The following is a 57,671-nucleotide window of genomic DNA, read 5'->3' on the forward strand; positions in this document are numbered from 1 at the left end:
ACCGAGTTCGCCCGTGGTGGCTATCACGGCACGAGCACCGAGGCGATCGCCAAGCGCGTCGGGGTCTCGCAGCCGTATCTCTTCCGGCTCTTCCCGGGCAAGAAGGCGATCTTCCTCGCCGCCGCCGAGCGGTGCGTCGAGGACACCATCCAGACCTTCCAGGAGGCCGCCAAGGGCCTGGAGGGCGAGGAGGCGAAGCACGCCATGGGGGACGCGTACGTCGAGGTCATCGCGGAACGGCCCGAGCGGCTGATGATGCAGATGCAGATGTACGTCGCCGTGGCCGCCGCCGAGCAGGAGGGCGACCACGAGTTCGGCGAGGCCGTGCGGGCCGGCTGGACGCGGCTGTGGGACGCCGTGCACCTGCCGCTCGGCGCGGACCCGGGCGCGACCACGTCGTTCCTGGCGACCGGAATGCTCATCAACACGCTCGTGGCGATGGGCTTCCCGTCCGGGCACCGGGTGTGGGAGGGGCTGTTCTCCGGTCCCGGGGCCGTCTGCGGGCCCGAGGAGTAGGCGGGGAGCGGCCGCCGGGTGCCGAGGCTCCCGGTCCGCGTATTTCCCTGATCATTGAAGTTAGTCATCAATAACTAACCATCGATCTCTCTGGGGGAGAGATGTCACAGCAGACCGAGGCCGAAGCACGCCGCGGGGGCGCCGCCTGGGCCCTCCTCATCACCAGCGTCGCCGGATTCATGGCGGCCCTCGACAATCTCGTCGTCACCACCGCCCTGCCCTCCATCCGCAAGGATCTCGGGGGAGCGCTGGGCGACCTGGAATGGACCGTGAGCGCCTACACGCTCACCTTCGCCGTCCTGCTGATGTTCGGCGCGGCGCTCGGCGACCGGTTCGGCCGCCGCAGGCTCTTCCTGGTCGGCCTGAGCGTCTTCACCGGCGCCTCGGCCGCCGCGGCCATGGCCCCCGGCATCGACTCGCTGATCGCCGCCCGCGCGGTCCAGGGGGTCGGAGCGGCGATCATGATGCCGCTGACCCTGACCCTGCTGACCGCCGCGGTCCCCGCCGCCAGGCGCGGGATGGCGTACGGGATCTGGGGCGCCGTCAACGGACTCGCGGTCGCCTCGGGGCCCCTGATCGGCGGCAGCCTCACCGAGCACGTCTCCTGGCACTGGATCTTCTGGCTGAACGTCCCGCTCGGCCTCGCCGTGCTCCCGCTCGCCCGGTTGCGTCTGTCCGAGTCGTACGGCACCGGCGCCCCGCTCGACTTCCCCGGCACCCTGCTCGCCAGCGGCGGCCTCTTCGGGATCGTCTACGGTCTGGTCCGCGGGCCCGCCGACGGCTGGACCAGCGGGCTCGTCCTGACCGGTCTGATCGCCGGTGGCGTCCTGCTCGCCGGGTTCGTCGTCCACGGCACCCGGGCGAAGAACCCGATGCTCCCGATGCGGCTCTTCCGCTCCCGCGCCTTCGCCGGGATCAACGCGGCCAGCCTGCTGATGTTCCTCGGGATGTTCGGTTCGATCTTCCTGCTCAGCCAGTACATGCAGGGCGTCCTCGGCTACTCGCCGACCGAGGCGGGGCTGCGGATGCTCCCCTGGACCGGCATGCCGATGCTCGTCGCGCCGATCGCGGGCATCCTGTCCGACCGCATCGGCGGCCGCCCGGTCGTCGCCACCGGCCTCTTCCTCCAGGCCGTCGGCCTCGGCTACATGGCCGTCGTGGCCACCACCCACGCCTCCTACGGCGCTCAGCTGCCCGCTCTGATCATCAGCGGTGTCGGCATGGCGCTGTACTTCGCCCCGGCCGCCAACCTGGTCATGTCCAGCGTCCGCCCGCAGGAGCAGGGAATCGCCTCCGGCGCCAACAACGCGCTGCGCGAGGTGGGTGGCGCCCTCGGCGTCGCGATCATGTCGTCGATCTTCGCCGCCCAGGGCGGATACGAATCCGGGCAGGCCTTCGTGGACGGACTGCGGCCTGCGCTGGTCACCGGCTCGGCGGTCGTGGCCGTGGCCGGAATCGCCGCCCTGCTGATCCCGGCCGGGCGCCGCACCGCGCCGAGGACGGCGGACGCGGCCGGGACCGGCTCCGGCTCCGGCTCCGGCTCCGCCGAGCCCGCCCCGGTGCTGGAGACCGCCGACCGCTGAGCACCGGGCACGCGCGCGTACGGGTCCCGTCCACCAGGGCGGGGCCCCGCGCGCGTGCCCCGCGACCGTCGCCCCGTTCCTCCCGTCGCCCCTGCCACCCCGACACCCGGGCGACCCCGCGCGCCCGGAGTGGTCGGTGCCGTCTCGTACTCTTGGGCCCGTGCAGGAACTCCACGATGCCCCGCTCGCCCCGCTGACCACCTTCCGGCTCGGCGGTCCGGCCGCCCGGCTGATCACCGCCACGACCGACGCCGAGGTGATCGCCGCCGTGCGCGAGGCCGACGACGCCGGTACGCCGCTGCTGCTCATCGGCGGCGGATCGAACCTGGTCATCGGCGACAAGGGCTTCGACGGGACCGCCCTGCGCATCGCCACGAAGAGCTTCTCCCTCGACGGCACGAACCTGGAGCTGGCCGCGGGCGAGGTGTGGACCGACGCGGTCGCGCGCTCCGTCGAGGCCGGTCTCGCCGGGATCGAGTGCCTCGCGGGCATCCCCGGCTCCGCCGGCGCGACACCGATCCAGAACGTGGGGGCGTACGGCCAGGAAGTGTCGTCGACGATCACCGAAGTGATCGCCTACGACCGCACGACGCGCGAGACGGTCACGCTGACCAACGCCGAGTGCGCGTTCTCGTACCGCCACAGCCGCTTCAAGGCCGACCCCGAGCGCCATGTGGTGCTGCGGGTGCGGTTCGGCCTGGAGGACGCGCGGGGGCTGTCGGCGCCGGTCAGGTACGCCGAGACGGCCCGTGCGCTCGGGGTGGAGCCCGGCGACCGTGTGCCCCTCGACGCCGCCCGCGAGACCGTGCTGAAGCTGCGGGCCGGGAAGGGCATGGTGCTCGACCCCGAGGACCACGACACCTGGTCCGCCGGATCGTTCTTCACCAACCCGATCCTCACGGACGAGGCGTTCGCCGCGTTCCGCGCGCGCGTGGAGGAGCGGCTCGGCGCCGACGCGGTGGCACCCGCGTACCCGGCAGGCGAGGGCCTGACCAAGACCTCCGCGGCCTGGCTGATCGACAGGTCGGGCTTCACCAAGGGCTACGGCACCGGGCCCGCCCGAATCTCCACCAAGCACACCCTGGCCCTGACCAACCGGGGTACGGCGACCACCGAGGACCTCCTCGCGCTGGCCCGCGAGGTCGTCGCCGGTGTCCACGAGGCCTTCGGGATCACCCTCGTCAACGAGCCGGTGACGGTGAACGCCGGCCTCTGAGAGGCACCGGGAGTCCGGGCACCCCGGACAAGGCGCGTGGCCTAGTGCCGCACTAGTAGGCGAGGCCCACGCCCTGCTTCACGGTTGCCGGGTCGTCGGTCATCGCCAGCATCGCGTGGGCCACGTCGGCCCGCCCGATGAGACGGCCCCGGGACGGGAAGCCCCCGACGACCGTGCGGTACGAGCCGGTCAACGGCTTGTTCTGGAGCCGGGGCGGGCGGACCACGGTCCAGTCCGTGGCGCTCGCCGCCAGCTCGCCCTCCATCTCCCGCAGGTCGGTGTAGACGTCCTTCAGCAGGGCCGAGATCAGGCCCAGCATCGCGCGGTCGACGAGGGTGTCGTCCTCGGGGCCGGGGCCGACCGGAGCCGCGCTGACGACCAGCAGCCGCCGCACCTGCTCCGCCTCCATCGCGCCCAGCACCGTACGGGTGAGCCGGGCCGCGACCCCGGCGTCCTTGCGGCGGCGCGCGCCGAGACCGGACAGGACCGCGTCCCGGCCCGCGACGGCCGGGCGCAGCGACTCCGGGTCGCCGAGGTCCGCGCGGAAGACCTCCAGATTCGCGCCCGTGACGGTGAGCCGCGCGGGGTCCCGTACGACGGCCGTGACCCGGTGGCCCGCGCCCAGCGCCTGCCGGACGATCTCCTGGCCGATGCCTCCGGTGGCACCGAAAACGGTGAGTTCCATGACCTGCTCCCCTGGGAGGTGAGGTGGAGACGTGGTGGGTGAGTGTTCACTCACCCTTGCTCCCTCTAGAGTGAGTAAGTACTCACCCACCCGTCAAGCCCAGGAAGGCGGGTCATGGAATCCTTGGGCCCCATGCAGCAGAAATCCGCCACGGAGAGCACTCCGCCGAAGCCCGCCAGGATCCGCATCCTCGACGCGGCGCACGAGCTGATGCTCACGCTCGGCCTCTCCCGCGTCACCACCAAGGAGATCGCCCGGGCGGCCGGCTGCTCGGAGGCGGCGCTCTACAAGTACTTCGCGAGCAAGGAGGAGCTGTTCATCCGGGTCCTCCACGAGCGCCTGCCCCAGCTCGGCCCGCTCCTGGAGCGGCTGACCGCCGAGCCGCGGGAGCACTCCCTGGAGGAGAACCTCACGGAGATCGTCCGCCAGGCGTCCCTCTTCTACGAGCAGAGCTTCCCGATCGCCGCCTCCCTGTACGCGGAGACGCAGCTCAAGCGGCGTCACGACGAGGCCATGCGGGCCATGGGCGCGGGCCCCCACATGCCCATCAGGGGGCTCGCCGCCTATCTGCTGGCGGAGCAGCGGGCCGGGCGTGTCCAGCCGGACACCGACACCTACGCGGCCGCTTCACTCCTTCTGGGGGCGTGCGCGCAAAGGGCGTTCGCCTACGACGCCACCCAGGAGGGCACGCCGCCGGCCCTGGACGAGTTCGCCCCGTCGCTCGCCCGCACCCTGCTAGCCGGCCTGGCCCCCCGGGACCGGGGCACCGCGCCCGGGGAAGGGTCCTAGGGCGTCGGACAGGCCCTAGGCGGCCAGCCAGTCGTCGACGCCGGACAGGAGTTTCGTCCGGACGTCCTGGGGCGCGGCCGAGGCGCGGATGGACTGCCGGGCCAGTTCGGCCAGTTCCTGGTCGGTGAAGGCGTGGTGGCGGCGGGCGATGTCGTACTGGGCGGCGAGCCGGGAGCCGAAGAGCAGCGGATCGTCGGCGCCGAGGGCCATCGGCACGCCCGCTTCGAACAGAGTGCGCAAGGGGACATCGGCGTGCTTCTCGTAGACGCCGAGGGCGACGTTGGAGGCGGGGCAGACCTCACAGGTCACCCCGCGGTCCGCGAGACGCTTCAGCAGCCGGGGGTCCTCGGCGGCCCGCACCCCGTGGCCGATCCGGGAGGCGTGCAGGTCGTCCAGGCAGTCACGGACCGAGGCGGGCCCGGTCAGCTCGCCCCCGTGCGGCGCGGACAGCAGCCCGCCCTCGCGCGCGATGGCGAAGGCCCGGTCGAAGTCCCGCGCCATGCCCCGCCGCTCGTCGTTGGAGAGCCCGAATCCGACGATCCCCCGGTCCGCGTACCGCACGGCGAGCCGGGCCAGCGTGCGGGCGTCCAGGGGGTGCTTCATCCGGTTGGCGGCCACCAGGACGCGCATCCCGAGCCCGGTCTCCCGCATCGCCGAGTCGACCGCGTCCAGGATGATCTCCAGGGCCGGGATCAGCCCGCCCAGGCGCGGGGCGTACGAGGTCGGGTCGACCTGGATCTCCAGCCAGCCCGAGCCGTCCTTGAGGTCCTCCTCGGCCGCCTCTCGCACCAGGCGCTGGATGTCCTCGGGCTCTCTCAGGCAGGACCGGGCGGCGTCGTACAGGCGCTGGAAGCGGAACCAGCCGCGTTCGTCGGTGGCCCGCAGTTTCGGCGGTTCCCCGCTGGTCAGCGCCTCGGTCAGCGTCTCGGGCAGCCGCACACCGTACTTGTCGGCGAGCTCCAGCACGGTGCCGGGGCGCATGGACCCCGTGAAGTGCAGGTGCAGATGGGCCTTCGGAAGTTCACTGACATCACGTACGCGCTCCATCCGGAGATCCTGCCCCACGCGCACGGCGTGCCGGTAGGGCTTTCCCTGATCGGGCGCTTGCCCGAACACACGGACGGGGGCCGGTCACTCCGTGAGTGACCGGCCCCCGCACGCGCGCGTGGAGCGCGACGGCGTCACCGGCGCCCCGGAGGGCGCGGGCGGACGCCCGAGGTCAGTCCGTCGCCTCGGCCAGCAGCTTCTGGATCCGGCTGACGCCCTCGACGAGGTCCTCGTCGCCGAGCGCGTACGACAGGCGCAGATAGCCGGGCGTGCCGAAGGCCTCGCCCGGGACGACCGCGACCTCGGCCTCCTCCAGGATGAGCGCGGCCAGCTCGACGGTGTCCGCGGGGCGCTTGCCGCGGATCTCCTTGCCGATCAGGCCCTTCACCGAGGGGTACGCGTAGAAGGCGCCCTCGGGCTCGGGGCAGAGCACGCCGTCGATCTCGTTCAGCATGCGCACGATGGTCTTGCGGCGGCGGTCGAAGGCCTCGCGCATCTTCGCGACGGCCGCGAGGTCGCCGGAGACGGCGGCGAGCGCGGCGACCTGGGCCACGTTCGAGACGTTGGAGGTGGCGTGCGACTGGAGGTTGGTCGCGGCCTTGATGACGTCCTTGGGGCCGATGACCCAGCCCACGCGCCAGCCGGTCATGGCGTACGTCTTGGCGACGCCGTTGACGACGATGCACTTGTCGCGCAGCTCGGGCACCACGACGGGCAGCGAGTGGAACTCGGCGTCGCCGTAGACCAGGTGCTCGTAGATCTCGTCGGTCAGGACCCACAGGCCCTTCTCGGCGGCCCAGCGGCCGATCTCCTCGATCTGCTCGCGCGTGTAGACCGCGCCCGTCGGGTTGGACGGGGAGACGAAGAGCAGCACCTTGGTGTTCTCGGTGCGGGCGGCCTCCAGCTGCTCGACCGAGACGCGGTAGCCGGTGGTCTCGTCGGCGACGACCTCCACCGGGACACCGCCGGCGAGACGGATGGACTCCGGGTAGGTCGTCCAGTACGGCGCCGGGACGATGACCTCGTCGCCCGGGTCGAGGATCGCGGCGAAGGCCTCGTAGATGGCCTGCTTGCCGCCGTTGGTGACGAGGACCTGGGCGGCCTCCACCTCGAAGCCGGAGTCGCACAGCGTCTTCGCGGCGATCGCGGCCTTCAGCTCGGGGAGCCCGCCGGCCGGCGTGTAGCGGTGGTACTTGGGGTTCGAGCAGGCCTCGATGGCGGCCTGGACGATGTAGTCCGGGGTCGGGAAGTCGGGCTCACCGGCGCCGAAGCCGATCACCGGACGTCCGGCGGCCTTGAGTGCCTTGGCCTTGGCGTCCACGGCGAGGGTGGCGGATTCGGAGATCGCGCCGACTCGGGCGGAGACCCGGCGCTCGGTGGGAGGGGTTGCAGGGCTCATGGGACCCATCGTTTCAGACCGGAAACACCCCCGGCACGCGGGTTTCACGGACTGAACAACGGCAGAACATCCGTCCGGATCCGTGCGCCCCACCAGTGGATCTTCGACATGGTGAGCCCGTACGGACACTTTCTGTTCGACGCCCGGCTTCGGACCACGTACACTCTCACCTCGTTGGCCTTCACCGGCCGCACTCACCCGGTGCACACCGAGCACCCGGGCGGATGCGGTACGTTGGGGATGACAAAGGGTCGTAGCTCAATTGGTAGAGCACTGGTCTCCAAAACCAGCGGTTGGGGGTTCAAGTCCCTCCGGCCCTGCTTCACACACCTTTCGCCAGGATGTGTGCGCATGTACGTACTGCAATGCACCGCCGTGCGGCTCAACCGGGCGCGGCACGGTCACGACCCGGGAATCAGGTGAGGACGAGTGACGGACGCCGTGGGCTCCATCGACATGCCTGATGCCGAGGCGCCGGAGTCCAAGAAGAAAGCCCGCAAGGGCGGTAAGCGTGCCAAGAAGGGCCCGCTGAAGCGCCTTGCCACCTTCTACCGCCAGATCATCGCGGAACTCCGGAAGGTTGTCTGGCCGACTCGCAATCAGCTGACGACTTACACCACAGTGGTGATTGTGTTCGTCGTCATCATGATCGGCCTGGTCACCGTGATTGACTATGGGCTCAACCACGCCGCCAAGTACGTCTTCGGCTGAGCCGAGAGCGAAGGGCGCCGTCACCGGCGCCCCTTTCGCGCGTTCCAGCCCCATGTAACAAGGAAGAAGCAGCCACCGTGTCTGACCCGAACCTGAACGACGCCTCCGAGTCGGTCGAGTCCGTTGACGACGAGCTCGAGATCGTCGAGGGAGCGGACGTCGTGGACGAGTTCGAGGCTGCCGATGCCGCCGCCGGCGAGAACGCCGAGGAAGCGGCCCTGCACGTCGAGGACGAGTCCGGTGAGGACGTCGAGGACGCCGCCGACGAGTCCGACGAGGACGAGGACGCGTCCGAGGAGGCCGAGCCCGAGGTCGAGGCCGAGCCCGTCGACCCCGTGACCGCCCTGCGCGAGGAACTGCGCCTGCTCCCCGGCGAGTGGTACGTCATCCACACGTACGCCGGTTACGAGAACCGCGTGAAGACCAACCTCGAACAGCGTGCCGTCTCGCTGAACGTCGAGGACTTCATCTTCCAGGCCGAGGTGCCGCAGGAAGAGGTCGCGCAGATCAAGAACGGCGAGCGCAAGACGATCAAGCAGAACAAGCTCCCGGGCTACGTCCTGGTCCGCATGGACCTGACGAACGAGTCCTGGGGTGTCGTCCGCAACACTCCCGGTGTCACCGGCTTCGTGGGCAACGCCTACGACCCGTACCCGCTGACCCTGGACGAGATCGTCAAGATGCTCGCGCCGGAGGCCGAGGAGAAGGCCGCCCGCGAGGCCGCCGAGGCCGAGGGCAAGCCCGCGCCGCAGCGCAAGGTCGAGGTCCAGGTGCTGGACTTCGAGGTCGGCGACTCGGTCACCGTCACCGACGGTCCGTTCGCGACCCTCCAGGCCACCATCAACGAGATCAACGCCGACTCGAAGAAGGTCAAGGGCCTCGTCGAGATCTTCGGCCGCGAGACCCCGGTCGAGCTCTCCTTCGACCAGATCCAGAAGAACTAGCTCCTTCTGGACGTACGTCTTCCGAACAGGTCAGACGGGCTGTCACAGCCGGTCTGACCTGCTCGGTTTTTAGCCGCGCACAGATACCCGTTATCGTTGTGCGGTATGCCTTCATCCGGATCTTTCCTGGTTGAAGGCAGCCGTCCGGGGCGACTCGGACGTAGGAAGGCGAAAACGAAAGAGGACCCGGAATGCCTCCCAAGAAGAAGAAGGTCACGGGGCTCATCAAGCTCCAGATCAACGCCGGTGCGGCGAACCCGGCCCCGCCGGTCGGCCCCGCGCTCGGTCAGCACGGCGTCAACATCATGGAGTTCTGCAAGGCCTACAACGCGGCGACCGAGTCGCAGCGTGGCTGGGTCATCCCGGTGGAGATCACGGTCTACGAGGACCGCTCCTTCACCTTCGTGACCAAGACTCCGCCGGCCGCCAAGATGATCCTCAAGGCCGCGGGTGTCGAGAAGGGCTCCGGCGAGCCGCACAAGACCAAGGTCGCCAAGATCACCGAGGCGCAGGTCCGCGAGATCGCCACGACCAAGATGCCCGACCTCAACGCCAACGACCTGGACGCCGCTGCGAAGATCATCGCCGGCACCGCCCGTTCCATGGGCATCACGGTCGAGGGCTGACACCCACCTTCAGGAACCATGCGGCCTCGGCCGCACGTGGCAGGGCCTGCTCGGCCCGCACCACGACTCCTCAGAACACAACAGGAGCAGTAGTGAGCAAGCGCAGCAAGTCTCTCCGCGCTGCGGACGCCAAGGTCGACCGGGACAAGCTCTACGCCCCGCTCGAGGCCGTCCGTCTCGCCAAGGAGACCTCCACGAGCAAGTTCGACGGCACCGTCGAGGTCGCCTTCCGCCTGGGTGTCGACCCGCGCAAGGCCGACCAGATGGTCCGTGGCACCGTGAACCTGCCGCACGGCACCGGCAAGACCGCCCGGGTCCTGGTCTTCGCGACCGGTGACCGTGCTGCGGCCGCGGAGGCCGCGGGCGCCGACATCGTCGGCTCCGACGAACTGATCGACGAGGTCGCGAAGGGCCGTCTGGACTTCGACGCCGTCGTCGCCACCCCGGACCTCATGGGCAAGGTCGGCCGCCTCGGCCGCGTGCTCGGTCCCCGTGGTCTCATGCCGAACCCCAAGACCGGCACCGTGACCCCCGACGTCGCCAAGGCTGTCACCGAGATCAAGGGTGGCAAGATCGAGTTCCGCGTCGACAAGCACTCGAACCTGCACTTCATCATCGGCAAGGTGTCCTTCGACGACGCCAAGCTGGTGGAGAACTACGGCGCCGCGCTCGACGAGATCCTTCGTCTGAAGCCGTCGGCCGCCAAGGGTCGCTACATCAAGAAGGCCGCGATCAGCTCGACGATCGGCCCCGGCGTTCCCGTCGACCCGAACCGCACCCGCAACCTCCTCGTCGAGGAGGACCCGGCCGCCGTCTGAGCCCCTGGCTCACCCCGGTGACCGCGTCGCGCACGCGTATCTGAACGGGCCCCGCAACCTTTCGAGGTGCGGGGCCCGTCCTCATGTCCGGAGGTCTTCCCGCGGTGATGCCCGGGGACCTCTCCGGGGCGGTCGTCCCGGCCGGGAATCCGGGTACGGGTGTCAGTGGGCCGCGCTAGCGTGCGGTTCACAGAGTTCTCATAGGGGTGGGGCGAATGAACAGCATCATGGTGCGCCGACTGACGGTCTCGATCGCGGCGGCGACCGCGCTGGCGGGGGTGGCGGCCTGCAACTCCTCCGGCGGTACGGGGAGTTCGGGCGACAAGGCCGGCCACAGGAGCGCCACGCGGGTCAGCCCCGTCGCGGCCCTGCGCTCGGCGGAGAAGTCCACCGACGGCGCCGACTCCGCGCGGATCGAGTCCACGACGACCATGGGCACGCTGATGTCCATGAAGTCGGGCGGAACCATGGCCTGGGGCGACGGCTTCACCGGGGACATGACCATCACGTACACCGGCGGCACGATGGCCGACACGATGCACAAGATGGGCACCGACTCCATGGAGGCCCGCTATCTGTCCGACGCCTACTACGCGAAGATGGGCGACGCCTTCGCCCGGCAGGCGGGCGGCAAGCACTGGATCAGGTACGGCTACGACGACCTGGCGAAGATCGGGGGCGGCTCCGGCGCCCTCCTGAAGGACCAGATGCAGAACAGCTCGCCGAACCAGTCGGTGAAGCTCCTGCTGGCCTCCGGCGACGTCAAGAAGGTCGGCGAGGAGACGGTCCGAGGACAGCGGACCACGCACTACGCGGGCACGGTGGACGTCAGCGACCTCGCCGCCCGGAGCTCCCACCTCACCGCGAGCCAGCTCGCCGACATGAAGAAGCAGCTCACCACGGCCGGCATCACGACCGAGGACCTGGACATCTGGGTCGACTCCAAGGACCTGCTCGTCAAGGCGGTCTCCAAGGCCGAGATGTCGAGCGGCACGATGTCCTCCACGACGTACTACAGCGACTACGGGGTGAAGGTCTCGGCCGCGGCGCCCCCGGCCGGCGACACGGAGGACTTCAAGGACCTCCTGAAGGCGCAGGGCATGACGCCGGGCAGCGGCGACACGGCGACCGGTTCCGGCAGCGGCTCCCCCTCCTGAGCCTCCCGCCGGCCCTCCCCGAGGCGCCCGCGCACGACGGAGCCGGGTGGAAACCCAGGTGATCGCCGGAATCTCCTGGGCTACGCTCACGCCGAATCTGTGAGTAGTACATCTGTTCCTTGGGGGGAACCTTGAAGCTTTCTGTGAACCACGCGGTCCGGCGCCGGGCGACCGGGGCGGTCCTCGCGGCCCTGCTCCTCGGCGGGGGCGTGGTGGGCTGTTCCAAGGGCGCCGGGGACCAGTCGCCCGCGCTCACGCCCGCCGCGGCCGTGGCGAAGGCGGCGAAGCGGACCGAGGACATCACCTCCCTCCACTACCGGATGACCGGCACGGTCCCGGGAGAGGGCCGCGTCAGCGGCGAGGCCGCGATGAGCATGAAGCCGCTGGCCATGAGCATGAAGATGACCGCCGAGGACCAGGCCACCGACGGTCCCGTCGAGATCCGGCTCGTGGGCAAGGCGATGTACATCGGCGGGGGCCTCAAGGCCGCCAAGGAGATGGACGGCAAGAGCTGGATCAAGTTCGACATGTCCGCCCTCGGTGCGGACAAGGAGCTGAACACGGACCAGCTCGGCGGCGGCCAGGCCGACCGGAACCCCGCCACCGAGTCCACCTTCCTGACCGGCTCCAAGAACGTGAAGAAGGTCGGGTCCGAGACCGTCGCCGGGGTCAGGACCACCCACTACCGGGGGACGGTCACCCTCGACGACTTCCGCAAGTCGCTCAAGGGCCAGGACAAGGCCACGCGCGAGAAGCGCGAGAAGGCCCTCGACCAGTACACGAAGATGGGCATCCGCACGTTCACGATGGACATGTGGATCGACGGCGCCGACCACACCAAGCAGTTCCGGATGCGGGGGACCGCCGACAAGGGTCCGCTGGACATGACCGTCACCTTCCTCGACTACAACAAGCCCGTGACCGTGACCGCCCCGCCGGCCAAGGACACCGTCGACCTCGCCGGGATGATGAAGGGCGTCCAGCAGGGCTGATCCGCCCCGCCCGGGCGCGAGGGGACGCCGGCGGCTGGGCCGTTCGGCCGGATTTGCTTGACGGCGTCCCCTTCACGTACGCTCCTCGAGAAGCCAAAGACCGCTGGTCGTTGCCACGTGCTCGCAAGAGGACGGGGTGACCGAAGGATCCGCACCGCGGACGACCCGCGCAGGTGATCGTGGATGTGTTCCCGGAGTTCGTACGCCCAGCGTGCGGAGGAATCCGGTCGAGCTACGCCCCGTGCGCCTGCGCCGGGGCGTTTTTGTTGTGTCGGCCCCTTCTGAGCGGTCCTCATCACCCGGAAGGAGGCCGACGCTCTATGGCAAGGCCCGACAAGGCTGCCGCGGTAGCCGAGCTCGCGGACCAGTTCCGCAGCTCGAACGCCGCCGTGCTGACCGAGTACCGGGGTCTCACCGTGGCGCAGCTCAAGACGCTGCGCCGTTCGCTCGGTGAAGACGCCCAGTACGCCGTGGTGAAGAACACGCTGACCAAGATTGCGGCCAACGAGGCCGGGATCTCGACGCTCGACGACCTGTTCAACGGTCCGACGGCGGTCGCCTTCATCTCCGGTGACCCGGTGACGTCGGCGAAGGGTCTTCGTGACTTCGCCAAGGACAACCCCAACCTCGTCATCAAGGGCGGTGTCCTTGACGGCAAGGCGCTGTCCGCCGACGAGATCAAGAAGCTTGCGGACCTTGAGTCCCGCGAGGTTCTGCTCGCCAAGCTGGCGGGTGCCTTCAAGGGCAAGCAGACGCAGACTGCTCGCCTCTTCCAGGCCCTGCCCTCGAAGTTCGTCCGCACCGCGGAGGCGCTTCGGGTCAAGCAGGCCGAGCAGGGCGGTGCCGAGTAATTCGGCTCGCGCATTGACCGCCGCCTGAGGCGACGGTCGTAGCGGGCCGAACGTACGCCCGCCTCACCAGTACATCCGGCACCTGCCGAATTAGTGGAAGGACGCCATCATGGCGAAGCTGTCCCAGGAAGAGCTGCTCGAGCAGTTCGAGAACCTCACCCTCATCGAGCTCGCCGAGTTCGTGAAGGCCTTCGAGGAGAAGTTCGACGTCACCGCCGCCGCGGCCGTCGCCGTTGCCGGCCCCGCCGTCGCCGGTGCGCCCGCCGAGGCCGCTGAGGAGCAGGACGAGTTCGACGTCATCCTCACGGGTGCCGGCGAGAAGAAGATCCAGGTCATCAAGGTCGTGCGTGAGCTGACCTCCCTGGGTCTGAAGGAGGCCAAGGACCTCGTCGACGGCGCTCCGAAGCCCGTCCTCGAGAAGGTCGCCAAGGAGGCCGCCGAGAAGGCTGCCGAGTCCCTCAAGGGCGCCGGCGCCTCCGTCGAGGTCAAGTAACTCGACGAGTCCCCCGAGGACTCCTGTGAAGCTGTCACAGCCGCTCCCGTAGCGCTGTAACGCTGACGCACCGAAGAGCGATCACCCAACTGGGTGGTCGCTCTTCGGCGTTCAGGGGATCCTTCCAGGGGCCTGAAGCGGCAGCCTTGCGCTGCAGGCCGCGACGAGTATGGTGATCTTCGTTGTGCCTCCGACCACCCCGTGACAGGCAGAGGGACGGGTTGCAAGACGGGCCGCACGTGACGATCGCGGCACTTGCTTTGGGCATGGGGGGCCTTGACGAACCGCACGCAGCGCGCAATTCTCAGGACGCGTCGTCACAACGATCCGTATCCGAGGCATGGATCGCTGACGAAGAGGGCAGTATCGATGTGCATTGAGGGCGTGGCTTGCCGCAGGTGTTGAGAACAGTGAGAGTCTCAAAAAACAGGGACTGGACATCAGTGGGCCTAGTGGCTACACTGACCCTTTGCGCTGCCTGTTAGCTGCCTCCTGCCCGTCACCAGGGGCATGCCCGTGTTTGACCATCGACTGTTGGATCATCTCTGACCTGGCCTTCATCGGCCGGATCGGGAACGGTTCGACGCTTTGTCCGACATGGGACCGGTACGCGCGTAGTGAGTCCGAGCCCTCGGAAGGACCCCCTCTTGGCCGCCTCGCGCACTGCCTCGACCGCGAATACGAACAACGGCGCCAGCACCGCCCCGCTGCGCATCTCCTTTGCAAAGATCAAGGAGCCCCTCGAGGTTCCGAACCTTCTTGCGCTGCAAACCGAGAGCTTCGACTGGCTGCTCGGCAACGACGCGTGGAAGGCTCGTGTCGAGGCGGCTCTGGACAGCGGACAGGACGTCCCCACCAAGTCCGGTCTGGAGGAGATCTTCGAGGAGATCTCCCCGATCGAGGACTTCAGCGGGTCGATGTCCCTGACGTTCCGCGACCACCGCTTCGAGCCCCCGAAGAACTCCATCGACGAGTGCAAGGACCGCGACTTCACGTACGCGGCCCCGCTCTTCGTCACCGCCGAGTTCACCAACAACGAGACCGGCGAGATCAAGTCCCAGACGGTCTTCATGGGCGACTTCCCGCTCATGACCAACAAGGGCACCTTCGTCATCAACGGCACCGAGCGTGTCGTCGTGTCGCAGCTGGTCCGCTCGCCGGGTGTCTACTTCGACTCCTCCATCGACAAGACGTCCGACAAGGACATCTTCTCGGCCAAGGTCATCCCCTCCCGGGGCGCCTGGCTGGAGATGGAGATCGACAAGCGCGACATGGTCGGTGTCCGCATCGACCGCAAGCGCAAGCAGTCCGTCACCGTCCTCCTGAAGGCTCTCGGCTGGACCACCGAGCAGATCCTCGAGGAGTTCGGCGAGTACGAGTCCATGCGCGCCACCCTGGAGAAGGACCACACCCAGGGCCAGGACGACGCGCTGCTGGACATCTACCGCAAGCTGCGTCCGGGCGAGCCGCCGACCCGCGAGGCCGCGCAGACGCTTCTGGAGAACCTCTACTTCAACCCGAAGCGCTACGACCTCGCCAAGGTCGGCCGGTACAAGGTCAACAAGAAGCTGGGCGGCGACGCCCCGCTCGACGCCGGGATCCTGACCGTCGAGGACATCATCTCGACGATCAAGTACCTGGTGAAGCTGCACGCCGGTGAGACCGAGACCGTTGGTGACAACGGCACCTCGATCGTCGTCGAGACCGACGACATCGACCACTTCGGCAACCGTCGTCTGCGCAACGTCGGCGAGCTCATCCAGAACCAGGTCCGCACGGGTCTGGCTCGTATGGAGCGCGTCGTCCGCGAGCGCATGACGACCCAGGACGTCGAGGCGATCACGCCGCAGACCCTGATCAACATCCGGCCGGTCGTCGCCTCCATCAAGGAGTTCTTCGGCACCAGCCAGCTGTCGCAGTTCATGGACCAGAACAACCCGCTGTCGGGTCTCACCCACAAGCGCCGTCTGTCGGCTCTTGGCCCGGGTGGTCTCTCCCGTGAGCGGGCCGGCTTCGAGGTCCGTGACGTGCACCCGTCGCACTACGGCCGCATGTGCCCGATCGAGACCCCCGAAGGCCCGAACATCGGTCTGATCGGCTCGCTCGCCTCCTACGGCCGCGTGAACGCGTTCGGTTTCGTCGAGACGCCCTACCGCCGGGTCACCGACGGTGTCGTCACCGACGAGGTCGACTACCTCACGGCCGACGAAGAGGACCGGTTCGTCATCGCGCAGGCCAACGCGCCGCTGACGGACGAGCTCCGCTTCGAGGAGTCCCGCGTCCTGGTCCGCCGTCGTGGCGGAGAGGTCGACTACGTCCCCGGTGAGGACGTCGACTACATGGACGTCTCCCCGCGCCAGATGGTGTCGGTCGCGACCGCCATGATCCCGTTCCTGGAGCACGACGACGCCAACCGTGCCCTCATGGGCGCGAACATGATGCGCCAGGCCGTTCCGCTCATCAAGTCCGAGGCGCCGCTGGTCGGCACCGGCATGGAGTACCGCTGCGCGGTCGACGCCGGTGACGTCCTGAAGTCGGAGAAGGACGGTGTGGTCCAGGAGGTCTCCGCGGACTACATCACCACCGCCAACGACGACGGCACGTACACCACGTACCGCCTGCACAAGTTCTCCCGGTCGAACCAGGGCACCTCCGTCAACCAGAAGGTTGTCGTGGACGAGGGCGCCCGCGTGATCGAGGGCCAGGTCCTGGCCGACGGTCCCGCGACCGAGGACGGCGAGATGGCCCTCGGCAAGAACCTGCTCGTGGCGTTCATGCCGTGGGAAGGCCACAACTACGAGGACGCGATCATCCTGTCGCAGCGCCTCGTGCAGGACGACGTCCTCTCCTCGATCCACATCGAGGAGCACGAGGTCGACGCCCGTGACACCAAGCTGGGCCCCGAGGAGATCACCCGGGACATCCCGAACGTCTCCGAGGAGGTCCTCGCCGACCTCGACGAGCGCGGCATCATCCGTATCGGTGCCGAGGTCGTCGCCGGCGACATCCTCGTCGGCAAGGTCACGCCCAAGGGTGAGACCGAGCTGACGCCGGAGGAGCGCCTGCTGCGCGCGATCTTCGGTGAGAAGGCCCGCGAGGTCCGTGACACCTCCCTGAAGGTCCCGCACGGCGAGATCGGCAAGGTCATCGGTGTCCGCGTCTTCGACCGTGAAGAGGGCGACGAGCTGCCGCCGGGCGTGAACCAGCTGGTTCGTGTCTACGTGGCGCAGAAGCGCAAGATCACGGACGGTGACAAGCTCGCCGGCCGCCACGGCAACAAGGGTGTCATCTCGAAGATCCTGCCGATCGAGGACATGCCGTTCCTGGAGGACGGCACCCCGGTCGACATCATCCTCAACCCGCTCGGTGTCCCGTCCCGAATGAACCCGGGACAGGTGCTGGAGATCCACCTCGGCTGGCTCGCCAGCCGCGGCTGGGACGTCTCCGGTCTCGCGGACGACTGGGCGCAGCGCCTCCAGGCCATCGGTGCCGACCAGGTCCCCCCGCGGACCAACGTCGCCACCCCGGTCTTCGACGGTGCGCGCGAGGACGAGCTCGCGGGTCTGTTCGAGCACACCCTGCCCAACCGCGACGGTGACCGTCTGGTCCTCCCGTCCGGCAAGGCGAGGCTGTTCGACGGCCGCTCCGGCGAGCCGTTCCCGGACCCGATCTCGGTCGGGTACATGTACATCCTCAAGCTGCACCACCTGGTCGACGACAAGCTCCACGCCCGCTCGACCGGTCCGTACTCGATGATCACCCAGCAGCCGCTGGGTGGTAAGGCTCAGTTCGGTGGCCAGCGCTTCGGTGAGATGGAGGTGTGGGCGCTGGAGGCGTACGGCGCCGCTTACGCCCTCCAGGAGCTGCTGACGATCAAGTCCGACGACGTGACCGGCCGCGTGAAGGTCTACGAGGCCATCGTCAAGGGCGAGAACATCCCCGAGCCCGGCATCCCCGAGTCCTTCAAGGTGCTCATCAAGGAGATGCAGTCCCTGTGCCTCAACGTGGAGGTGCTGTCCTCGGACGGCATGTCCATCGAGATGCGCGACACCGACGAGGACGTCTTCCGCGCGGCGGAGGAGCTCGGCATCGACCTGTCCCGGCGCGAGCCGAGCAGCGTCGAAGAGGTCTGACGGGAGTCCGGCCGGGCCTTGACCGCCTGTGGAAAAGGTGATCAAGGCCCGCCGGCCCCAGGACCCCCGTTTCAGACCCCTAAGACTTACAACCCTGAGAGGGATTGACGCATAGTGCTCGACGTCAACTTCTTCGATGAGCTCCGGATCGGTCTGGCCACCGCTGACGACATCCGTCAGTGGAGCCACGGCGAGGTCAAGAAGCCCGAGACCATCAACTACCGCACCCTCAAGCCCGAAAAGGACGGACTCTTCTGCGAGAAGATCTTCGGTCCGACCCGGGACTGGGAGTGCTACTGCGGCAAGTACAAGCGCGTCCGCTTCAAGGGCATCATCTGTGAGCGCTGTGGCGTCGAGGTCACGCGCGCCAAGGTGCGCCGTGAGCGGATGGGCCACATCGAGCTCGCCGCTCCCGTCACCCACATCTGGTACTTCAAGGGCGTTCCGTCGCGTCTTGGCTACCTCCTCGACCTCGCCCCGAAGGACCTCGAGAAGGTCATTTACTTCGCCGCGTACATGATCACGTACGTCGACGAGGAGCGCCGCACCCGCGACCTGCCCTCGCTGGAGGCCCACGTCTCCGTCGAGCGCCAGCAGGTCGAGAACCGCCGCGACGCCGACCTGGAGGCCCGCGCCAAGAAGCTCGAGACCGACCTGGCCGAGCTGGAGGCCGAGGGCGCCAAGGCCGACGTGCGCCGCAAGGTGCGCGAGGGCGCCGAGCGTGAGATGAAGCAGCTGCGCGACCGCGCGCAGCGCGAGATCGACCGTCTCGACGAGGTGTGGACCCGCTTCAAGAACCTCAAGGTCCAGGACCTGGAGGGCGACGAGCTCCTCTACCGCGAGCTGCGTGACCGCTTCGGCACGTACTTCGACGGTTCGATGGGTGCCGCGGCGCTGCAGAAGCGCCTGGAGTCCTTCGACCTCGACGAGGAGGCCGAGCGCCTCCGCGAGATCATCCGCACCGGCAAGGGCCAGAAGAAGACCCGTGCGCTCAAGCGCCTCAAGGTCGTCTCCGCGTTCCTCCAGACCAGCAACAGCCCCAAGGGCATGGTCCTGGACTGCGTGCCGGTCATCCCGCCGGACCTTCGCCCGATGGTGCAGCTGGACGGTGGCCGCTTCGCGACCTCCGACCTGAACGACCTGTACCGCCGTGTGATCAACCGCAACAACCGCCTGAAGCGCCTTCTCGACCTCGGTGCCCCCGAGATCATCGTGAACAACGAGAAGCGCATGCTCCAGGAGGCCGTCGACGCGCTCTTCGACAACGGCCGTCGTGGCCGCCCCGTCACGGGCCCCGGCAACCGTCCGCTGAAGTCGCTGTCCGACATGCTCAAGGGCAAGCAGGGCCGCTTCCGTCAGAACCTCCTCGGCAAGCGTGTGGACTACTCCGCGCGTTCCGTGATCGTCGTCGGTCCGCAGCTCAAGCTGCACCAGTGCGGTCTGCCGAAGGCCATGGCGCTGGAGCTCTTCAAGCCGTTCGTGATGAAGCGCCTGGTCGACCTGAACCACGCGCAGAACATCAAGAGCGCCAAGCGGATGGTCGAGCGCGGCCGCACGGTCGTGTACGACGTCCTCGAAGAGGTCATCGCCGAGCACCCGGTTCTGCTGAACCGTGCGCCCACGCTGCACCGCCTCGGCATCCAGGCCTTCGAGCCCCAGCTGGTCGAGGGCAAGGCCATCCAGATCCACCCGCTCGTCTGCACCGCGTTCAACGCGGACTTCGACGGTGACCAGATGGCCGTGCACCTGCCGCTCTCCGCGGAGGCGCAGGCCGAGGCCCGCATCCTGATGCTGTCCTCGAACAACATCCTCAAGCCGGCCGACGGCCGCCCGGTCACGATGCCGACCCAGGACATGGTCCTCGGTCTGTTCTTCCTGACCACCGACGGCGACCTGCGCAACGTCAAGGGCGAGGAGCGCTCCTTCGCGTCCGTCGCCGAGGCGATCATGGCGTTCGACGCCGGCGAGCTCTCCCTCCAGTCCCGCGTGGACATCCGCTTCCCGGTGGGCACCATCCCGCCGCGCGGCTGGACCCCGCCGGCGCAGGAGGAGGGCGACCCGGAGTGGCAGCAGGGTGACACCTTCCGCCTGCGGACGACCCTGGGCCGCGCGCTCTTCAACGAGCTGCTGCCCGAGGACTACCCGTTCGTCGACTACGAGGTGGGCAAGAAGCAGCTCTCCGAGATCGTCAACGACCTCGCCGAGCGCTACCCCAAGGTCATCGTCGCGGCGACGCTCGACAACCTGAAGTCCGCGGGCTTCTACTGGGCGACCCGTTCCGGCGTCACCGTGGCCATCTCCGACATCGTCGTTCCGGATGCGAAGCGCGCGATCGTCAAGGGCTACGAGGACCTGGACGAGAAGGTCCAGAAGCAGTACGAGCGTGGTCTGATCACCAAGGAAGAGCGCACGCAGGAGCTCATCGCGATCTGGACCAAGGCGACCAACGAGGTCGCCGAGGCGATGAACGCGAACTTCCCGAAGACCAACCCGGTCTCGATGATGGTGAACTCGGGCGCCCGAGGCAACATGATGCAGATGCGTCAGATCGCCGGTATGCGTGGTCTGGTGTCGAACGCCAAGAACGAGACGATCCCGCGTCCCATCAAGGCGTCCTTCCGTGAAGGTCTGTCCGTGCTGGAGTACTTCATCTCCACCCACGGTGCCCGTAAGGGTCTGGCCGACACCGCCCTGCGTACCGCCGACTCGGGTTACCTCACCCGTCGTCTGGTGGACGTCTCGCAGGACGTCATCATCCGCGAGGAGGACTGCGGCACCGACCGCGGTCTGCGTCTGGCCATCGCCGAGCGCGGCGAGGACGGCGTGCTGCGCAAGACGGAGAACGTCGAGACCAGCGTGTACGCACGTGCGCTGGCCGAGGACATCACCGTCGACGGCAAGGTGCTGGCCCCGGCCAACACCGACCTCGGCGACGTCCTCATCGACGAGCTCGTCAAGCACGGCATCGAGGAGGTCAAGACCCGTTCGGTCCTGACCTGTGAGTCCGCCGTCGGCACCTGCGCCATGTGCTACGGCCGCTCGCTGGCCACCGGCAAGCTGGTCGACATCGGTGAGGCGGTCGGCATCATCGCCGCCCAGTCCATCGGTGAGCCCGGTACCCAGCTGACGATGCGTACCTTCCACACCGGTGGTGTGGCCGGTGACGACATCACCCAGGGTCTGCCCCGTGTCGTCGAGCTCTTCGAGGCCCGTACGCCGAAGGGTGTCGCCCCGATCTCCGAGGCCTCCGGCCGCGTGCGGATCGAGGAGACCGAGAAGACCAAGAAGCTCGTCGTCACCCCGGACGACGGCAGCGACGAGACGGCGTTCCCGATCTCGAAGCGCGCCCGTCTGCTGGTGTCGGAGGGCGAGCACGTCGAGGTGGGCCAGAAGCTCACCGTGGGTGCCACCAACCCGCACGACGTGCTGCGCATCCTGGGTCAGCGTGCCGTCCAGGTCCACCTGGTCGGCGAGGTCCAGAAGGTCTACAACTCGCAGGGTGTGTCGATCCACGACAAGCACATCGAGATCATCATCCGGCAGATGCTGCGCCGTGTGACGATCATCGAGTCGGGCGACGCGGAGCTGCTGCCCGGCGAGCTGGTCGAGCGCTCGAAGTTCGAGACCGAGAACCGTCGTGTGGTCACCGAGGGCGGTCACCCCGCCTCCGGCCGTCCGCAGCTGATGGGTATCACCAAGGCCTCGCTGGCGACGGAGTCCTGGCTGTCGGCCGCCTCCTTCCAGGAGACGACCCGAGTTCTGACGGACGCGGCGATCAACGCCAAGTCCGACAGCCTCATCGGCCTCAAGGAGAACGTCATCATCGGTAAGCTCATCCCGGCCGGTACGGGTCTGTCCCGCTACCGCAACATCCGGGTGGAGCCGACCGAGGAGGCCAAGGCCGCGATGTACTCGGCCGTCGGCTACGACGACATCGACTACTCGCCGTTCGGCACCGGCTCCGGCCAGGCCGTCCCGCTGGAGGACTACGACTACGGTCCGTACAACCAGTAAGCGGTAGTACGAAGGGCGGTCGTCCCCACCAGGGGGTGACCGCCCTTCGGCGTTCCCGGCGTCCGTTCCCGGTGTGCGCTCCGGTCTCAGCGCGGGAGCCGGAGGTACGGCTCCAGGGCGCGCAGCCGGGTGTAGTTGTCGGGGTGGGTGGACAGCAGGCGGGCCAGGCCGGTGGGCTCCTGGAGCTTCTTGCCCTGTCCGGCGGCGACCGCCTTGGCCGCGTCCTCCTCGGCCTGGAAGTGGTGCAGGACCTCGGCCATCTCGGGGGCGAAACCGAGGGCCGCGGCCTGCTGGTCGGCGCGCAGTTCGCCGAGGCGGCCGGCCCAGGCGAGGAGGTAGGGCGCGACGACGAGGGGGATCGTGATGTACCAGGCGACGAGGAACCCGGCGACCACGAACATCCCCATGAACAGGATCAGCAGCCCCGTCGCGGCCGCGGAGAAGACCCCGGCGACGGCGAGCGCGATCCTGGCCATGCCGCGGGTGAAGGCCCAGGCGAGCCGGCCGGGCAGCGAGTACCAGTAGCCGAGGAGCCCGGCCCAGGCGTGTCCGCCCGTGTGGTGGCCGAGCTCATGGGCGAGTACGGCGGCGAGGTTGCTGCTGGGGATCTTGTTGAGGGAGTAGGTGGTGACGCCGACGACATGGCCGGCGACGGCGACCGCGTTCAGGTCCTCGCTGTTCTCGACCATCAGCTCGTAGGTGTCGGCCTCGATCCCGGCGCGGGCGGTGACCTCGCGCCAGATCGGCTCCAGCCGGGCGCGTTCCTCGGCGAGCGGGGTCCTCAGCTTGAGCACGTGCCGTGCGAAGCGCAGCTCGGTGGGCCGGTGGAAGACGAGCGCGCCGGAGGCCGTCCAGGCCACGACGACCAGCCAGCCCAGGACGGTGCCGCAGATGCCCAGCGCGAGGGCCGACACCACGGCGAGGCTCACCAGGGCGCCGGGGATCTGGGTGGCCAGCTGTCCGACGGCGGTGGCGTCGGCGCCGCGCTGATGACTCGACAGATGGACGCGGGAGCCCTGGTGGCGGTAGTCGAGATCGTCGGGAGCGACGGCCGGCCGCGGGACGAACGGCTTCGCCTCGGCCTGCTGGGCCCCCGCGACCCGCGGATCACCCGCCTGGAACGGCGCTCCGGCGTTCGTGGCCCCCGGGTACTGCGGTCCGGGGCCCGCCGTTCCCGGGTACTGGGGTCCAGGGTTCGCCGTTCCCGGGTACTGCGGCGCGGGACCGCCGGGCCAGGGACCCCCGGGGTACTGCGGCGCCGGTCCTCCCGGTCCAGGGCCTCCGGGGTACTGCGGGGCAGGACCCGCCGAGCCCGGGTACTGGGGCGCGGGGCCGCCCGCTCCCGGATACGGAGGGGCGGCGCTCGCGGCTCCGGCCCCCGGGTACTGCGGCGGGGGAGCGGCGGCCGCCGGATACTCGGGCGGCGGGGTGGCCGCCCCGGGATACGGGCTCCCCGGGTACGGACCGCCCGGGTACGCGGGTTCGTGGGCCGGGCCTGGAGGCTGGGACATGACGGCTCCTTCGGTGGGGCTGACGGCGGTGCGGGGACGTCAGCCGGTGAGCGGTGGGACAGGGACTGCCGGCGCCCCGGCGGGCGTGCTCACGCGGGCTCGCCCTCCGGCGGCGCGGCGGGAAGCACGGCCCGGGGGTCGTCGGGGAGTCCGGGCATCGGGGGGACGGCCGGTGCCGGACCCGCTGCGGGGTAGGGCGTCGCGGCGGGCGGTCCGTACGGGGCCGCGGGGCCCGGTCCGTACGGGGCCGAGTGGCCGTCGGGCCGCCCCGGCACCACGGGTGACCCGGCGTCCGGGCCCCCGGCGTACGGGAGCGGGCCGTCCGGGTGGGCAGGCTGCCCGGCGTACGGGAGCGGGCCGCCCGCGGCACCCGTGACGTCGTACGGGTGCCGCCCAGGGGAGGGCGCCTGACCGCCCGCGTACGGGGCCTGTCCGCCGTACGGGGGCTGCCCCTCGTAAGGGGGCCGGGTGCCGTCGTACGGGGGACGGTCGTACGGTGTGGCCGCGTACGGCGGCCGGGGTGACGGGCCGGGGTGCGGTGACTGCCCCGGATACGGCGGCTGGGGCGGTGTCTGCGGCGGTCCGGGCGGCGCACCGGCGGGCAGTGCCCCCTGCCCGTCCCGCGGCGCCGGAGGCGTCTGCTGCTGGATCAGCTCGTCGACGGCCCGCAGGGTCGAACGCGCCGACTCAGCCTTCTGGAAGTCCTCCAGGGTGTCCCCGGCCAGGACCTGGAGCTGGCCCCGGATGAGGGACAGCTGGTCCTTCTGGAGGGACCCGACGACCATCCTGGTGTCCTCGGGGTGCTGGGACAGATGCAGCGCCCAGGCGGCGACCCCTCCGTGCTGGAGGTGGTACTGGTAGAAGCCGATCTTCTCGGCGATCAGACGGTGGTCCTGCTGCTGGCGCAGCATCTCCAGCTCGTGCTGCTGACGGGCCAGCCGGAGCCGGAACTCGTGCTCGGGGTCGAGCATGTCCGACTCGTAGCGCAGGCTCCGTTGCCGCCGCCGGTGCGCGATCGCCTCGTCGTCCAGCCGCAGCCGCACGGCACAGGTCACGGCGAGCCCGATGCCCGCGGCGAACCCGCCGGTCTCCACGGCCCGCTGGACCGCGCGCTCGGCGGCCGGGCTGTCCTCGATGGAGAAGGCGCGGCTCACCGGCCGCGCGAGCTGGTGCAGTTCTCGGGTGAGCCGGGTCGGCACGTCCCGTTCGCCGCTCGCCACGTAGGCGACCGGGTCCGCGACCCGCCAGGTCAGGTCGGCCGTGGCGCCGAAGGAGAAGGCGTCGTCGTCGCTCGGCATCTCCAGCGCGAGCTGGACCGGGTGGCTGCCCATGTCCACCTCGTAGACCGAGGTGTAGCGGCGGGTGGCCGCGTCCGAGCGGCTCGGCCGGTGCGGCGGGGTGTAGACGTCGTACTCGCCCTTCGCGGTGACGAAGACCAGCGCGTGGTCGATCGCGTTGACCACGCGGCGGACGGTGTAGTCGAAGCGTGCGATCGGCCGCACGGTGAGCACCGGGTCGATGAGCACGGTGTGCCGGTCGGCGTCCTGCTGCCACTCCGGCTGACGGCGGAACTCCGCCATGGTTCAACTCCTCGATGGATCTGGGGTGGAGGGGGTCAGAAGGCCGAGCAAACGGCCGGCCACGGGTGGGCGCGCGCCGTCCGGGGTGCGCAGGCCGGCCAGTTCGTGGCTCAGCCGTTTGCGGTCGTCCGCCGTCACGACCAGCGCGGGCAGCAGCAGCTCCAGGGCCTGGGCCACGTCCGCGCGGTGCTCGGCCAGCCGGACCCAGGTGTGCAGGGCGGCCAGGGCGGCGCGGGTCTGCCCTCGGTCGCCGAGCGAGGTCCGCCAGAGGGTGGCCAGGTCACGGGCGGAGTCCGCCTCGTACATGCCGGTGTCGGCGTACCACTCGACGAGGGCGCCCTCCTCGGCGTTGTCGCAGGCGCGGGTGAACGCGGCCAGCGCGAGGGTGCGGACCGAGGGCGTGTCGTGGTGGAGCAGACGCACCAGTTCGGAGAGCATCTCGCCGCGCCGGGAGCCCACCGACAGGAGCAGGGCCGTGGAGGCGACCAGGTTGTCCGACTCGGTCTTGCCGCCGCCGCCCGTGCGGGCGCGGGCGGCGAGCGCGCTCAGCGCCGGGGCCGCGAGGTCGGGGCGCAGCGGGGTGAGCAGGCCGAAGGCGCGGATCGCGGTCCAGCGGCGGGCCCAGTGGGTGTCCGTGCACCACCGGGTGAGCAGGCGCAGGACGACGGGGGTGTCGAGGAACTGGGCGAGCGTGAGCGTGTTGGCGGCCGTGAGCCGGGAGCCGTGGTTCTTGGACACGGCCCAGCCGTCGATCAGCAGCTCCATCGCCGAGGGCAGGTCGGCGTGGGCCAGCAGCGCGGCGGCCGCGGCGGCCCGGGTCCGGACGACCGGGCGTCGGTCGCGGGCCAGCTCCTTGAGCCAGGAGACCAGCGCGGGCCGCGCCGACGGATGGCCCGTCCAGACCTCGCCGAGCAGGACGCGGGGGGTGTTCTCCTTCTTGAAGCGGGCCGTGAACTGCGGCACCGCGCCCCACTTGGTGGTCTCGACGCGTACCTCGCCCTCGGCCCAGGCCCGCTCCAGCCGGGTCTCCGCGGCGAGCCCGAACACCGGGATCTCCGGCGGCTGTTCGGGGTGCTGGAGCCGCTGGAAGTGCACGTAGAGCCGGTCGGCGAGTTCGGCGGCGAGCACGTAGGGGGCCGCGTCGAAGACGGCGAGCGCGATGAGGAACGCCTTGTCGCGCAGGGTGGACTCGGGGTCGCCGAGCCATTCCCGGCACTGCTGCTCGACCGCCGCGTGCCCGAAGTCGGCCAGGCGGGCCGCCGCCTGTTCGCCGCCGTCGTAGCGGGCGACCTCGGCGGCGAACCGGGCGACCTCGGCGGGGCGGTGGGCGCCGCGCGCGAGGAAGTCGCGGACGGGGCCGAGGGCGAGCAGCCCGGCGACGTCCCCGGGCCCGGCCCGCAAGCCGGCGAGATGGGCGCGCAGCACCTCGGACGCCTCCGGGGGTTCCCAGGCGGAGGGGGTGACCCCCAGCAGGAACGGGGAGTTCTCCAGGGTCACCACCAGGTACCCGCCGGTCTTCGCGAGCCGGTCGCGGGCCGCGTAGAGATGGGTGTCGCGCAGCGGGCGGTTGCGGCTCAGGGGAAGATCCCGCAGGACGTGGCCGCCGGGCGCGGTGAGCTGGGCCCCCAGGTTCGCCGGTCCGGTCTCGGCGGACAGCGCGTGCACGGCGGGCACGCCCAGCCGGTGCAGGAGCATGAGCGCGGCGGCGTGGCGGCCGGTGGAGTGGGCGCCGGCCAGGACGAGGACGCGTTCGTCGCGGAGCCGGGCCAGGGCGGCGGCGAAGGCGGGGCCCTCGGCGAAGACCGCGTCGAGCGCGTCGAGCCGCCGCCGCGGGATCTCGCCGGAGACGTACGCCGCCGAGGCGGCCGTCCCGTGGTGGTGGATCTCCGTCTTGCCGCCGAGGAAGACGTCACGGGCCGAGCCGCCCGCCGACACCCCGTGCTGGGAGCCTGCGACCACGCTGCCACCGAAGGACGCGGCCTCGCCGAAGATGAATCCCGGGGTGTGCGCGACGAGTTCGCGCTGCGCGGCGCCGGCCTCCTGGGTCTCCTCCTCGGGCTCGCCCGCTTCCCCGTCGGTCCCGGAGTCCGGTGGCGTTTCTCCCGGCCAGGGCGCGTCCGGCGGTGGTACGTCGTCGAGGCCGCCCCGGGCGGGCGCGGGTGCCGTCACGCGGGCTCACCCCCGCTCCGGCCCAGGTGGACGTCCCCGGTGACCTGTCCGCCGGACACCCCGTGCTGGTCGCCCGCGACGAGGCTGCCGCCGAAGCTGGGGGAGCCGCCCCCGAAGTCGAAGACGACGCCCGCGGCGGGCCGGGCGGCCTGCCCCCGACCCTCGGCCGGCTCCGGCTCCGGCCCCTGCCCCTGCCCCGCGCCCGGCTCCGACGCCGGTGGCTCCGGCCGGGGTCCGGCGGGTTCCGTCCGGTGAGGGGCGGCCCCCGGCGCCGGGCTCTCCCCCGAGCAGTCCGGCGCCGGGGCTCCCCCCGTTTCACTGCGGTCCTGCGCCCCGTGCGGAACCGGGCCGTACAGCCAGGCCCGCAGGGGTCCGTTCTTGCTGTCCACCGTCACCTGGTGGAAGGCGTGCGCCGGGATGCCCTGGTGGTCGTGGCGCACGATCCCCGCGTGCACGCTCTCGGAGACGCACAGGGCGAAGTCGTCCGGCCGCTCCAGGAGGGCCGCGCGCAGCAACCGGGCGTCGAGCAGCCGGCAGGCGTGGTTGAGGTCGGAGCCGACCCAGCCGTCGTGCTCGTCGACGGCCACGTACCCGGTGGCGACGACACCGCGCAGCCGGATCTGGGCCGAGCTGGACGCCGTCCGGTTGACCGCGCGGAGCAGTTCGGGGACCTCGGTGAGCAGCGTGCGCAGCAGCGCCGTGACGGAGGCGTTGGCGTCGATCAGCTCCATCACCGAGTCGCCGCGGTCCGCCCGCAGGCGCAGCCGCTCGTCGATGCCGGCGCTCTCCAGGGCCCGGTCCGTGATGTCGTACAGCATCCGGCGCAGATAGGCCTGCTCCACGTCGTCCCGGTCGCTGTACTTCTCGATGTCCAGCAGGAGGATCGTCCGGCTCACGGGGTCGGTCATGGTCGCCTTTCGGTGGGGGCCTCGCCTGGCATGCAGGGTGGCGTCACCGGTGGGCCGGGTGTGAGGGCGGATGTCCCACTCGAAGTGTGACCGTGTGCACAGAAGCGGTCCCGCGTCACGGGCGCCCCAGCCGTCCGGGGCCGCCGGGCGGGGCAGCGGCCGGGGCGCCGCCGGGCCGGGCTGTCGTGAGTGCCGTCCGTTCATCCCCGGGCGATCCGCCTCAGGACGTCCATGCGCAGGATCACCATCGTCCGGCGGCCCGTCAGCACCGCGTCCCGCTCCCGGAGTTCCTTCAGGAGCCGCTGGACCATCTCCCGGGACGCGCCCACCGAGCCGGCGAGCTCCTGCTTGCTCAGCGGGACGGAGAGCTCGACGCCCTCCTCGGTGCGGCGGCCGTTCGTACGGGCCAGGTCGAGCAGCAGCGCGGCGAACCGCTCGCGCACGCTCATGGAGGCGAACTCCAGCCGGCGGCGGTCGGCGGCGCGGGTGCGGTCCGAGGTGAGGCCGAGCAGGGCGAAGGAGACCGAGGGGGAGCGGGCGAGGAAGTCCCTGAACTGCTCCCGTACGAGCGCCACCGTGCGGACCGGCTCCAGGGCCGTCACCGTCGCGGAACGCGGCCGGCCGGTGAGCGCGGCGGACTCCCCGACGATGTCGCCGGGACCGCGCAGCGCGAGCAGCGCCTCGTAGCCGTTGGCCGCGGCGGCCGTCACCTTGGTCCAGCCGTGCGTCACGATCAGCACGTGCGAGGAGGGCTCGCTCTGGTGCAGGAGCACCATCCGTGGGGAGAAACACAGCTCGCGGCCCAGCGCCAGCAGCGCGGAGCGGTCCTCGCTCTCCAGCCGGGCCAGGAACGGCACCCGGTCGTCCAGGCTCTCGTCCTCGCCCGGGGATCCAGCCGCGGACCCGGCCGCGGATCCAGCCGCCATGAGTCCATCCCCCGTCCCCCGATCGGCCCCGTGGCCCACGCACGGTGACGGGCGGGCGGCAACGGGTCAGCGTCATCACCCAGTGTGTGCGGTGCGGAGCCGATCGTGGACTTTCATCGCGGAACCGAGGACAAGCTGCGCCAAGTGTGAAGTGCCCCGAGAATGGATCGGGAGAAGTCCGGCGTGTCGGGCACCACGGCATTTGTTTTGACCGAAGTCCGTGAGGTAGGTACGCTCATACCTTGTGCCTGGGGTGTGCCCTGGCTCTCGTGCGTGCCTTCAGACCGCAAGGGGAGCCGTAAGCGGCCACCGCAATCTGCGCCCTTTTCGCCTCGCGGCGAGGGGTCGTCAGTATTCGACACACCCGACCGCGTGGGTCGGTGGCGTTTCAGGTTAGCTTCACCATTCGGCACACAGAAACCGGAGAAGTAGTGCCTACGATCCAGCAGCTGGTCCGGAAGGGCCGGCAGGACAAGGTCGAGAAGAACAAGACGCCCGCACTCGAGGGTTCGCCCCAGCGTCGTGGCGTCTGCACGCGTGTGTTCACGACCACCCCGAAGAAGCCGAACTCGGCCCTGCGTAAGGTCGCGCGTGTGCGTCTGACCAGCGGGATCGAGGTCACGGCTTACATTCCGGGTGAGGGACACAACCTGCAGGAGCACTCCATCGTGCTCGTGCGCGGCGGCCGTGTGAAGGACCTGCCGGGTGTTCGCTACAAGATCATCCGCGGCTCGCTCGACACCCAGGGTGTCAAGAACCGCAAGCAGGCCCGCAGCCGCTACGGCGCCAAGAAGGAGAAGTAGAAATGCCTCGTAAGGGCCCCGCCCCGAAGCGCCCGGTCATCATCGACCCGGTCTACGGTTCCCCTCTGGTGACCTCCCTCATCAACAAGGTGCTGCTGAACGGCAAGCGCTCCACCGCCGAGCGCATCGTCTACGGCGCCATGGAGGGTCTGCGTGAGAAGACGGGCAACGACCCGATCATCACGCTGAAGCGCGCGCTGGAGAACATCAAGCCGACCCTCGAGGTCAAGTCCCGCCGTGTCGGTGGTGCGACGTACCAGGTTCCGATCGAGGTCAAGCCCGGTCGTGCCAACACGCTCGCGCTGCGCTGGCTCGTCGGTTACTCCCGCGCCCGTCGCGAGAAGACCATGACCGAGCGTCTGCTCAACGAGCTTCTCGACGCCTCCAACGGCCTCGGTGCCGCTGTGAAGAAGCGCGAGGACACCCACAAGATGGCCGAGTCCAACAAGGCCTTCGCGCACTACCGCTGGTAGTCGCTACCCACATCGAGACCGAGAGAAGACTGAAGCCTTATGGCTACCACTTCACTTGACCTGGCCAGGGTCCGCAACATCGGGATCATGGCCCACATCGACGCGGGCAAGACGACCACCACCGAGCGGATCCTCTTCTACACCGGCGTCAGCTACAAGATCGGTGAGGTCCACGACGGCGCCGCCACCATGGACTGGATGGAGCAGGAGCAGGAGCGTGGCATCACGATCACCTCTGCTGCCACCACCTGTCACTGGCCGCTCGAGGACAACGACTACACGATCAACATCATCGACACCCCGGGGCACGTCGACTTCACGGTCGAGGTGGAGCGTTCGCTCCGCGTCCTCGACGGTGCCGTCACGGTGTTCGACGGTGTCGCGGGTGTCGAGCCGCAGTCCGAGACGGTGTGGCGTCAGGCCGACCGTTACGGCGTGCCGCGCATCTGCTTCGTGAACAAGCTGGACCGTACCGGCGCCGAGTTCCACCGCTGCGTTGACATGATCGAGAACCGCCTCGGCGCGGTCCCGATCGTCATGCAGCTCCCGATCGGTGCCGAGATGGACTTCAAGGGCGTTGTGGACCTGGTCCGCATGAAGGCGCTCGTGTGGTCCGCCGAGGCGGCCAAGGGCGAGATGTACGACGTCGTCGACATCCCGGCCACGCACGTCGAGGCTGCCGAGGAGTACCGCGGCAAGCTCGTCGAGACCGTCGCGGAGCACGACGACGAGATCATGGAGCTGTTCCTGGAGGGCCAGGAGCCCACCGAGGAGCAGCTGTACGCCGCGATCCGTCGCGTCACCATCGCGTCCGGCAAGTCCACGGATGTCACGGTCACCCCGGTGTTCTGTGGCACCGCGTTCAAGAACAAGGGCGTTCAGCCCCTGCTCGACGCGGTCGTGCGCTACCTCCCGACCCCGCTTGACGTCGAGGCCATCGAGGGCCACGACGTGAAGGACCCCGAGGTCGTGGTCAAGCGCAAGCCGTCCGACGACGAGCCGCTCTCCGCCCTCGCGTTCAAGATCATGAGCGACCCGCACCTGGGCAAGCTCACCTTCGTCCGGGTTTACTCGGGCCGTCTCGAGGCGGGCAGCGCTGTGCTGAACTCCGTCAAGGGCAAGAAGGAGCGCATCGGCAAGATCTACCGCATGCACGCGAACAAGCGTGAGGAGATCGAGTCGGTGGGCGCCGGCGACATCGTCGCCGTCATGGGCCTGAAGCAGACCACCACCGGTGAGACGCTGGCCGACGACAAGAACCCGGTGATCCTGGAGTCCATGGACTTCCCGGCGCCGGTCATTCAGGTCGCCATCGAGCCCAAGTCCAAGGGTGACCAGGAGAAGCTGGGTGTAGCCATCCAGCGTCTCGCGGAGGAGGACCCCTCCTTCCAGGTTCACTCGGACGAGGAGACCGGCCAGACCATCATCGGCGGTATGGGCGAGCTGCACCTCGAGGTGCTGGTCGACCGTATGCGCCGTGAGTTCAAGGTCGAGGCCAACGTCGGCAAGCCGCAGGTCGCGTACCGCGAGACGATCCGTCAGGCCGTCGAGCGTCTCGACTACACGCACAAGAAGCAGACCGGTGGTACCGGTCAGTTCGCCAAGGTGCAGATCGCGATCGAGCCGATCGAGGGCGGCGACGCCTCGTACGAGTTCGTGAACAAGGTCACCGGTGGCCGCATCCCGAAGGAGTACATCCCTTCGGTCGACGCGGGTGCGCAGGAAGCCATGCAGTTCGGCATCCTCGCCGGCTACGAGATGACGGGCGTCCGCGTCATTCTTCTCGACGGTGGCTACCACGAGGTCGACTCCTCCGAGCTCGCCTTCAAGATCGCCGGTTCGCAGGCCTTCAAGGAGGCCGCGCGCAAGGCCAAGCCCGTGCTCCTCGAGCCGATGATGGCCGTCGAGGTCACCACGCCCGAGGACTACATGGGTGAGGTCATCGGCGACATCAACTCCCGCCGTGGCCAGATTCAGGCCATGGAGGAGCGCATGGGCGCCCGGATCGTCAAGGGTCTGGTCCCGCTCTCGGAGATGTTCGGCTACGTCGGAGACCTCCGCAGCAAGACGTCGGGTCGCGCAAGCTACTCGATGCAGTTCGACTCCTACGCCGAGGTTCCGCGGAACGTCGCCGAGGAGATCATCGCGAAGGCCAAGGGCGAGTAACACACCTCGTTTGCACGCTTTAGGCTTGACACCGACCGCCGGGGCTCAACCGGTAAGGGAGAACCCCGGCGGGCGGCACCCCAGCAAAGATCACCTGGCGCCGATGAGTAAGGCGTACAGAACCACTCCGTAGGAGGACCCCAGTGGCGAAGGCGAAGTTCGAGCGGACTAAGCCGCACGTCAACATCGGCACCATCGGTCACATCGACCACGGTAAGACGACCCTCACGGCCGCCATTACCAAGGTGCTGCACGACGCGTACCCGGACCTGAACCAGGCTTCGGCGTTCGACCAGATCGACAAGGCTCCCGAGGAGCGCCAGCGCGGTATCACGATCTCGATCGCGCACGTCGAGTACCAGACCGAGGGCCGCCACTACGCGCACGTCGACTGCCCCGGTCACGCGGACTACATCAAGAACATGATCACCGGTGCCGCGCAGATGGACGGCGCCATCCTCGTGGTCGCCGCCACCGACGGCCCGATGCCGCAGACCAAGGAGCACGTGCTCCTGGCCCGCCAGGTCGGCGTTCCGTACATCGTCGTCGCCCTGAACAAGGCCGACATGGTGGACGACGAGGAGATCCTGGAGCTCGTCGAGCTCGAGGTCCGTGAGCTCCTCTCCGAGTACGAGTTCCCGGGCGACGACCTGCCGGTCGTCAAGGTCTCGGCGCTCAAGGCGCTCGAGGGCGACAAGGAGTGGGGCCAGACCGTTCTGGACCTCATGGCCGCCGTCGACGAGGCGATCCCGACCCCGCCGCGTGACACCGACAAGCCGTTCCTCATGCCCGTCGAGGACGTCTTCACGATCACCGGTCGCGGTACGGTCGTCACCGGCCGTATCGAGCGTGGTGTCCTGAAGGTCAACGAGACCGTTGACATCATCGGCATCAAGCAGGAGAAGACCACCACCACGGTCACCGGCATCGAGATGTTCCGCAAGCTGCTCGACGAGGGCCAGGCCGGTGAGAACGTCGGTCTGCTCCTCCGTGGCATCAAGCGCGAGGACGTCGAGCGCGGCCAGGTCATCATCAAGCCGGGCTCGGTCACCCCGCACACCGAGTTCGAGGCGCAGGCGTACATCCTGTCCAAGGACGAGGGTGGCCGTCACACGCCGTTCTTCAACAACTACCGTCCGCAGTTCTACTTCCGCACGACGGACGTGACCGGCGTCGTTACCCTCCCCGAGGGCACCGAGATGGTCATGCCGGGTGACAACACCGAGATGAAGGTGGAGCTCATCCAGCCCGTCGCCATGGAAGAGGGCCTCAAGTTCGCCATCCGTGAGGGTGGCCGGACCGTGGGCGCCGGCCAGGTCACCAAGATCACCAAGTAATTGCTGATCGCTTGACCTGGTAGCTCCTTCCAGAGCTCCAGAAGGGGCCCGTACGACTTCGGTCGTACGGGCCCCTTCCGCATGCCCGGCCCGACCGGGCCGCCCGCCTCGCCTCACGGTCGCGTTCGTATACGAAACCCGAACGCCTTTGCGTATCTCGGGGTGATTACCACAGGTGAAGCGAATCTTGGTGCGCGTCGAAAGAATGACGTAACGCGTCCGTAATTCAGGAGGAAGACTGTAGGGACGGCCTTCCGCCTCCGGGCGGGGGCCGACTGCTCTGCGCACCGACGCCGCCGGAGCCGACCGGTCGAACCGAGCCGGGTCGGCCGTTCCGGCGGCCCCGTCTGAAGGGACCCCCAGGTGACCCGCCCCGACACGAAGAGCCGTATCGCCTCCTTGCTCGCCGACATCGAGCTGCGCAATCCGGCGCAGCCCGAGTTCCTCCAGGCCGCGCGGGAGGTGCTGGAAACGCTGGCTCCGGTCCTCACCCAGCGTCCGGAGCTCGCGGACGCGGCCCTCGTCGAGCGACTGGTGGAGCCCGAACGGCAGATCGTCTTCCGTGTCCCGTGGCAGGACGACCACGGCAGGGTGCACGTCGAGCGCGGTTACCGCGTGGAGTTCAACAGCGCGCTCGGCCCGTACAAGGGCGGTCTGCGCTTCCACCCCTCGGTGAACCTCGGCATCGTCAAGTTCCTCGGCTTCGAGCAGATCTTCAAGAACGCGCTGACCGGTCTCGGCATCGGCGGCGGCAAGGGCGGCAGCGACTTCGACCCGCGCGGCAGGTCGGACGCCGAGGTCATGCGGTTCTGCCAGTCGTTCATGACGGAGCTGTACCGGCACATCGGCGAGCACACGGACGTGCCGGCGGGCGACATCGGCGTGGGCGGCCGGGAGATCGGCTACCTCTTCGGCCAGTACCGGCGCATCACCAACCGCTGGGAGGCCGGTGTCCTGACCGGCAAGGGCACGCACTGGGGCGGCTCGCTGATCCGGCCGGAGGCGACCGGATACGGCAACGTCCTGTTCGCCGCCGCCATGCTGCGCGAGCGCGGCGAGGACCTGGAGGGCCAGACCGCGGTCGTCTCCGGCTCCGGCAACGTGGCGACGTACACCATCGAGAAGCTCGCCGCCCTCGGCGCCAACGCGGTGACCTGCTCCGACTCCACGGGCTACGTCGTCGACGACAAGGGCATCGACGTCGAGCTGCTCAAGCAGGTCAAGGAGGTCGAGCGCGGCCGGGTCTCGGACTACGCGGCCCGGCGGGGCGCGTCGGCGCGCTTCGTCGCGAACGGCAGCGTCTGGGACGTGCCGGGCGATGTCGCGCTGCCCTCGGCGACCCAGAACGAACTGGACGCGGCCGCGGCGGCCACGCTCGTCGCCAACGGCGTCAAGGCCGTCTCCGAGGGCGCCAACATGCCCACCACCCCCGAGGCGGTCCACCTCTTCCAGCAGGCGGGCGTGGCCTTCGGCCCCGGCAAGGCGGCCAACGCCGGCGGTGTCGCGGTCAGCGCGCTGGAGATGAGCCAGAACCATGCCCGCACCTCGTGGCCGCGCGAGCGCGTCGAGGACGAGCTGGCCCGGATCATGAACGGCATCCACGACCTCTGCCACGAGACGGCCGAGCGCTACGGCGTCCCGGGCGACTACGTCAGCGGCGCGAACATCGCGGGCTTCGAGCGGGTCGCGGGGGCGATGCTGGAGCAGGGCGTGATCTGACCGGGCGGCCGCAGGCCGGTCGAACGTCAGAGGGGTCCGTACGGTGCCGTCCGTACGGGCCCCTTCTCCGCGTCCGGGGCGGAACGGGGCACGAGCCGCAGTTCGGCCCAGACGGTCTTGCGCGGGGCCGGGCCCGGTGTCACGCCCCAGCGGGTCGCGAACGCGTCGACGAGGAGCAGGCCGCGGCCGGAGTCCCCGCATGCCCCGCCCGCGCCGAGCCGGGGGAGCCGGTCACCCCTGGTGTCGGCCACCTCGATGCGGAGGGTCTCGCCGACGACGTAGAGGGTGAGCCGGAAGTCGCGTCCCGGCACCCGGCCGTGCGTCGCCGCGTTGGCCGCCAGCTCGGCGACGATCTGGTCGCCCGGGCTCAACGGCATGCCCCAGGAACGGAGTTGTTCCGTCGCGAGCAGCCTCCCCAGACGGGCACCGCGTGACGTGGGGGACAGCAGCACGCTGAAGTTGCGGACGGGCTCGACGTGTTGGGCCTCGGGCCCGGCGGTTTCCTGATTCACGTCACTCAGCGTGTCCGAATCCGCCTACGGTGAGCTGCGATGACGCCGGTGCGTACAGGCTTTGTCCGGTCGCTGTCCCGGTCTGTCCCGGCTGTCCCGGGTGTCGTACGGGAACGGTGCGCGTTGGAGGTGGGTGGGTGTGAGCAGCGAGTGTGCGGACGAGCCGGGGTGGGACGTCAGCCCCGAGGACGAGATCGCCCCGGTCGTCGAGGCGGCCGGCCGCCAGGTCAGGCTCTGGAGGGAGACGGCCGGGATGCGGGTGGTCGAGCTCGGACGGGCCATCGGCTACGGGGAGGACCTGGTCCGCAAGGTCGAGCGCGGGGCGCGGATCCCCCGGGCCGACTTCCTGGACCGCGCGGACGACGTCCTGAACGCCGGAGGGCATCTCCGGGCCTTCAAGGACGACATGGAGAAGGCCCGGTACCCGAAGAAGGTCCGCGAACTGAAGATGCTGGAGGAGCGGGCGGTCGAGTTGCTGCTGTACAGCAACCACAACATCCATGGGCTGTTGCAGACGCCCGAGTACGCACGCGCGTTGCTCGGTACCTGGCGGCCGGCCTACTCACCGGACGAGCTGGAGCGGATGGTGGCCGCGCGGGTGGCCAGGAGGTCCGTCTTCGAGAGGTCACCGGCTCCCGAACTCAGCTTCGTCCAGGAAGAGGTGACCCTGCGCCGCCCGGTCGGAGGCACAATGGTGCTGCGCCGACAGCTCGAACACATGCTGGAGGTGGCCCGGTTGCCGTTCGTGGAGCTTCAGGTGATGCCGACGGCTCACGCGAATCATCCGGGGACGGGTGGGCGGATCCAGGTCCTGAAGTTCGGAGACGGTACGGCAGTCGGCCGCACGGACGGCGAGTTCGCTGGGCGACCGGTCGCCGACCCGCGGCACATCCGGGTTCTGGAACTGCGGTACGGCATCATCCGGGCCCAGGCCCTTACGCCGGGGGAGTCCACGGCCTTCATCGAGCAAGCGCTGGGAGAAACGTGATCCACATGACCTCCGCCGAGATCGCCTCGGGCCTTGTTTGGTTCAAGAGCAGCTACAGCGACAGCAGCAACGGAAACGACTGCGTCGAGGTCGCTCTGGACTGGACGAAGAGCAGCTACAGCAGCAGCAGTGAGGCCGGCGACTGCGTCGAGATCGCCCCCACCCCCGCCCTGATCCACGTCCGTGACTCCAAGGACCCCGGCGGTGCCCGTATGGCCGTGGCCCCCGGAGCCTGGACGGCGTTCGTGGCGTCCCTCTAGAGCGGCCCCGCCGGGCTACTGCATGTTCTGGATGTGCGGGTGGTCGTACGAGGCCACGCACACGTAGATCTGCAGGTTGTAGCTGCGGCCGATGTCGAGCCGGGTGGAGCAGGCCGGGCCGAGGAAGTGCAGGCCGTCGTAGTCGGCGTCCTCCAGGGGGCGCCAGCTCGTGTTGCCGTCCCATTCCGAGCCGTCGACGGTGAGCAGCGGGCGCACGTCCGAGCCGCACTCGGGGCAGGACATCGGGAACGGGTCGCTGAAGCTCCAGGGCCCGTGGCCGCCGAGCTTGCAGCCGGGGGCGACGCTGAGGTCGTACTGGTAGTCGACGACCTCGATGCCGTCCTCGCCGTCCGGGTTCTGGGCGTCCTCCCACGCCTCGATCCGGTCCGCCAGTTCCTCGGGCAGCTCGTGCGGGGCCGGGTACTCGGTAACCGTCTCGGGGTGGAGCAGGCAGGGCTCGGGCAGATAGTTGTCGTTGCCGATCACCGAGGGCTCGGGGGCCGCCGGGAGCGGGTCGGTGACGTCGGCGGAGGCCCGCCAGTACAGCTCGACGGCGGGGAGGTGGTCCTCGTCGTGGTCGAACGGGCACCACAGGACCTGGAGCAGGTCGGTGCCGGCGGGGCGGGGCAGCGTGGGGGTGTCGGCGGCGCACAGTTGCACCACGGGGATGAGCGGGACCGGGCCCTCCTGCGGTATCCGCCTCTCGTCGACGGCACGGTCGACGATCTCGCGCTCCTCGGCGGTGAGCAGGTCGGCGCCCTCCGCGCGCGGCCGGGTCCAGGCGTCGGCGAGGATGCGGCGCCGCAGCCGTACGTCATCGGGTGCGAGGCCACGATGCGTGGGCGCGTCGTGGTCAGGGCAGGTGGGCCAGGATTCGGCGGCGGGCCACAGCAGGGGGCCGCCGACCGAACTGTCCGCGGCCGTCGGCGCACCGGGACGAGGATGCAGGCGCACGGCGGTACGAGCCAGCGGCGCGAGTTCGGGGAACACGGCGGCGACGTCGAGGGGCCGCGGGGGAGTGGTGCGCGTCATGGGGAGAGGCTACGGACCGGACGGCGGATCGGGGGAGGGCGAGATCCCCGCCGCGCGATGCCGGTCGTGTCGAACCGGCGTTCCCTGTAAGTTCACTTGTGCATATGGGTGTTGACGGGACTGGCGTGACGGGGGTTGCGGCATGGCGGGGAATCGGCCGGGTGACTGGCATGTCCTGGACCTGGACAAGGATCCGACGCCAGGTGATCCGGACCGGGTGCGGAAGCTGTCGAAGGACCTGCACGATTTCGCCGACGACGTCTCGGACGCGCTGCGCCTGATCAAGGGGATGGCCGACGAGGACGCCGTCCTGCAATGGGCGGGAAAGTCGGCGAAGGCGTTCCAGGACGAGTTCTCGGGTGTGCCGAAGCAGCTCAAGAAGCTGAAGAAGTCGTACGAGATGGCGGGGGACGCACTCGCGGACTACTGGCCGAAGCTGGAGCGGGCGCAGGCGCTGGCGGACAAGGCGCTCGCCAAGGGGCGGGAGGCGCAGGCCGACCTGACCTCCGCCAAGTCCCGTCTGTCGTCGGCCGATTCGTGGGTGACGCGGGCCAACAAGGAAGCGGACAAGTACAAGGACGATCCGACCGGCAGCAAGGACACCGAGAAGCCCGACGAGGCGAAGGTCCGAGCCGCCACACGGGACGCGCAGCATGCGAATACGGCGCGGACGACCGCCCAGTCGGACGTGACGAACGCGAACAGCGCGCTCGACGCGGCGAAGAAGATGGCCGAGGACGCCCGCAAGATGCGGGAGGAGGCCGCGCGGGACGCGAAGTCGAAGATCGACGAGGCCTCGGACGCCGGTATCCACAACCGGAAGTGGTGGGAGGAGGTCGGGGACTGGTTCTCCGACAACTGGGACACCATCGTCACGGTGTGCAAGGTCGTCGTGGCGGTCCTCGGCATCATCGCGATGATCGTCGGGGGGCCGATCCTCGGCGCGATCGTGCTGGTCGCCGCGCTGGTCGTCCTCGCCGACACCCTCGACAAATACGCCAAGGGCCAGGCATCCCTGTGGGACGTGGGCTTCGCCGCGCTGGACTGCATCCCCATGATGAAGGGGATCACCACCCTCGGCGGCCTGGCCAAGGGCCTCAAGGGCGGCCTGGAGGCGATGAAGGGCCTCAGAGCCGGCCTCAAGGGAATGAGCCTGGCGGCCCGGGGGCTGGGCAAGAACGGCGCCCTGTACATGAAGGATCTCTTCAAGGGGCTGCGCTCGGGAGCCGGGGACGAGGCCAAGGCGGGCAAGGCCATGGAGGGCCGTTGCAAGGGCGGCGACCCCGTGGACATGATCACCGGCGAGATGCTGATGTCCCACACGGATGTCCGTCTTCCGGGCCTTCTCCCCTTGGCGATAGAGCGCCACCACGTGTCGAGTTTCCGATCCGGGCAGTGGTTCGGTCCGGCCTGGATGTCGACCTTCGACGAGCGTCTGGAACTCGACGCCGAGGGAGCCGTCTGCGCGAGCGCTGACGGCATGCTCCAGGTCTACCCCGTGCCCGAGCCCGGCAGGCCGGTGCTGCCGAGCCGCGGCCCCAGGCGCCCGCTGAACTGGGACGGGACTCCCGGCGGAGCCGTCACGATCAGCGACCCGCTGACCGGGCTGATCCGGCACTACGGGCCCGCGCTCGTGCCCGACTCCGCCGACGCCGGCAGCGGAACGGCTGTCGTGCTCCCGCTCCGTGCCGTCACCGACCCCAACGGCCGGCGCATCGACTTCCGGCGGACCGCCCAGGGCGTGCCCGTCGAGGTCCACCACTCCGGCGGCTACCGGCTCGCCGTCGACACCGAGGACGGCCGGATCACCGCCCTGCGGCTCCTGGGGGACGCCGACGCAGCGGCCGGCTCGCACTCCGGCACGCTCCTGCGCACCTACCTCTACGAGGACGCCGAGCGGCATCTCACCGCGATAGCCGACTCCGCCGGCCGCCCCTACCGGCTGACGTACGACGAGCTCGGCCGCATCACGTCCTGGACGGACCGGAACGACCGCTGGTACCGCTACGCGTACGAAGGCGCCACCGACCGCGTGGTGCGCGGCACCGGGCAGGACGGCGCGCTGTCCGCGGCGTTCGCCTACGACGACGCCTGGCGTGTCACCACGATGACCGACAGCCTCGGCCACCGCACCGAGTACCACCACGACGAACACCTCCACCTCACTCGGGTCGTCGACCCGCTGGGCTTCGCCGCGCACACCGAGTACGACGCGTACGGGCACCTGCTCTCCCGCACCGACGAACTGGGCAACACCACGCGCTTCACCCTCGACGATCACGGTCAGCCGGTGCGCCTGGACCGGCCGGACGGCACCAGCGTCGAGGTGGCCTACGAGGGCCTCCTGCCGGTCGCCGTCACGGAGGCCGACGGGGCTCGCCGGCAGTACACGTACGACGACCGCGGCAACCTGCTCACCACCACCGACCCTCTGGGTGCGGTGAGTTCGTACACCTACGACGAACAAGGGCGCCGGACCACGGAGACCGATGCGCTGGGCAACGTGTTCCGGTTCGCATGCGACGGGGCCGGGCTTCCGGTGGGGGTCGTCGATCCGCGCGGCGGTGTCGTCACCGTGCGCAGGGACGACCACGGCCGTGTGGTGCGCATCGACGACTCGGTCGGAGGGACCGTCCGCCAGGGCTGGGACCCCGAGGGCCTGCTGCTGTGGCGCGAGCGCGCCGACGGGGGCAGGGAGACCTGGTCCTACGACGGGGAGGGCAACCTCACCGAGCACCGTGACGCGGGCGGTTCCACCACCGTGTTCGCGTACGGGGCGTTCAACAAGCCGACGGCCAGGACGGATCCGGACGGCACGCGCTACTTCTTCACCCACGACACGGAGATGCGGCTCACCGCCGTGACCAATCCGCTCGGCGACGCGTGGAGTTACCGCTACGACGCGGCGGGCCGGCTCGTCGCCGAGACCGACTTCGACGGCCGAGCGCTCACCTACGTCTGCGACCCGACCGGCCGCCAGATCGAGCGGGCCAACGGCAGCGGTCAGACCGTGAGCATGACCCGCGACGCCGAGGGGCGTGTGGTGGAGTCGCGCACCGGGGAGGGTGCGGTCACGTCCCTGCGCTACGACGCGGCGGGACGCCTGGTGGAGGCCTCGAACCCCGACAGCACCGTCACCTACGGGTACGACGCGGTGGGCAGGATCGTCACCGAGACCGCCGACGGCCGGACCGTCACGAGCGTGTACGACCCGCTGGGCCGGCGGGTGCGGCGCACCACGCCCTCCGGCGCGACGTCGCGCTGGGCCTACGACTCCGCGGGCCTGCCCACCTCTCTCGTCACCGAGGGCGGCGAGCTGACCTTCACCCATGACGCCGCGGGCCGGGAGACCGCACGCGGTCTGGGCGCCGCCGCCACCCTGGCGCAGTCCTGGGACCCGGGTCACCGGCTCGTCGAGCAGATCATCCGGTCGGGGACCTCCGACGACGGCGGAACCGGTGCCGCGCCCGTGCGTCAGTCCCGCTCCTACGCCTACCGCGCGGACGGTCACCTGACGGCGATCGCCGACCGGCTCGGCGGCGGCCGCAGGTTCGACCTCGACCGCGCGGGCCGAGTCACCCGGGTCTCGGCCGAGGGGTGGACCGAGTCCTACGCCTACGACGACCTCGGCAACCTCAGCGCCGCCAGTCATCCGGCCCCCGGCGGGCAGGACGCCCAGGGCCCGGTGCGGCACTCCGGGACGACGGTCGAATCGGCGGGCCGTACGGCGTACGAGCACGACGCCCAAGGGCGTGTGGCCCGCGTCGTCCGGCGGACGCTGTCCGGCCTGCGCAGGATCTGGACGTACACCTGGGACGCCGAGGACCGGCTCACCGAGGCGGCGACGCCCACCAGCGGTGTCTGGCGGTACCGCTACGACGCGCTCGGACGTCGTACCGCCAAGTTCCGTGTGGCAGAGGACGGTTCGCCCGCCGAAGAGATCCTCTTCACCTGGGACGGCACCAACCTCGCGGAGCAGCGGACGCTCCGTGACGACGTGGTGGAGACCGACACGTGGGACTGGGAGCCGGGCACCCACCGTGCGGCCGCCCAGCTGCGCAGCCGGTGGCGGCCCGAGGACCGGGACGACGTCGACAGGCAGTTCTACGCGATCGTCACCGACCTGGTCGGCACGCCCAGGGAACTCGTCGGCGAGGACGGCACGATCGCATGGCGGGCCGCCACCAGCCTGTGGGGAAGGCCGCTGGCCGGCGACGGCGGAGGGCTGTGCCCGCTCGCCTTCCCCGGCCAGTACCGCGACCCGGAAACCGGCCTGCACTACAACCTGTCCCGCTACTACGACCCGGACACCGCGAGCTACCTCTCACCCGACCCGCTCGGTCTGGACCCCGCCCCCAACCATCACGCCTACGTCGGCAACCCCTTCCGCTGGAGCGACCCGCTCGGCCTGGAGGACGACGAGCCGGTCCGCATCTACGACGACTCGACGTACGACAAGCACGGTTCGGGCAGCAGTTCGTCGGCCAAGGGCGAGATCGGCCGCGCCCCCGCAGACGGCCAGGCGGCACTGGACCGGTCGATTCACTTGGGCGACCCGAACAACCCGGCCAAGTTCCGTCGGCTCGGGGTGGATCACGCCAACAACGAGATCGTGGTTCTCGACCGGCATGACTACGAGACGGACAAGGACGGCAAGATCGTCAAGGAGATCTACCATGGCCACGTCCAGGGCAAGTACCCCTCCGACAGCATCACGGAGGGTGACCTGAACAAGCTGAAGAGGAAGGGAATGATCAACAACCTCAAGAAACAGAAGGTCCTCCCGCCGCCGTGCACGGGATGACGGAGAGAAGGAATTCGGTCATGGTGTCCGAGTGGAACTGGGAAACCGGTGAGGGCCTGATCCGTATCGACGACCCCGCAGAGGTGGACGCGGCGTTCGAGCGTGGGGCGGGGCGTATTGGCACCGCGGTGATCGGACTCGCCTTCAACTGTTCGCTGGAGGAGGCATCGCCCCGGATCGTCCGGGCGATGCGGCTGCCGGATCTCGCTCAGCGCGCGTTCGCGTTCACCGCGGCCGGTGCCGCGGCGCGTCTCAACGGCCGGCTGACCCCCGAGCTGTACGCCGCACTGGGTGCGGAGGGGCCCAGAAGCATCGCCGAATACGCCGTCAAGGACACTCTGACCTTCGTGCCGTTCCGGCGACTGCCCCTGCGGTTCAAGTGGTGGTGGGTCGCTTTGGGGGTGCGCAACAAGCTGGAGAGCTGGTGGCTGAGGTCCGGGGAGACGATCGCGGACGCGTGGAGCGCCCTGCGACGACGGCGCTGATGGAAGGCCAAGACGCGCAGGTCTCGGAGACGGGACTCGGCTACGACGTCTTCGCGCCGCTGTGGGGGATCCTGGAACTGGGCGCGGCGGCCGAGGCTGGCCCATCGGCCTTGCGGGGCGCGGCACTTGCCGGCTTCGTGGCCGCTCACCGTGAGGACGTCGACCGGCTCCTGGCGATGATCCGCGACCTCGGTGACTTCTCGCCCGAGACCATGGCGGTTTTCGAGCGGCAGGGCGGCTGGACCGACGGCCGTGCGGTGACGGCCGAATACTTGACGATGTACTCGGGGTGCATCGAGGCGTACCCGCCGCGGACCGACGACCCCGCCGTGCTGCGGCGCATCGTCCGCACGGGCGGCGACCTCCAGCTGACCGGCTTCCTGGACGCCCTCGTGGGAGCGGCCACCGCACGAGGCCCGGCCCCCGGAACCGCGGTGCCGCTCGTCGCCGACGCCGTGCGGATGGCGGGGTCCCTGCTGGGCGTTCACGACGAACGCCTGGTGCCGGACACCTTCCGGATGTGGCGCGTGAAGTACCTGCCCGACGTCCTGCGCCCCGACTCCCCCTCGGGGGAAGCGGTCAAGGCCGATCTGCGGCGGTACGCCCGCGCGCTGGAAGGGCTGGTCGAGGACATCCAGTGAGGATCCGGGTCGCTGCAGGGTGCGACGGCCGGCCAGCAGCGGAGGGGGCATGGCGATCAAGCGAGGCGCATCACGCCGTTCTCGGGCGCGATGAGCCAGCGGAAGTGGTCCACCAGAGGCCCTACGGTCGCGGGGTCCCGCAGTACTACGCCGAGTTCGATGTTGCTGATCAGCGCGCGGTCGGTGAGATTGGCGCTCCCGAGGAAAGCGGTGTGCTTGTCGGCAGCGATCAGTTTGGCGTGCAGTACGCCTTCGGAACTCGCACGGTGCCAGATGGTCACACCAGACGGCAGCGCAGCGAAGGCCGCTGAGGCCTGCGTGGACTCCTCCAGCAGAAGATCTACCCGAACCCCTCGATCGGCTGCATAAGCTATTTCCGCCACGATGTCCTCTGCGCCATGGGCAGCAAAGCTGGCTATCAGTACAGATGTGTTGGCAGAGCGAATGACCTCGCGCACGACTCCACTGGTCAACCGGGCAGGTATCGACGCACTGAGAGGACCGGATACGACTGGCTGAATCGGCCGAGGGCGGGGCATTGCCCGGAGCGCGGCAAGAGCGAGCGCCAGGCCAGCACCCGCCAAGTCAGGTGCTTCAATGCGCCAGGCGTCGGCGACTGCCCTGAGCTGACCGGCAAGACCAACGGCCGCCTGGGCGGCTATGAAACGAGCCAGCAAGGGGTCGTCGGGTCCTGCCGCTTGGCGCACGACGTTTTCCCATGCGACGACATGGTCGTCAGGTAGGCGGTCGTACAACGCTGCCAGAAGGCGAGGGAGATCTGAGGGCCGGTCGTCACTTCGTGTATCGGAGACGGAGAGGATCCGTGTCTTCCTCGAAGTGATGGACGAACGGCCTTCACGTGAAACAGCGATGCGTTCATTCTCCCCGGGCCTGGTCACGGCCGGAAGGCGCACTTGTCGTCGGCCAGCGTTTCGACCAGCAGGGCTCGGTCCAGATAGTGGTTGCCCCGTTCACAGGAAGTCTCCGCAGCGAAGAGACAGGCATGGCACGCCGCCCCATGCAGGCGGTTATGGATGCGCGGTTCGTGTTCCGCGCACATGGGGTCGGAACTGCACAGTCTGGCTTCTTCCAGGGCCTGTGCGAGGGCAGGCCCGAGCCGTTCACCGCGGCCGAGCGAGACGAGTCCGCCCAGAGTGCCTTCGCTGTCGGGGGCTGCCGTGTAGAGCAGGATGCCCGACATCGGATCGGGGCCGGAGCGTGCGTAGATCCGTTCCGCTATGCCGGAGGCCCCGTAACCGCATTCCAGGGCGAACTGGCGGATGAGGACGTGGGCCAGGGTGTGCAGGAGGACGTACCGGATGCCGGGCCAGCGGGGTACGACCCCACGGGCCAGGCACCAGTCCAGGTGCGCCGCCTTCAGGACCTGCTCGCGGGCCTGTACCGCATCCTGCTGTTCCCATTCGGCCAGCTGACGTTCCTTGAGCGCGAGGAACACGCCCTCGCCGCGCAGCTCGGCACAGGGAACCCAGGTGGGGTCGTGGCGGCTGAGCGGTGCTCCGGCGACGGTGCGGGCTTCCTCCTCCGGAAGCCATTCGGGAGCCTCGATCCGGGTGAAGCCGGTGAGGGCCGAGACCTCACGGAGCCGGTGGACAAGGACGACGGAGTCGAGCCAGTCGGCCGTGCCGTCGGGCACCTGCCGTTCACGGACGGTGGTGAAGTCCGGCAGCGACTGGTCGCGCGGCTGGGTGAAGGCTCGCCACTCAGGAGTGATGAGGTCGAATTCCTCGTCCTCGTCATCCTGGTCGGAGGCGGCCGAGCGCGCCTCTTTGGTGACCGCCGCCCAGACGGCGTCCGCCCCGTACTGCTCCAGCTCGGGCCAGCACGCCTGCGTCGGCAGCAGCATCTTCGCGGCGTCGGCGGGGACGGCGGCCAGCGGGGACAGCAGGCTCCAGTGCTCCTTGACCGCCTGGGTGAGGGGTTCCTCGGCGCGAGGGATGCTGAACACCCTCAGCTGGGAGGCGAACCAGCTGTTGGTGGCGCCCAGGACCATCGTGCGCGCGTGCTCCGAGCATCCGCCCGGCTTGAAGGTCCCGAGGTGTGGGTGGTGGCCCCGGCAGGCGGGCAGGTTCCGCTCCCCGGCCGCGCCGAGGGCGTCGGCCATGGACCGGGGCTGTACTCCACAGGTGCACCGCACGAAGACGTTGGCCGCTTCACCAGTCGTGCCGGACTCGGTCAGGCTGAGCGTGTGGCCCTCGCACGAGGACGCGCCACGGTGGACGAAGTACACCCAGGGGAAGTCGTCCATGTGCCCGGCCGGGCACGCGACCAGGAAGCGGGCGGGCAGCGCGGTGGGCTGGCCCTTGCCCGGACCGCCGCAGTTGATGTGGACGTATTTGGTCTTCTCCGGGCGGTAGAGGTTCGACCGGAGCTGGAAGAGACCGCCCGAAGCGGGAGCCAGCTGGTTGCACCGCTCGCGCGAGCAGCGCAGCCATCGGGGGAAGAGGCCGACAGGAACGCCTGTCCTGGTCCAGTCGCCGTATGGGTCCGCGGGATTCTCGGGAAGGTGGGGCGGAGTGCGCAGGGCGGTGACCTGGCCGCCCAGCCGTCGCCGGACGGCGGCCAGGAGACGGTCCTCGGTCAGGACGCGGGCGCGCACCGGGTCCCAGTCGTCGAGGCCCATGACCATCGTCGACAGGTTGGGAAGGTCGGTGACGGCGCCGACGCCGTAGGTGTGCAGGAGCTGGCTGGGACGCAGCTCGCCAACGCGAAGCGCTGCGGTGGCGGGGCCGGTCATGTCGTCTCCCAGGGATCTGCGTCGGTGGCGGGGGCACTGTCGTCGTCCTGCTGGCGCGGGACGTACGGCGGTTCGTCGTCGGGCTCGTGGCCTGCCGGGCCGGTGAAGATCAGCCGGATCGGAGGCTCGACCTCACGCAGTGATGTCGGGCAGGTCATCAGCCGCCAGGGGCCGCTGTCCGGCTCCAGGAGGAGCGGGGCGACATCGCCCTGGCGCCTGGCCGCACGGTAGCCGAGGACCGCTCCGGGTGCCTTGCGCTTCTGCTCCCAGTAGTCCAGGCGGGTGTCGAGCCGGGTGCGCACCTCGTCCACCGTGTGCCGGTTGGCCGTGACGTCCCTGGCGCGCAGTTCCAGGGACCGCACGGCGTGACTGACGATCTCGCCCCGGCGGTCCACCCACTGGGCACCGCGGTTGGGGTTGTAGTCGGGCTTGAGGTTGCGGACCAGGGAGGCCAGGACACCGGTCAGGCCGCGGTCGACGGCACGGTCCGCGAAGGGAGTGACGGACAGTGCCTCGACGTGCTGGTAGATGGTGGCGTGGAAGGACTCGAAGGTCTCGTAGTGCGAGAGGTCGCGTGGACGGGCCCAGTTGAGGACGGTGAAGACGAGCCCGGGGGCCCGGCGGCCTACGCGGCTGGTGGCCTGGATGTACTCGGCGGTCGACTTGGGCTGGTTGTTGACGACCATGACACCGAGTCGGGAGACGTCCACACCGACGGCGATCATGTTGGTGGCGAGCAGGACGTCGATGGGGCGGGGGGAGCCCTTGGGCCGGCGGCCGAAGGTGATGTCGAGCTTCGCCAGGATGTCGGGGATGGCGTCGGAGGCCATCCGGCTGGTCAGCTCGGCCGGTTCGTTGATCCGTCGGGCGGAGAGCCCCCTGCGGTCGGCCCGCAGGAGCCTCGCCGACACGTCGTCCTCCACGAGCCGCCGCATGCCGCCGAGGTCACGCAAGCTGTTGAAGTAGCCGACGAGCGTCATGTACGGGTCGGTCAGGTCGCTGGCCCCGTAGGTCTCGTAGAGGTGCTGGGCGGCGGCGAGCTGGGCGACGAACACCCTGATCGCCACGGACTTGGTGCGTACGCCCTGGGCGCAGATGCCCACGTAACGGCGGCCCGGGGTCTCCTTCGTCTCCCGGCGCCGGGCGAAGAACGTGTCGTCGGCGCTCAGCCCCGACGGCGGGAAGACGGCCGTCCTGCGGGCGAAGAGATCGTGGATCTGCCGGTCGGCGCGGCGGACGGTGGCCGTGGAGGCGATGACCTTGGGGCGTACGGTGCGACCGGGCTCGGGCTCCCAGGTGGAGAGGCGGTCCACGGCGGTCTCGTACAGCCCGGTGAGGGAGCCGAGCGGGCCCGAGATGAGGTGCAGCTCGTCCTGGACGATCAGGTCCGGTGGCCGCACGCGGACGGCGTCGACGGTGGAGGCGGCCTCGTGTTTATCGGTCGCCGGGTGGCTGGAGGACTCCCAGTCGGCGTCCACGGCGGACGGTGTGACGTATCCGTGCCGGGTGCAGCGGCGGGAGACCTGGCCGAACAGCGCCTGGGTGTCGCCCTTCCAGGGCAGTTGGGCGAACTTGTCGACGGTGGCGATGACGAGGCTGGGCGGATAGCGGTAGATCTCCTCGTCCACGACGAGGATCGGCAGCCCCAGTTCGTCGGGGGGCAGTCCGAAGGCGCTCGCGCCGAAGGGGCACTCGAAGGCGTCGGGGCAGGTGATGAGCGTCCGGCGGAGGGTGGGTTCGACGGCGATGTCGCGTCCGGCCTCCATCTTCGAGCCGCACCAGGGGCAGCTGGTGAGCTGGTGGGGCGAGCCCATGCGCCCGAAGCCGCCGAACCCCTTCTCCTTCTTGCGCTCCTTGACCCAGTCAGATGCCTGTTCGGTGGTGTTGGGGGTGACCCTGCCTCCCACCCACAGTCCGATGCGGAACGGGTTGTCGCCCCAGAGCTCCGGTGCCTCGCGGCGGATCACCTCGCAGGCACAGATCAGGGCGGTGGCGCGCTGGAACTGCTGGATGGTGAGCAGCCGCAGCGTGTACCGCATGATCACGGCGACGCCGTGCTCGGCGTCCAGGCCGCCCAGGCGCGGCTTGCGCCGACGGATTGCGAGGGTGAACGCGGTCAGACCGAGGTAGGCCTCGGTCTTGCCGCCGCCGGTGGGGAACCACAGGAGGTCGGCCAGCGCGCTGTGGTCGTCGGCGCGTTCAGGGTGGCCCGGGTCGGCGAGCGAGGGCAGGTTGAGCAGCAGGAACGCCAGCTGGAACGGGCGCCAGCTGCGGTTCTTCGACAGGTCGGCTTCCCGGACCGCTTCGTCGAGCGTTTTCGTGGGGGTGCGGCGCCGGTCGCCGGCCGCGATGGTGTGGACGCGCTGGTGCCACATGGCGCGGTTGGCGAACCGGAAGGCGTCGAGGGCGTCGGGATCGTCTCGCAGCAGGTCGATGCCCGCTTGGATGCGGTCGGCCGCCCGATCGGCGAGGCGCATGTTCTCCCCGGCCTCCGCGCGGTAGGCGTCGAGCTCCGTGGCCGGGTCGTCCACCGACTGCCTCTGCCGCTCGATCCACGAGCGGTAACCGTCCACCAGGGGGAGCAGGACGGTCCGCAGCGGCTCGGCTTCGAGCGTGCTCAACTCGTTCATGTCCAGGACGAGTTCGGTGAGTTCGGGCAGGTCCTCGTCACGTCGGTCGTTCCGAGGGTCCGGTACGTCGGTGTGCGGCACCTCGTACGACGGCGTGGCCGTGGTGGAGATGCGCACCGCGCGCCTGGGGTCGGCCGGGTCGGTCTCCGCGTGCACCCCGCTTCCGTGCCCCACGGCGAACTCGGGGTGGAAGCGGTAGGTCATGGCGAGCGACCGCCGCTCGTCCTGGTCGCCGCCGGGGGGTTCGGTGGTACGGCGGGGCAGGAAGGGAGCGGTGTCCGGCGCACCCGCCACGACCATCGACGCCTGGAACATCCAGTGGGTCGAACCGGGCTTGTTCTCCTGGCTGTTGACCAGGAACAGGGACACCAGCCACGATCCCTCGTGCAGACGGGCCCGGCCGCGGACCACGATGTGCGGGAAGTCCCGGGCGTTCACCGGCTGGGCGGCCAGTTTCCCCTCCGCCAGCTTCACGGTGACCCTGCCCGAGCAGGGCACCCGGTGGTACACCCGTTTGTGGTTGCCCTCGATCTTGGAGTCCCCGCGCTCGTACCGCGCCCAGGCGCAGTCGACCGTCAGCTCCGGGACCTGGCCGTCGACCCGAACGGTCAGTCCCAGTGTCGACGGGTGGAGGCTCGGCATGTTCGGAGCGGACGGTTCGGGGTCCCCGGCTTCCGGCTCCTGTTCCGGGGCCACGTTCGGCTCGTCGAGCGTCTCCGGCGCGACCTCCTTGCCGACCGTCCGCAGGGTCGCGCCGTCCTCGTCCAGCATGCCGCCGGGGGCCAGCCGTCCGATGATGTAGTGGTCCAGGGGATTGCCCCCCAGTTCCTCTTCCACGTCCCCGGTCGGTCCGAGGAGATCGCGTACGACCAGCTCCGAGAGCCGATCGCGCAGCTGCTGCGGGGTGGGTGCGGACAGCACCGCTCCGCCAGAGGCGGAGTCCGACTCGGGATCTGGGCTGGCGAGAGGTTGCTGGGTCACAGGGGCCAGATTAGGCGCGCCCACTGACAACCGGTACGGACTTCTGTGCGGAACCCGATCGCTCACTCCGTTCCGGGCGATCCGAGGGCTGCTTTCGGCCGGATTCCGATCAAGGCCTTTGGCGGGCGGTGTGACCCTCGTTACTGTGCGTCGCCCGAGGGGTATGAGACGCGCACGGAGTACAGAGGGACGCGGTTGCCCCGGGTTCGGAGGGCGGGCGGGGGCGCATGACAGGCAGTAGGACGGGTGGCATCCCGCACCAGCCGTCGAGTGGCAACGGGCACACCGGCAAGCACACCTATGGCGTGCCTTTGTCGCGCCTCGGGAACGCGCCGGGATGGGCAAACGGATCGACCGGGTTCGGGGACAACAGTCACCGAGGCGTGTACGGCGAGGAGTTCATCCGCATGCTGGCCACGGCGGCCAACCTCGACGTGACCCGCAAGGAGCGTGACCGGGTGGGCGTCGACTGGCAGCTCGGCTACGCGGGCCGGAAGGGGACGCGTCGCTTCCCGGCCATCGAGGCGCAGGTCAAGTGCACGTCGTCTCCCGACATCCACGGGGAGCACATCCACTACCCGCTCAAAGCGAAGAACTACAACCTGCTGGCGGGCCCGGACTACGATCTGCCCCGCTTCCTCTTCCTCGTGCTGGCCCCGGCCGACGCCTTCACGTGGGCGCACGCCACCCGGGACCGTCTGCTGCTGGCGCATGCCGCCTACTGGATGTGCCTGCACGACCAGGACCTGCTGGAGAACGAGAGAACGGGTACGCGTACGGTCCACGTCCCGCGTGCCAATCTGCTGACCGTGGACTCCTTGCACGACCTGTTCGCCGAGGACTACCGGAACATGCTGGTGGCGTCATGACCGCGTTCACGGATGCGGAGTTCGAGGATGCCGCGGGCCTGGCCCCCGCGGTCGTGCGGCGCTATCTGAGCGGCAAGGGATGGAGCGCGGAAGGCGATCTGTCCGGTGCCGAACTATGGGAGTGGAGGCCGCCGCAGGAGCCGGGGGCGCCCTTCAATCCGACTCCGTACGAGCTGCTGGTGCCGATGCAGCGACGCCGTGACTACGCGGGCCGGGTGGCCGACATCTTGGAGACCCTCGCGGTCGTCGAGGCCCGCCGTCCCGCGGACATCATCAGGGAGATGCAATTACCGCCGGTGGACTGGCAGTTCCTCCGTCTCGTGCCACCAGGTCCGTCCGGTACGGCTCCGCTGCTGGACCTGGTCTCGGCGCTGACCGGTCTGAAGGACCTGCACACCGCGGCCGCGTCCTCCGCTCTCACCCCGCAGGCCGTACAGCCCGGTCAGAAGCCACAGGTGGTGAAGGACCACGTCGCGGCGGTACGGCTGGACCAGACCCGTGTCGGCAGTTATGTCATCGCGGCCCACACTCCGCTGCCGGACAGCCTGCTTGGCGGGCATGAGGGCGAGGCAGGGCAGGGCTCACTGTTCAACGACGCGGATCTGATCAGGCACGGCCCGTCGCCGTCCGAGCCCTTCGCCCGCAGGGTCTCCCGGATGCTGTTCGCAGGCGTCACCTGCGCGCGTTTCGTCGCGGAGCAGACACTCGGCGAAGACTCCGTGTCGCACTTCGAGCACCTGGACAGCGCCGGCCTGTCGGCCAACCTCTGCGAGGCTCTGGTGAAGATCGCGGGCGAGGAGCGTCGCGGTTTCTCACTGGCCTTCGCCTGGTCGTCCGAGAGGCCGATGGAGCAGCCTTCACCGCCGGTCGCGATCGGCCGACGGCATGTGCAGGCCTTGGAAGCGGTGGCCAAGGACCTGCGTCAACGGCTGGGCCGGGAGGCGGGCGCCGTCCTGCACGGTGTGGTGACCAGGCTGAACCGTGATGTGGCCCCACCGGAGGCGACGGTCTATGGAGACATCGTCCGCGAGGACTTCCAACGACAGAGGAGCGTCCGGGTGGAACTGCGGCCCGAGGACATCGACAAGGCCGCCGATGCCTGGCGACGAGGCCTGGAGGTGGCGGTGAAGGGGGATCTGGAACCGCGTGGCACAGGCGTGCGGATGCGGCGGCTGACCGCGTTCGTGGTGGGGCAGGAGTAGGGCTCCTGTCGGACGACCACCGAGGACGGCCAGACAGGGCGGGCGTGCCTACGCTTCGAGGGGGAGTGACGCTTGTTCGGCAGCCGGTCCTAGGTAGGTGTACTCCGTGGACCTCGCGATGCCCATGGAGTCCAGCCGCTGCCGGAAGCGGACCCGGAAATGGACGTTGTCCCCGAGGCCGGGGCGCATCCGCAGCAGTACCTCGGGTTCCTCGAAGCGGACGTCGTAGGCCGGCGCGTTCTTGGCCGTGCCCGTCTTGACCTTCACCCAGCCGCTTTCGCGCAGTTCTGTGATGCGGCCGGAGATGGTCATCGACTGATCGCGGTCTCTGGTCTCACTGAGGCGCTCCACGTAGCGTCGGCCTCGTTCGGTCAGCCGGGCACGGCGCATACCGCCGTCGGCGCCGTACCAGGTCACGCCCAGGTCCAGGTCGTATTTGCCCAGCGCGCGGGACAGCGTCTCGACTGCGTCGAACAGCCGCGACCACTCGCGGACATCGCTCTCCGACTCCAGCGCGGCCAGCAGTTCGGTCAGCGTGCTCATGCCCGTGCTCGCGGCGGATGTGGTGGGAGTACCCAGGGCGTCCAACTCAGGGGAGACGGTGGGGGCGACGGGCCTGGCGTGGACCACGGTGCTGCCGGCCGAGATTCCCGTGAGCTCCAGCTGGACGGGGGTCCGGGCGGCGACAGAGACCGCGTGCTCGACGGGTTCGAGGAGGGCGTCGCCCCACTGGAAACGGAGGGCGCCGCCGTCCGTGTCCGGACCGGTCAGGCGCAGCTGGAGTTCCTCGTCGAGTCGGGCGTCCGGTGCGTACTCGCGCGCCGCAGCCAGTCGGCTTGCCCGATGCTCCGCCTCGATCTCCTCGTCGTCCCGGTCCTCGGTGCCCATTTCGTCGAGCAGACGCGCGGAGAGACCGGCCGTCCCCTCGGGACCTTCCCCCATGATCTGGCGCCTGCGCTCTCGCCAGCTGTCGCCGGTCACAGTCGCACCTCCAGATAGCCGCGTGCCGGGGCGGCACTTTCCTCCGAAGGCGAGCGGTCGCCCTGGCCGGGCAGCCTGCAACGCTGCCACCAGTCGTCCCACACACCCCGTTGGGTGAAGTATGTCCGTTCCTCGGGGGTGAGGCGTTCTGACTCGAAGATATGAGCAACGGGCTGGTACCCGATTCTGAGCGGCGAGACGCCGAACTTCTCCCTCATCCTCTCGCGGCTCTGAAAGGCAGTGGTCAACCACTTGGAGCCGGGCTTTCCGCGCACCGTGCGCTCGGCGCGCGTGTCGATCAACAGAGTGGCGTCGATGTTCCGGGGATCGGGTTTCGTGCTGACGAAGCTGCCTCCGAGCCACAGCCTGTGGACGAGCGGGAGGCCGACCAGGGCGTCCGCGTAGGTGTCCTCCAGCGCGAGGAACCGGTCGAGATAGTCGTGGAGACCGTCCCACAGGCCGACCCGCGTCGCGGAGTCCCGGAACTCGGGGTTGCTGACCAGCAGGGACTCCGCCTCATCGAGGGAGACGGAATACCGGCCCAGGGGAAGGAACCCGTTCGCGGCGAAGGAAGGCAGCACGTGAGGTCCTGTCGGGTGGTGGGGGAGTCATCCTGTCGCGTCGGCAGCGGAGACGTCGGGCGTTTCCGGGAATCGGCCTGCCGGTGTGCACGCCCGGCAGATGCCTGGCTCCGGGCCCCGGAAGGCGCGATCGCAGTTGTCGCAGTTCTGGAGGGGGTGCCGGACGGCCGATGGTGCTTCAGGGGTCCTGAACGGCGGTGGTGGCGGGAGCTGGGCTGCGAGGCGGTGGGCCAGCAGGGCGGCCGGACGGCGCAGGTCTTCGAGTGGCAGGCCGGTGGTCAGGGTGTGGCGTACGGCGGTGGGGGTGAGGTCGCGTTCGAGCCAGGCGGCGACGCCGGGGGCGAGGTGTTCGACGTCGGTGGCCGAGAGGAGGAGGCGGCGGTCCACGCCGCGGAGGCCGGCGAGGAGATCGGTGGCCGCTTGGAGAAGGGCGGGGGAGGGGCAGGCGGGCCGCGGTACGGCGGGGAGGAGCTTGCGGGGCGGCCGCTTGTCCGGTGCGGGCCGTCGAGCGGGCGCGGGCGGCCTGGGGGCGTCGGCTGTCGCGGCTTGGTGGTGGTCGGTCTGTGTGCTGCGGCGTCCCGGCTGGTTGCAGGAGACCGTGCGGGTGACGATGCGGCCGTCGGGGGTGCGTTCGCGGGTGCGGCGCAGGTAGCCGTGGGTCTCCAGTTCGCGCAGGGCGGCGGCGATACGGGTGGTGCCCTCGGGGAAGCGGGCCGCGAGGGTCTTGATGTCGACGGGGGCGCCGGCGGGGAGGGACTGGATGTACAGGCCCAGCCCGATGGCGAGTCCGGACAGCTCCGGGTGCTGGGCGAGGTGGTTGCCGACCACCGTGAAGCGCTCGGTGTGGCGGGTGTTCTCGTGCACGACGCCGGAATGAGGGCGCCTGTGCGGGTGGTTTTTGCCCGGGATACGGGACTGGGGGCGCGCGGGCGCGCTAGGGTTTTCGGTGTCCATCGGGAAGCCTTACTTCCTCGGTGGTCAGGCCCTCGCAATGGGATTCGCAGTCCCGGCGGGGGCCGTCGCATTTCCTGTCGCAGGTCCGCGGGTGTCTGCGGATGCCAACGGTCGTGGTCTGTCGCGCTGAGCGTAGGGCAGGCAACCCATCCCAAAGCCAGTCGAGTTGGGCATATTCACTCGGGGGAGTGATGCTGCGCCGCGGGCGGGAGGGGTGGGGCTTGGTGGGGGTTCTTTCTCCCTGGTGGTTCTTAGGGAAGACCGCTGGTCGCGCCGGAGTACGGGTTTTCATGCTTCGGTTTCCGAAGTCTCAGTTCGGCCCAGACGGTCTTGCGCGGGACGGGGCCGAGTTCGACTCCCCAACGGTCGGAGAGAGCCTCGACGAGGAGGAGACCGCGCCCTGATAGGGCCTCGGCGGACGGGGTTTGAGGGCGCGGGAGGTCGTTGCCGCACGTGTCCGTCACCTCGATGCGGAGTACATCGGGGGTGGCGCGGAGTTCCAGGCGGAAGCTCCGGCCCGGAAGCCGGCCGTGGGTGGCGGCGTTCGAGGCGAGCTCGGCGACGAGGTGCTCGGCGGCCTCGGTGACGCCGTGCGGCAGGTCCCAGGTGCGCAGCCACTCGGTGGCGAGGAGACGGGCGAGTCGGGCGCCGCGCGGGGTGGGGGACAGCAAGACGCTGAAGTGGCGGATGGGGGAGAGGAGCTGGGTGGACTTTTCCTGATTCACGTCACTGAGCGTGGTGGCGCGTGCTTACCGTGATGAGTGACTCAGGCGATCCGTACCGAGTCTGTCCGGAGTCCGTCCGGTGCTGTCGGGGCTGTCGGCACGGGCTCGACAGGTACGGGGCGTTGCGGTGCGTGCGGGCGACGGAGGTGCGCGTGATGCAGCAGGTGAACGGCGACGCGGGGCGGCTCAAGGGCGAGGCGGACGAGCCGGGGTGGGAGGTGGATCCGGACGACGACTGGGGTGTGGCGGTGGTCGCCACCGTGGGGCGGCAGTTGAAGCTGCGGCGGGAGGCGGCGGGGATGCGGGCCGCCGAGTTCGGGGCGGCGGTGGGGTATGGGGAGGACCTGGTCTACAAGATCGAGGCGGGTAGGCGGATTCCTCGGCTTGAGTATCTGGACAGGGCGGACGAGGTGTTGGGGGCGGGTGGGCTGCTCGCTGCCATGAAGGAGGACGTGAAGAAGGTCCGGTATCCCAAGAAGGTGCGGGACCTGGCGGACAGCGAGGCGAAGGCGGTCGAGCTTCAGCTGTACGACCCCTTGAACATCCACGGCCTGTTGCAGACGCCGGAGTACGCACGCGGGCTTCTCCTGATGCGGCGGCCGGCCTATACCGAGGATGAGGTGGAGCGGTTCATCGCTGCGCGTGTAGCCCGCAAGGCGGTCTTCGAACGGGATCCGGCGCCTGAACTCAGTTTCGTCCTGGAGGAGTGGACGCTTCGACGTCCGCTTGGCGGGAAGGCGGTGCTGCGCTGCCAGCTTGAACATCTGCTGGTGGTAGGACAGTTGCGGAACGTCGAGCTACAGGTGATGCCGATGGAGCGCGAGGAGCATGCTGGATTGGCCGGTGACATCGAGGTGTTGAAGTTCGCTGACGGCTCGGCTGTGGGGCGATCTCCGGCCGTGGTCAACGGCCGCCCGGTCTCCGATCCCAGGCAGCTCCGTATCCTGGAACTGCGCTACGGCATCATCCGGGCGCAGGCTCTCACGCCCCGTGAGTCGACGGCCTTCATCGAGCAACTGCTGGGGGAAACATGATCCGCAATACCTCGGCCGGGGACGCTTCCGAACTGGAGTGGTTCAAGAGCAGCTACAGCAGCAGCAGTGAAGGCGACTCCTGCGTGGAGGTTGCCAGTGTCCCCGGCACCGTCCACGTCCGTGACTCCAAGACCGTCGGAGGTCCTCAGCTCGCGCTGGCATCGGACGTGTGGGCGGACTTTGTGACGTACGCGTCGGGGAGCTGAAATCAACTGCCCGCGCCCCGAGACTGGTTGACGCCGGGGCGGGGCGCGTTCGTGTGCGGGCTCAGAAGAGGGCGCCAGGCTCGGGGAACAGCCCGTCGGAGAAGTCCTCTTCGGTGCTCTGTGGTGCGTGCGCGGCGGCGCGAGCCTTCGCTTTGGCCTTACGTGCGGCAGCGCGCCGCCGCTTGGCCTCTGGCGTGTGCATGCCCTTCTCTGCCTCTTCCTTGTAGCGGGCGTGGTTCAGCTCAAGGAGTCGGTCCAGAATCTCGGTCTGGACGTCCGGAGCGATGGTGAAGCGCTCGCCTTGGGGTGTGGTGTGGAAGCCGTGCTTGAGGTCGAGATCGGTCCAGCCGTACGCTTCGGCAACTGCCTGGTCCACCTCAACGTGCGCTTGCCGAACTGCCTCGATGTCGGGGGCATTCGCGGACTGAAGATGTACGAGTTTGTAGACCGGGGTGAGGCCGATGT

The 57,671-nt window shown here is 69.5% G+C and carries 46 protein-coding genes and 1 tRNA gene (1 of these 47 running past the window's edge); 29 read left to right on the plus strand and 18 right to left on the minus strand.

Features of this window, described 5'->3' with window-relative positions; genetic code table 11:
• From ACFWI4_RS26870 to ACFWI4_RS26880, 3 genes are all read left to right on the plus strand, one after another.
• Nucleotides 1-516, plus strand: a 516-nt coding sequence (locus tag ACFWI4_RS26870; RefSeq protein WP_387200983.1) for a TetR/AcrR family transcriptional regulator, incomplete at its 5' end; no start/stop codon positions are given.
• Nucleotides 517-617: 101 nt separating this feature from the next.
• Nucleotides 618-2,099: a DHA2 family efflux MFS transporter permease subunit gene (locus tag ACFWI4_RS26875; RefSeq protein WP_387200986.1), complete on the plus strand. Its 1,482-nt coding sequence runs from the start codon at nt 618-620 to the stop codon at nt 2,097-2,099.
• Between the two features lie 160 nt (nt 2,100-2,259).
• Complete coding sequence (locus ACFWI4_RS26880) at nt 2,260-3,315, plus strand: UDP-N-acetylmuramate dehydrogenase (protein ID WP_387200989.1); 1,056 nt, start codon at nt 2,260-2,262, stop codon at nt 3,313-3,315.
• Between the two features lie 52 nt (nt 3,316-3,367).
• Here the strand turns inward: ACFWI4_RS26880 and ACFWI4_RS26885 are convergent, their stop codons facing one another.
• On the minus strand, nt 3,368-4,000 hold the full coding sequence (locus ACFWI4_RS26885) for an NAD(P)-dependent oxidoreductase (RefSeq protein ID WP_387200992.1): 633 nt from the start codon (nt 3,998-4,000) through the stop codon (nt 3,368-3,370).
• A 132-nt stretch (nt 4,001-4,132) separates the two neighbouring features.
• Between ACFWI4_RS26885 and ACFWI4_RS26890 the strand changes: the two genes are divergently transcribed.
• Nucleotides 4,133-4,789 (plus strand): TetR/AcrR family transcriptional regulator, encoded by a 657-nt coding sequence (locus ACFWI4_RS26890; protein WP_387200994.1) that lies wholly within the window; start codon nt 4,133-4,135, stop codon nt 4,787-4,789.
• A gap of 15 nt (nt 4,790-4,804) precedes the next feature.
• On the opposite strand, the gene ACFWI4_RS26895 is transcribed toward ACFWI4_RS26890, so the two are convergent.
• Both ACFWI4_RS26895 and ACFWI4_RS26900 read right to left on the minus strand, forming a co-directional pair.
• A complete protein-coding gene (locus tag ACFWI4_RS26895) occupies nt 4,805-5,836 on the minus strand; it encodes an adenosine deaminase (protein ID WP_387200997.1) in 1,032 nt (343 codons plus the stop codon).
• Nucleotides 5,837-6,008: 172 nt separating this feature from the next.
• The gene (locus ACFWI4_RS26900) at nt 6,009-7,235 is read right to left on the minus strand and encodes a pyridoxal phosphate-dependent aminotransferase (RefSeq protein ID WP_387200999.1); all 1,227 of its coding nucleotides are present in this window, start codon (nt 7,233-7,235) and stop codon (nt 6,009-6,011) included.
• Nucleotides 7,236-7,482: 247 nt separating this feature from the next.
• On the opposite strand from ACFWI4_RS26900, the gene ACFWI4_RS26905 reads away from it, so the two are divergent.
• From ACFWI4_RS26905 to ACFWI4_RS26955, 11 genes are all read left to right on the plus strand, one after another.
• Nucleotides 7,483-7,555 (plus strand) — tRNA-Trp (locus ACFWI4_RS26905).
• Between the two features lie 109 nt (nt 7,556-7,664).
• The gene (gene secE / locus ACFWI4_RS26910; protein ID WP_103549158.1) at nt 7,665-7,946 is read left to right on the plus strand and encodes a preprotein translocase subunit SecE; all 282 of its coding nucleotides are present in this window, start codon (nt 7,665-7,667) and stop codon (nt 7,944-7,946) included.
• A 77-nt stretch (nt 7,947-8,023) separates the two neighbouring features.
• Nucleotides 8,024-8,890 carry a transcription termination/antitermination protein NusG gene (gene nusG / locus ACFWI4_RS26915; protein WP_387201002.1) on the plus strand — a complete coding sequence of 289 codons (867 nt, stop codon included), beginning with the start codon at nt 8,024-8,026 and terminating at the stop codon, nt 8,888-8,890.
• Between the two features lie 191 nt (nt 8,891-9,081).
• A complete protein-coding gene (rplK, locus tag ACFWI4_RS26920; protein WP_037627044.1) occupies nt 9,082-9,516 on the plus strand; it encodes a 50S ribosomal protein L11 in 435 nt (144 codons plus the stop codon).
• A gap of 92 nt (nt 9,517-9,608) precedes the next feature.
• On the plus strand, nt 9,609-10,334 hold the full coding sequence (gene rplA, locus ACFWI4_RS26925; RefSeq protein WP_385404779.1) for a 50S ribosomal protein L1: 726 nt from the start codon (nt 9,609-9,611) through the stop codon (nt 10,332-10,334).
• Between the two features lie 215 nt (nt 10,335-10,549).
• A complete protein-coding gene (locus ACFWI4_RS26930) occupies nt 10,550-11,491 on the plus strand; it encodes a hypothetical protein (RefSeq protein WP_387201006.1) in 942 nt (313 codons plus the stop codon).
• 131 nt (nt 11,492-11,622) lie between these two features.
• Complete coding sequence (locus ACFWI4_RS26935) at nt 11,623-12,483, plus strand: DUF1396 domain-containing protein (RefSeq protein ID WP_387201008.1); 861 nt, start codon at nt 11,623-11,625, stop codon at nt 12,481-12,483.
• A 320-nt stretch (nt 12,484-12,803) separates the two neighbouring features.
• A complete protein-coding gene (gene rplJ, locus ACFWI4_RS26940; RefSeq protein ID WP_037627039.1) occupies nt 12,804-13,334 on the plus strand; it encodes a 50S ribosomal protein L10 in 531 nt (176 codons plus the stop codon).
• Nucleotides 13,335-13,443: 109 nt separating this feature from the next.
• The gene (gene rplL / locus ACFWI4_RS26945) at nt 13,444-13,827 is read left to right on the plus strand and encodes a 50S ribosomal protein L7/L12 (RefSeq protein WP_361676750.1); all 384 of its coding nucleotides are present in this window, start codon (nt 13,444-13,446) and stop codon (nt 13,825-13,827) included.
• 647 nt (nt 13,828-14,474) lie between these two features.
• Nucleotides 14,475-17,960, plus strand: a complete 3,486-nt coding sequence (gene rpoB / locus ACFWI4_RS26950; RefSeq protein WP_385404787.1) for a DNA-directed RNA polymerase subunit beta — start codon at nt 14,475-14,477, stop codon at nt 17,958-17,960.
• A 114-nt stretch (nt 17,961-18,074) separates the two neighbouring features.
• A complete protein-coding gene (locus ACFWI4_RS26955; protein ID WP_387201013.1) occupies nt 18,075-21,974 on the plus strand; it encodes a DNA-directed RNA polymerase subunit beta' in 3,900 nt (1,299 codons plus the stop codon).
• Between the two features lie 86 nt (nt 21,975-22,060).
• Here ACFWI4_RS26955 and ACFWI4_RS26960 read toward each other — a convergent pair whose 3' ends face one another.
• The 5 genes from ACFWI4_RS26960 to ACFWI4_RS26980 all read right to left on the minus strand — a co-directional run bounded on the left by ACFWI4_RS26960 (nt 22,061) and on the right by ACFWI4_RS26980 (nt 29,068).
• The gene (locus ACFWI4_RS26960; protein WP_387201016.1) at nt 22,061-23,485 is read right to left on the minus strand and encodes a M48 family metalloprotease; all 1,425 of its coding nucleotides are present in this window, start codon (nt 23,483-23,485) and stop codon (nt 22,061-22,063) included.
• A gap of 89 nt (nt 23,486-23,574) precedes the next feature.
• On the minus strand, nt 23,575-25,065 hold the full coding sequence (locus ACFWI4_RS26965) for a PE-PGRS family protein (protein WP_387201019.1): 1,491 nt from the start codon (nt 25,063-25,065) through the stop codon (nt 23,575-23,577).
• A 3-nt stretch (nt 25,066-25,068) separates the two neighbouring features.
• Entirely contained in the window at nt 25,069-27,234 is a 2,166-nt protein-coding gene (locus tag ACFWI4_RS26970) for a hypothetical protein (protein ID WP_387201022.1), read from the minus strand.
• Nucleotides 27,231-28,142: a hypothetical protein gene (locus tag ACFWI4_RS26975; protein ID WP_387201025.1), complete on the minus strand. Its 912-nt coding sequence runs from the start codon at nt 28,140-28,142 to the stop codon at nt 27,231-27,233. The genes ACFWI4_RS26970 and ACFWI4_RS26975 overlap by 4 nt, the downstream gene beginning before the upstream one ends.
• Nucleotides 28,143-28,342: 200 nt before the next feature.
• Complete coding sequence (locus ACFWI4_RS26980; RefSeq protein ID WP_387201028.1) at nt 28,343-29,068, minus strand: Crp/Fnr family transcriptional regulator; 726 nt, start codon at nt 29,066-29,068, stop codon at nt 28,343-28,345.
• A 431-nt stretch (nt 29,069-29,499) separates the two neighbouring features.
• Here ACFWI4_RS26980 and rpsL point away from each other — a divergent pair, with 431 nt between their 5' ends.
• The 5 genes from rpsL to gdhA all read left to right on the plus strand — a co-directional run bounded on the left by rpsL (nt 29,500) and on the right by gdhA (nt 35,566).
• Nucleotides 29,500-29,871 carry a 30S ribosomal protein S12 gene (rpsL, locus tag ACFWI4_RS26985; RefSeq protein WP_003948652.1) on the plus strand — a complete coding sequence of 124 codons (372 nt, stop codon included), beginning with the start codon at nt 29,500-29,502 and terminating at the stop codon, nt 29,869-29,871.
• 2 nt (nt 29,872-29,873) lie between these two features.
• Nucleotides 29,874-30,344, plus strand: coding sequence for a 30S ribosomal protein S7 (gene rpsG / locus ACFWI4_RS26990; protein ID WP_003992340.1), 471 nt, complete (start codon nt 29,874-29,876; stop codon nt 30,342-30,344).
• Between the two features lie 39 nt (nt 30,345-30,383).
• Entirely contained in the window at nt 30,384-32,510 is a 2,127-nt protein-coding gene (gene fusA, locus ACFWI4_RS26995) for an elongation factor G (RefSeq protein WP_385404803.1), read from the plus strand.
• 143 nt (nt 32,511-32,653) lie between these two features.
• Nucleotides 32,654-33,847, plus strand: a complete 1,194-nt coding sequence (tuf, locus tag ACFWI4_RS27000) for an elongation factor Tu (protein ID WP_385404805.1) — start codon at nt 32,654-32,656, stop codon at nt 33,845-33,847.
• A 363-nt stretch (nt 33,848-34,210) separates the two neighbouring features.
• Nucleotides 34,211-35,566 carry an NADP-specific glutamate dehydrogenase gene (gene gdhA / locus ACFWI4_RS27005; RefSeq protein WP_387201032.1) on the plus strand — a complete coding sequence of 452 codons (1,356 nt, stop codon included), beginning with the start codon at nt 34,211-34,213 and terminating at the stop codon, nt 35,564-35,566.
• Nucleotides 35,567-35,592: 26 nt separating this feature from the next.
• On the opposite strand, the gene ACFWI4_RS27010 is transcribed toward gdhA, so the two are convergent.
• The gene (locus ACFWI4_RS27010) at nt 35,593-36,078 is read right to left on the minus strand and encodes an ATP-binding protein (RefSeq protein ID WP_387201035.1); all 486 of its coding nucleotides are present in this window, start codon (nt 36,076-36,078) and stop codon (nt 35,593-35,595) included.
• Between the two features lie 139 nt (nt 36,079-36,217).
• Here ACFWI4_RS27010 and ACFWI4_RS27015 point away from each other — a divergent pair, with 139 nt between their 5' ends.
• Complete coding sequence (locus tag ACFWI4_RS27015; protein ID WP_387201037.1) at nt 36,218-37,066, plus strand: helix-turn-helix domain-containing protein; 849 nt, start codon at nt 36,218-36,220, stop codon at nt 37,064-37,066.
• A 5-nt stretch (nt 37,067-37,071) separates the two neighbouring features.
• Complete coding sequence (locus ACFWI4_RS27020) at nt 37,072-37,326, plus strand: DUF397 domain-containing protein (protein ID WP_387201040.1); 255 nt, start codon at nt 37,072-37,074, stop codon at nt 37,324-37,326.
• Between the two features lie 15 nt (nt 37,327-37,341).
• Here ACFWI4_RS27020 and ACFWI4_RS27025 read toward each other — a convergent pair whose 3' ends face one another.
• Nucleotides 37,342-38,358 carry a hypothetical protein gene (locus ACFWI4_RS27025; protein ID WP_387201043.1) on the minus strand — a complete coding sequence of 339 codons (1,017 nt, stop codon included), beginning with the start codon at nt 38,356-38,358 and terminating at the stop codon, nt 37,342-37,344.
• Nucleotides 38,359-38,500: 142 nt separating this feature from the next.
• Here ACFWI4_RS27025 and ACFWI4_RS27030 point away from each other — a divergent pair, with 142 nt between their 5' ends.
• The 3 genes from ACFWI4_RS27030 to ACFWI4_RS27040 are packed head-to-tail and all read left to right on the plus strand — an operon-like array spanning nt 38,501 to nt 44,288.
• Entirely contained in the window at nt 38,501-43,162 is a 4,662-nt protein-coding gene (locus ACFWI4_RS27030; protein ID WP_387201046.1) for a DUF6531 domain-containing protein, read from the plus strand.
• Between the two features lie 20 nt (nt 43,163-43,182).
• Nucleotides 43,183-43,647, plus strand: coding sequence for a hypothetical protein (locus ACFWI4_RS27035; protein WP_387201049.1), 465 nt, complete (start codon nt 43,183-43,185; stop codon nt 43,645-43,647).
• Nucleotides 43,647-44,288, plus strand: a complete 642-nt coding sequence (locus ACFWI4_RS27040) for a hypothetical protein (RefSeq protein WP_387201052.1) — start codon at nt 43,647-43,649, stop codon at nt 44,286-44,288. Before ACFWI4_RS27035 ends, ACFWI4_RS27040 begins: the two co-directional genes overlap by 1 nt.
• Nucleotides 44,289-44,344: 56 nt before the next feature.
• On the opposite strand, the gene drmC is transcribed toward ACFWI4_RS27040, so the two are convergent.
• Genes drmC through drmA form a run of 3 tightly spaced genes read right to left on the minus strand, consistent with a single transcriptional unit; the run spans nt 44,345 to nt 50,654 of the window.
• Nucleotides 44,345-45,202 (minus strand): DISARM system phospholipase D-like protein DrmC, encoded by an 858-nt coding sequence (gene drmC, locus ACFWI4_RS27045; protein WP_387201055.1) that lies wholly within the window; start codon nt 45,200-45,202, stop codon nt 44,345-44,347.
• Nucleotides 45,184-47,043 carry a DrmB family protein gene (gene drmB, locus ACFWI4_RS27050; RefSeq protein ID WP_387201058.1) on the minus strand — a complete coding sequence of 620 codons (1,860 nt, stop codon included), beginning with the start codon at nt 47,041-47,043 and terminating at the stop codon, nt 45,184-45,186. The genes drmC and drmB overlap by 19 nt, the downstream gene beginning before the upstream one ends.
• Nucleotides 47,040-50,654: a DISARM system helicase DrmA gene (gene drmA / locus ACFWI4_RS27055; protein WP_387201061.1), complete on the minus strand. Its 3,615-nt coding sequence runs from the start codon at nt 50,652-50,654 to the stop codon at nt 47,040-47,042. The genes drmB and drmA overlap by 4 nt, the downstream gene beginning before the upstream one ends.
• Before the next feature lie 227 nt (nt 50,655-50,881).
• Between drmA and ACFWI4_RS27060 the strand changes: the two genes are divergently transcribed.
• A complete protein-coding gene (locus ACFWI4_RS27060; protein ID WP_387201064.1) occupies nt 50,882-51,523 on the plus strand; it encodes a DUF4365 domain-containing protein in 642 nt (213 codons plus the stop codon).
• Nucleotides 51,520-52,725 (plus strand): hypothetical protein, encoded by a 1,206-nt coding sequence (locus tag ACFWI4_RS27065; protein WP_387201067.1) that lies wholly within the window; start codon nt 51,520-51,522, stop codon nt 52,723-52,725. Before ACFWI4_RS27060 ends, ACFWI4_RS27065 begins: the two co-directional genes overlap by 4 nt.
• A gap of 48 nt (nt 52,726-52,773) precedes the next feature.
• On the opposite strand, the gene ACFWI4_RS27070 is transcribed toward ACFWI4_RS27065, so the two are convergent.
• The 4 genes from ACFWI4_RS27070 to ACFWI4_RS27085 all read right to left on the minus strand — a co-directional run bounded on the left by ACFWI4_RS27070 (nt 52,774) and on the right by ACFWI4_RS27085 (nt 55,966).
• Nucleotides 52,774-53,706: a hypothetical protein gene (locus ACFWI4_RS27070; RefSeq protein ID WP_387201070.1), complete on the minus strand. Its 933-nt coding sequence runs from the start codon at nt 53,704-53,706 to the stop codon at nt 52,774-52,776.
• The gene (locus tag ACFWI4_RS27075; protein ID WP_387201072.1) at nt 53,703-54,287 is read right to left on the minus strand and encodes a DUF6932 family protein; all 585 of its coding nucleotides are present in this window, start codon (nt 54,285-54,287) and stop codon (nt 53,703-53,705) included. The genes ACFWI4_RS27070 and ACFWI4_RS27075 overlap by 4 nt, the downstream gene beginning before the upstream one ends.
• A gap of 27 nt (nt 54,288-54,314) precedes the next feature.
• Nucleotides 54,315-55,241, minus strand: coding sequence for a helix-turn-helix domain-containing protein (locus tag ACFWI4_RS27080; RefSeq protein ID WP_387201075.1), 927 nt, complete (start codon nt 55,239-55,241; stop codon nt 54,315-54,317).
• 251 nt (nt 55,242-55,492) lie between these two features.
• A complete protein-coding gene (locus ACFWI4_RS27085; protein WP_387201078.1) occupies nt 55,493-55,966 on the minus strand; it encodes an ATP-binding protein in 474 nt (157 codons plus the stop codon).
• Between the two features lie 155 nt (nt 55,967-56,121).
• On the opposite strand from ACFWI4_RS27085, the gene ACFWI4_RS27090 reads away from it, so the two are divergent.
• Both ACFWI4_RS27090 and ACFWI4_RS27095 read left to right on the plus strand, forming a co-directional pair.
• Entirely contained in the window at nt 56,122-57,000 is an 879-nt protein-coding gene (locus ACFWI4_RS27090; protein WP_387201097.1) for a helix-turn-helix domain-containing protein, read from the plus strand.
• Nucleotides 56,997-57,206: a DUF397 domain-containing protein gene (locus ACFWI4_RS27095; protein WP_387201081.1), complete on the plus strand. Its 210-nt coding sequence runs from the start codon at nt 56,997-56,999 to the stop codon at nt 57,204-57,206. The genes ACFWI4_RS27090 and ACFWI4_RS27095 overlap by 4 nt, the downstream gene beginning before the upstream one ends.
• Nucleotides 57,207-57,267: 61 nt before the next feature.
• On the opposite strand, the gene ACFWI4_RS27100 is transcribed toward ACFWI4_RS27095, so the two are convergent.
• On the minus strand, nt 57,268-57,671 hold the 3' portion of the coding sequence (locus ACFWI4_RS27100) for an Eco57I restriction-modification methylase domain-containing protein (protein ID WP_387201084.1). 3,763 nt of this gene lie beyond the right edge of the window; 404 of the gene's 4,167 nt are visible here — the last part of the coding sequence; the start codon falls outside the window, past its right edge — the gene reads right to left on this strand; the stop codon is at nt 57,268-57,270.

This window comes from Streptomyces sp. NPDC127038, assembly GCF_042725875.1.
In the GTDB taxonomy this organism is placed as follows: domain Bacteria; phylum Actinomycetota; class Actinomycetes; order Streptomycetales; family Streptomycetaceae; genus Streptomyces.

What these genes read in the sequence shown, in the direction of transcription:
- ACFWI4_RS27095 (WP_387201081.1), top strand. Translation starts at nt 56,997, where the DNA reads ATGATCCGCAATACCTCGGCCGGGGACGCTTCCGAACTGGAGTGGTTC.
- ACFWI4_RS27090 (WP_387201097.1), top strand. Translation starts at nt 56,122, where the DNA reads ATGCAGCAGGTGAACGGCGACGCGGGGCGGCTCAAGGGCGAGGCGGAC.
- ACFWI4_RS26960 (WP_387201016.1), bottom strand. Translation starts at nt 23,485, where the DNA reads ATGTCCCAGCCTCCAGGCCCGGCCCACGAACCCGCGTACCCGGGCGGT.
- ACFWI4_RS26930 (WP_387201006.1), top strand. Translation starts at nt 10,550, where the DNA reads ATGAACAGCATCATGGTGCGCCGACTGACGGTCTCGATCGCGGCGGCG.
- ACFWI4_RS26900 (WP_387200999.1), bottom strand. Translation starts at nt 7,235, where the DNA reads ATGAGCCCTGCAACCCCTCCCACCGAGCGCCGGGTCTCCGCCCGAGTC.
- ACFWI4_RS26875 (WP_387200986.1), top strand. Translation starts at nt 618, where the DNA reads ATGTCACAGCAGACCGAGGCCGAAGCACGCCGCGGGGGCGCCGCCTGG.
- ACFWI4_RS27065 (WP_387201067.1), top strand. Translation starts at nt 51,520, where the DNA reads ATGACCGCGTTCACGGATGCGGAGTTCGAGGATGCCGCGGGCCTGGCC.
- ACFWI4_RS27025 (WP_387201043.1), bottom strand. Translation starts at nt 38,358, where the DNA reads ATGACGCGCACCACTCCCCCGCGGCCCCTCGACGTCGCCGCCGTGTTC.
- ACFWI4_RS26980 (WP_387201028.1), bottom strand. Translation starts at nt 29,068, where the DNA reads ATGGCGGCTGGATCCGCGGCCGGGTCCGCGGCTGGATCCCCGGGCGAG.
- ACFWI4_RS27020 (WP_387201040.1), top strand. Translation starts at nt 37,072, where the DNA reads ATGACCTCCGCCGAGATCGCCTCGGGCCTTGTTTGGTTCAAGAGCAGC.
- ACFWI4_RS27040 (WP_387201052.1), top strand. Translation starts at nt 43,647, where the DNA reads ATGGAAGGCCAAGACGCGCAGGTCTCGGAGACGGGACTCGGCTACGAC.
- ACFWI4_RS26890 (WP_387200994.1), top strand. Translation starts at nt 4,133, where the DNA reads ATGCAGCAGAAATCCGCCACGGAGAGCACTCCGCCGAAGCCCGCCAGG.
- rplK (WP_037627044.1), top strand. Translation starts at nt 9,082, where the DNA reads ATGCCTCCCAAGAAGAAGAAGGTCACGGGGCTCATCAAGCTCCAGATC.
- ACFWI4_RS26885 (WP_387200992.1), bottom strand. Translation starts at nt 4,000, where the DNA reads ATGGAACTCACCGTTTTCGGTGCCACCGGAGGCATCGGCCAGGAGATC.
- fusA (WP_385404803.1), top strand. Translation starts at nt 30,384, where the DNA reads ATGGCTACCACTTCACTTGACCTGGCCAGGGTCCGCAACATCGGGATC.
- ACFWI4_RS26975 (WP_387201025.1), bottom strand. Translation starts at nt 28,142, where the DNA reads ATGACCGACCCCGTGAGCCGGACGATCCTCCTGCTGGACATCGAGAAG.
- rplJ (WP_037627039.1), top strand. Translation starts at nt 12,804, where the DNA reads ATGGCAAGGCCCGACAAGGCTGCCGCGGTAGCCGAGCTCGCGGACCAG.
- rpsG (WP_003992340.1), top strand. Translation starts at nt 29,874, where the DNA reads ATGCCTCGTAAGGGCCCCGCCCCGAAGCGCCCGGTCATCATCGACCCG.
- ACFWI4_RS26965 (WP_387201019.1), bottom strand. Translation starts at nt 25,065, where the DNA reads ATGGCGGAGTTCCGCCGTCAGCCGGAGTGGCAGCAGGACGCCGACCGG.
- drmB (WP_387201058.1), bottom strand. Translation starts at nt 47,043, where the DNA reads ATGACCGGCCCCGCCACCGCAGCGCTTCGCGTTGGCGAGCTGCGTCCC.
- ACFWI4_RS27080 (WP_387201075.1), bottom strand. Translation starts at nt 55,241, where the DNA reads ATGGACACCGAAAACCCTAGCGCGCCCGCGCGCCCCCAGTCCCGTATC.
- ACFWI4_RS26895 (WP_387200997.1), bottom strand. Translation starts at nt 5,836, where the DNA reads ATGGAGCGCGTACGTGATGTCAGTGAACTTCCGAAGGCCCATCTGCAC.
- ACFWI4_RS27060 (WP_387201064.1), top strand. Translation starts at nt 50,882, where the DNA reads ATGACAGGCAGTAGGACGGGTGGCATCCCGCACCAGCCGTCGAGTGGC.
- ACFWI4_RS27030 (WP_387201046.1), top strand. Translation starts at nt 38,501, where the DNA reads ATGGCGGGGAATCGGCCGGGTGACTGGCATGTCCTGGACCTGGACAAG.
- rplL (WP_361676750.1), top strand. Translation starts at nt 13,444, where the DNA reads ATGGCGAAGCTGTCCCAGGAAGAGCTGCTCGAGCAGTTCGAGAACCTC.
- ACFWI4_RS27035 (WP_387201049.1), top strand. Translation starts at nt 43,183, where the DNA reads ATGGTGTCCGAGTGGAACTGGGAAACCGGTGAGGGCCTGATCCGTATC.